Origin of the sequence: Streptomyces sp. NPDC060064, assembly GCF_042736455.1 — a bacterium.
In the GTDB taxonomy this organism is placed as follows: Bacteria; Actinomycetota; Actinomycetes; order Streptomycetales; family Streptomycetaceae; genus Streptomyces.
The window spans coordinates 1-49,711 of record NZ_JBHWWF010000002.1; the positions used below are offsets into that span (position 1 = coordinate 1).

Here is a 49,711-nt window from a genome sequence, read left to right on the forward strand (position 1 = left end):
TTGGGTCGCCGCCCGCGACATTTTTTTATAAGCCCCCCCCGGCGTCATGGATACCGCCCCTAACGGCCGCGGGGCACTTCTACCGGGGGTGCTCCGTGAAGAAGTCCCGCGAGGACCTGATGGACCTAAGGAACACCTGGCTCTACGGCAAGCGGGAGCCGGTTACTTCACGTTGACCGCGCCCCAGGCGGCGGCGACTGTCTTCGCCTCCGCGCCGTCTGCTCCGTACAGGTCGTTTGCTGCCTTCACGGTCGCCTCACGGGCGGCCTTGTAGTCGGTCGTCGAGGTCATGTACGTGGTGAGGGCCTTGTACCAGATCTTGTAGGCCTTCTCCCGGCCGATCCCGGTGACCGTCGAGCCGTCCGAGGTCGGGGAGTCGTAGTCGACCCCGTTGATCGTCTTCTTGCCGCTGCCCTCGGACAGCAGGTAGAAGAAGTGGTTCGCGATGCCGGAGGAGTGGTGGACGTCCGAGTCGCCGGCGCCGGCCTTCCACGCGTCCAGGGACTTCCCGTCCTTGCTGGGCTTGTCCATGTAACGCAGGGGCTTGCCGTCGCCGTTGATGTCGATCTCTTCGCCGATGAGGTAGTCGCCGACGTCCTTCTTGTTGTTGGCGAAGAACTCGACCGAGGTGCCGAAGATGTCGCTGGTCGCCTCGTTGAGCCCGCCCGACTCACCGCTGTACTCCAGCTTGGCGGTACGGGAGGTGAGACCGTGGCTCATCTCGTGGCCCGCCACGTCGAGCTCGGTGAGGGACTTCTTGTCGCCCTCGCCGTCGCCGTACGTCATGCAGAAGCAGTCGTCGTCCCAGAAGGCGTTGACGTACGACTGGCCGTAGTGGACCCGGGAGTACGCGGCCTTGCCGTCGTCGGCGATGCCATTGCGGCCGAGCTCGGTCTTGTAGAAGTCCCAGGTCATGGCGGCGCCGTAGGCGGCGTCGACGCCGGCGGTCTGCCGGTCGTCGTTGGTGCCGCTGCCCCACTTGTCGTCGTCGTCAGTGAGCAGCTTGCCGGTGCCGCTCTGGCCCTGGTTCAGGTCGTAGGTCTTGTGGCCGCCGCGCTCGCCGTCGGTGAGCTCGAAGCCGGAACCGCTCTTGGTGGTGGAGAGGGGGACCTCGCCGCTGTACTGGCTGGCGCCGGTGCCGGTCTCGACAGCTTCGTACTGGTGCAGCTTCTTGCCGGTCGCTGCGTCGGTGACGATGTGCAGCTTGCTGGGCGTACCGTCCTTCTGTACGCCGGTCTTGACCGTCTCGAAGGCGAGGACCGGCTTGCCGTTGGCCGCCCAGATCACCTTGCGGGCACCGGCCGCGGCCTTACGCACCGCGTCGGTGGTCGCCACCGATATACGGGCGTCGTTCGCCTTGTCCACGCCCCTGAACTTGCCGTTCTTGGCGGTGTGCGTGACGAGGTCGCCGCCCAGGACGGGCAGTCCGTCGTACGTGCGCTCGTATCGGGTGTGCACCGTGCCGTCCGCGTCCTTGATGACGTCACGGACGACCAGCTTCTCCTTGGCGCCGAGGCCGAGCGCGCCGGCGGCCGAAGTAGCGTCCGCCTGGGCGGACTTGATTGCCGCGTCGCGCGCGGAAACGCCCGTCGGGGCGGGGGTGGGGCCGTCTGCCCGGCCGGGAGCGCCGCTCGCGGATCCGGCCTGTACGCCGACGACGACCATGGCGGCCGTGGCCACGAGGGCAGCGGCGCGCCGGGTGTTCTTGTGGGGGGTCATGCGATCTCCATCGCTCGGTCTGTGGGGGGTTGATCAACCGCCGAGCGTGCCACCGAACGAACGAATTTGACGGAGTTTCGACAATTACCTCACAAATTTTTGACCAGTTCTTGTCCGACTGGGCGCCTCCGGTGTCCGTTATCCGGTGGACTCCAGCGACTTGTGCCAACTCTCCGCAGGGGCAGCTGAGTTGGCGGTCATCGCGGGCGCGGCGTCGCGCGCACCCGGCGTCGCGCGCACCCGGCGTCGCGGGCGGCCCCGGACCTTCTGAGCGATCCGCATGTGTGGGTCATGGGTATCGGCTGCAGAATTCAAGGAGGGTGAGCGAATGAACGAAGCCTCGGTCTGAATTCAGCATGGTGTGAGCCCAGGAAGCGTCAACACTTTTGCAGGCAGCATCGGTTGCATGGCCCTGGACGAGAATGACAGCGCCCGGTTAAGCCCTGAGTAACTGACTCATGCGGCACGGGTGGGACGGCGAGCCGGCGAGGAGCGCATAGTCGTTCATCGCGAAGTGGTCGATGGCCATGCGATCCTCCGATCTGTCAGGCGGCTGCCCGGACCGTGGTGCTGTGCAATGGGGGGCGTCGTTGCGGCGGGGCGGTAAACGCGGTGGAGCGAATTTCGGAGGGCGCAAGAAAGGGGATCCGGGACCGTGTGACGTCGGACCCGGGTTTGGTGCGGGGGTGGAGCGTGCGGGGGCGGTGCCACACGGCCTGCGTGGGGGTCGCCCGGGGCCGCGAACGGTCGACTGCCGTCTCGCGCTACGAAACCTAGGCCGGGCACCAGCGGCCCGGAAGTGTACGTTCCATCCACTGGACGGCCATTCAGTGGATGTCTCGCACATGCGGAAAGGGTGCGTAAACGGTCCAGGTTGACCGAAAAGGTCGGCCGTTCTGTGCTCACCACTTCGCCGGTGGCGTGGTCGGCCCCGGCGCGCAAGGTCGCGGCCGGGACCGCGGCGCGGATGCGCGGATCCGCTGCGGAGGCGGCTGCCGCCCGGGCCCGGCGCGGAGCGCGGTCCGTTGCTGACCGGCGCAGGCGACGGTTCTTCCGCGAAGGGGAACGCCTTCACCTCTACTGCGGGTTCGTGCCTGGCACACTCCGGCGTCGTCCGAGTGTGATTGCCGGAAAACAATCGTTGACGGCCGGACAATCGAACCCTATGGTTTGCGGCACGCGGTCGGCGGTGTGACGCAGCCACCGCGACGAATCATGGATTGTTCGAGATCCATAGGTTCGCGACGCGCCAAGGCATAAGCGGAACCCGCAAAGCCACAGCGATTCGTCGACGGCCCCGGAGTTGCGGCCGCACTCTCCACTCCGCCATGAGACGGCGTAGATCCCCCTTTGCTCAGCCTGAAGTTGTCATCGTCCGATTCCCGCATGCGTGGAAATTCCAAGAGAGGCCGTGCCGAAAATGACGCAGCCAACGACACCCATCAGCCGGCGGTCGATTCTGAGGACGGGAGCAGGTGCTGCGCTGGCGGTCCCGTTCGCGGGAAGCCTGCTCACCTCCTGCAGCACCAAGTCCACCAACACCGCGCCGGCGAACAAGACCGTGACGGTCACCTCGTACGGCGGCTCCTACAACGACCAGCTGACGAAGACCATCCTGAAGCCGTTCGAGAAGAAGACGGGCATCCGCTCGACGCTGCTCGCCAACACCAGCCTGGCGGCCCTCAAGACGCAGGTGCACTCCGGCGACGTGCAGTGGGACCTGGTGGAGCTGACGGCTCCGGAGTACGTCCAGGCCGTCAACGAAGACCTGCTCGAGAAGTTCGACTACGGCATCATCAGCGACAAGGGGCTGCCTTCCTACGCGAAGGCGGAGTACGGCATCAAGTACCTGAGCTTCCTGTTCGTGATGGCCTGGGACCAGAAGCACATCCCCGACGGGCAAGCACCCAAGAACTGGGCCCAGTTCTTCGACCAGAGCAGATACCCCACCAAGCGCTCGGTGTACGGACAGCTGTCGGACAGCTCGGTGCTGGAAGCGGCGCGGCTGGCCGAGGGCATACCCTTCGACAAGATCTATCCGCTGGATGTGGACGCCGCGCTGCGTTACCTGGCGAAGCACCCCGGACGCGACAAGCTGATCTACCACACGGCCAATCAGGAGCCCGTCCAGCAGTTGACGTCGGGCGAGGTCACGCTGTCCACCAGCTTCAACAACCGGATCAACGCCGCTCGCAAGGACGGGGCCAGGCTGAACTTCTCCTCGTCCAACGGTGTCCTCGCCGGCGACTACTTCGTCGTCCCCAAGGGATCGAGGAACAAGGAAGCGGCGTTCCGGCTGATGAACTTCATGAGCAACGACGCAGATGCCGGAGCCGACTTCGACCAGACGACGAACCTGACGCTGGCCAACACCCCCGCGCTCGCGAAGCTGCCCGCCGCTGTCGCCGACACTCTTCCCACCAGTCCGAAGCTGGCGGAGAGCATTCTCGTACGCGACGACGAGTGGTGGGCGAAGAACCTCAAGGCGACGGAGCAGAGGTTCAAGCTGTGGCAGGCGGGAAGCTGACAATGCCCCTCGCCGCCGTAGCGCCTGCGCAGGCCTGCGACACGTCCCGCGGACGCCGGTTCCGCGTCCGCGGGACGTGGTTGCTGCTCCTCGCGCCGATCGCCGCTTTCGACGCCATCCTGTTTCTCACCCCGCTGGGGACGCTCGTCTCCTCCAGCATGGAAGACCAGGCCTACCAGCGGGTGCTCGAAGACCCGCTGGTGATCAAGTCGTTGATCAATACGTTCGAGATCAGCGCGGTCTCCACCCTCGCGACCGTCGTGATCGGCTACCTGCTGGCCTGGGCGATCTGGCGCAGTGGCGCGCTCACGCGGGTCGTCCTGTTCGCCCTGGTCCTGCTGCCGTTCTGGACCGGAGTCCTGGTGAAGAACTTCGCCTGGGCGGTCCTCCTGCAGGACAACGGCCTGGTGAACGGCGCCCTGCAGGGACTCGGGCTCACCGACCATCCGCTGACGCTGCTGCACAACCGGTTCGCGGTCGTGCTGGGGATGGTGCACTACCTCCTGCCCTACGCCGTGTTCCCGATCTTCGCCGCGCTGGCAGCGATCGACAACCGGCTGGAGCTGGCCGCGCGTTCCCTGGGCGCCGGCGAGCTGTCGGTCTTCCGCCGGGTCATCCTTCCGCTCACTGTGCCGGGCGTCTCGGCCGCCGGGCTGCTGGTGTTCATCATCAGCACCGGCTTCTTCATCACACCGGTCGTGCTCGGTGGTCCGGGAGATCAGATGATTGCCAATCAAATCGACTTCTACGCCATGGAGTTGACCGACTTCGCCGGGGCATCCGCGCTCGCGCTTGTGCTGACCGCCATCGTGAGCGTGCTCGTGGCGGTCTACCAGCGGATCCTCCGCGCGGGAGGTGCCCATGAGGTCGGCTAGTTCTCGGCTTTCCCCGGCGCTGCTCGCCGCCGTCCCGGTTTTCGTGTTCCTCGTCGTACCCACCGCGATCGTGGTGCCGATGGCGTTCAACCACAGCCGGTACATCACCTTCCCGCCGGATCGGTTCTCCACCGACGCGGTCACCGGATTCTTCGGCGACACGGCCTGGATCTCGGCCGTTCTGGCGAGCCTGCAGGCCGCGGGTATCGCCGTGGTACTCGCGGTGCTGCTGGGCGGAGCTGCGGCGGTGGCCCTGCACGGGCGGCAGTTCCCGGGGCGGTCCGCGGTGACCGGGGTGATCCTCGCTCCGATGATCGTCCCCGCCGTGGTGCTGGCGCTGGCGTTCTACCAGTTCTTCAACTCCGTCGGACTCGTCGGCACGATTCTTCCGATCGGCCTCGCCCACGCCGTGATCGCCACGCCGTACGCGTTCCTCACCGTGCGCGCCAGCCTCTCCGGCCTCAATCCGGCCCTGGTGCGCTCCGCGCAGAGTCTGGGAGCCGGCACAGCGTCCGTGGCACGGTTCGTGTATCTCCCGGTCATCCGGCCCGGTCTCGTCGCGGGCGCGCTGTTCGCCTTTTCCGTCTCCATCGACGAGACGGTGATCGCGCTGTTCCTGCAGTCGCCGAGTGCGACCACGCTGCCGGTGAAGATGTTCACCGACATTCAGTACAACCTGACGCCGAAGATCGCTGTCTCCTCGGCCATGTTGGTCACCGTCGCCACTCTCGGACTGCTCGTACAGGTCCTCTTCATGCTTCGCCGCCGTTCCATCGCCCGGATGCTGCCGTTGACGACGGTTGCCGCCGACCAGACAGGGTGAGTTCCATGACAACCTCCGCTACGCTCCCGATCGCTGACTCGCCGGTCGTCGGGACTCAGGAAAACGGTTCCATCGAACTGCGCCGGGTGCGTAAGACCTATGGCGACGTCGCCGCGGTCGACGACCTCGATCTGACCGTGCAGCCCGGCGAGTTCGTTACCCTGCTCGGCCCCAGCGGTTCGGGCAAGACCACCACCATGATGATGGTTGCCGGCTTCGAGGATCTCACCTCCGGCACCGTGCTGATCAACGGCGAACCGGTCGACAAGCTGCCGCCGAAGGACCGCAATCTCGGTGTGGTGTTCCAGAGTTACGCGCTGTTCCCCCACATGAGCGCCCGGGAGAACGTCGAGTTCGCCCTGCGTATGCGTAAGATCCGGCCGGCGGAGCGGCGCCAACGGGCCGAGGAGGCCCTCGAACGCGTCGGTCTGGCCAAGCTGGGCGACCGCCGTCCGCGCCAGCTGTCCGGAGGACAGCAGCAGCGGGTCGCGCTGGCCCGCGCCCTGGTCTTCAATCCGTCGGCACTGCTCCTGGACGAGCCGATGGCAGCGCTGGACAAACGGCTGCGCGAGCAGATGCAGGAAGAGATCAAGACCATCCAACGGTCTCTGGGGATCTCCGTACTGTTCGTCACCCACGACCAGGACGAAGCCATGTCCATGTCGGACAGAATCGTCGTGATGCGCGACGGCAGGATCGTGCAGCAGGGCGCTCCTGAGGACGTGTACGCGCATCCCGCGACCGACTGGGTGGCCAACTTCCTCGGCGACACCAATCTCCTGCCGTGCAGCATCGTGGAACGCTCGGGCGACACGGCCGTCGTCGACCTCGGCCGGCTCGGGATCTGCCGGGTGCAGGACCGCGGGGCCAAGGGTGATCGGTACGCGGTGTCCATCCGGCCGGAACATCTGGCGTTCATTCCCGCCGAACGGGACGAGAACAGCGCGAAGGGCCGAGTGATGTCCTCCACCAACCTCGGCGCCACCATCCGCCACCGGCTGCTTGTGGGGGAGCAGGAGCTGTTGATGCGGGAAATGTCCCCGAGCTCGCGCACCGCCGCCGAACTCGACGCGGATGTGTGCGTCGGCTGGGAGCAGGACCACGCACAGTTGCTCGTCCTCGACGCCTGACCGGACACGCCCGTTGGGAGCGACGGGCCTGCCGACACACACCCGCACGAGGCAGGACCGCCTCGGGCTCCTTCGAGTCGCCCGGTCGGGCGGCGGGCAACCCCGCCGTCCGCCGGGCCGTCCTCTGTTCGCTGTATGTCACCGTCATATGAAGGTGGTTGACGGCACTCCCCGGCCGGGAAAGCTCCACATCTGCGTGAGGGAGCCCTCGCTGCAGCGGTAGCTCTCGGAGACATCGGTCAGCAGCCCGGAGTGCTGGGTGAGCAGGTCCTCCATCGCCTCGACATTCCGTTGGCACACAGGCGGGCCCCTCTCGTGGTCGACCTGCCGCCGGTTCCTTACATGCCGGGCGGCGCGTACAACCGAGCGTGAACAGCCCAGTTGTGGCGGTGACCAGAGGCTAGGACGGGGCGTTTGCTTTTACGGCCTTGTCGGCATGCCGCTACCTTGTCGCGCTCTTGTCGTCCCAGTCGCAGCGAGGCGCGGTGGCACTGCTGCGCCCCTGCTCGGCGGCCCGCGCGGACAGATCGGGACCTGACGGCAACATGGCGAGCAACAGTGAGGGAAGCCCCAGGACTTGAGTCCGGGGTTGGAGTCCCGGTCTGCTCACACCCGGATGACCTGGGGGCCCAGCAGCGCGTAGCGCTGGGCCTCCACAGCGGTGAGCGAGGTGTCGGTGATGATGGCCTCGAACTCCGGTACCTCGGCGAACCGGCAGAAACTCACTGCGCCGAACTTGGTGTGGATCCCCGAGAAGATCCGGCGCCGGGCCGACTTCATGGCCTGCGCCTTGACATGGCCGACTGCCGGATCGGGGGTGGTCAGCCCGTACTTACGGGAGATGCCGTTGGCTCCGACATACGCCAGGTCGATCACCAGGCCGGCCAGCATGTCGGTCACCCAGTGATCCACGGTGGCCATCGTGTTGCCCCGCAGCCGACCGCCCAGCAGCAGTACCTGCGTGTTCCCCCGCCCGGCGAGCGAGCCCGCGGTGGTGAGCGACGCCGTGACGACGGTCAGCGGCCGCTCCTGGGGCAGCGCCTCGGCGATCAGCTGCGGGGTGAAGCCCTCGTCGATGAAGACGGTCTCCGCCTCCCCGAGCAACTCAACTGCTGCCGCGGCGATTCGGGCCTTCTGTGGCACGTGCCGGGTGGTGCGGGCTGCGAGTGTTGTCTCGAATCCGGCGCTCTCGACGGGGTAGGCCCCTCCGTGCGTACGGCGGACCAGGCCGCTCTCCTCCAGCACCCGCAGATCCCGCCGCACGGTCTCCAGGGACACGGCCAACTCCCCCGAGAGGGCGGCGACTTCCACCGATCCATTGCGTCGCGCGACCGTGAGAATGGCACGCCGACGTTCGTCGCCGTCCAGGGTCATCTCCTCTTCTGTGTGTCGAAGGGCCCTGGTCTCCCCTGTGAGCCTCCATGAATTCTCCACACGATCCATCGGCATTGACCAGGATGGCTGTACTGGGCATGAGTGTATGAGCAGCACTGCTCAGCCGGCCTCAGGCCGTCGGCGTCGCCCCGGTCGCGGGCCAGGGCCGGACCCTGGCGATGAGCAGGGCCACGTCGTCGTGGTCTCCGGGGTGGCGCAGAGAGTGCAGAAGCACGTCACAGGTCTCTTCCAGAGACCGGGGAGGGGCGGCGAGGAGGGCCAGGAGGGTCTGCAGACGTTCATCGATGGCCTGGTCGCGCGTTTCGACCAGGCCATCGGTGTAGAGGACCAGATCATCGTGGGGGCGCAGATCGAGCGCAGTGGTCTGGAAGTTGACGTCGCCAACGCCGAGCGGGGCGCCAGTGGGCACCTCGAGCAGTTCGGGGGGCAGGCCAGGGCGTACCAGGGCCGGCGGCAGGTGCCCGGCGTTGGAGATGAGGCACTGGGACTGGTGGGGATCGTAGACGGCGTAGATGCATGTGGTGATGGTCTGCACCATTCGGTCGGCGATGCGGTCGAGGTGGCGCAGCACCTGGGCGGGGTCGAGGTCGAGTTCGGCCAGCGTGCGGGTGGCGGTGCGGAGCTGGCCCATCGTGGCGGCGGCGCTGATGCCGCTGCCCATGACGTCGCCGACGACGAGGGCGGTCTTGTCGCCCGTGAGCGGGATGACGTCGAACCAGTCGCCGCCGACCTCGCTGGCGGCCTGGGCCGGCTCATAGCGGTACGCAATCTCCAGACCGGGTTGGTCCGGTGGCTGCTGAGGCAGAAGACTGCGCTGGAGAGTGAGTGCGGTATTGCGCACCTGCTGGTACCAGCGGGCGTTGTCGATGCACACGGCCGCTCGCGCGGCCAGCTCGCCGGCCAGGATCTCATCGTCGGTGTTGAACGGTTCAGGGTTGCGGGTGCGCTTGAGGTCCAGGGCGCCGAGGACTTCGCCGCGAGCGATCAGCGGCACGGCGAGGTAGGAGTGCACCCCCGCCGTGGCCAGCAGCCTTGCGGCTTCGGGACTGCGGGCGATACGCAACAGGTCGTCGCTCTCCACGTGGGGCACCCGGACCGGGCGGCCGGTGATCACGCACTGGGTGACCAGCCGGTCGGCCTCGTACCTGGCGACCTCACCGGGCGGATCAGCGGCGCGTACGGCATCGGTGGGGTGCGCGGCGGCCACGGCGAGAGCCCGGAACACCGCGGGGCCTTCGTGGATCGCGATGGCCCCACGGGCGTTCAGCACACTGTCGAGCACGTCCACGGCGGCCACGTCGGCCAGCTCCGGTACGGACACTCCGGCGAGTTCACGGGCGGTCTGGTCGAGGTCGAGCGTGGTGCCGATGCGTATGGTGGCGTCAGCAACGAGCGCGAGGCGTTTCCGGGCCTGGACGACCTCAGCGGTGGCGCGATACCGCTCGGTGACGTCCACGACTGAGGTGGCCACCCCGAGCACTTCCCCGTTGGAGGACTCCAGCCGGTAGAACGAGACCGACCAGGCGTGCTCGCGGTCCGGATCGGCCGGGGTGCGCCCGACCGACTCCTGGTCGAGCAGCGGAACGCCCGTGGCGAGAACCTCGCGCATCGCGGACTCGATGGCCTCCGTGTCCAAAAAAGGCACGGCATCCCGGACGTGACGTCCAACATGCTCGGCGGCCGGCAGGCCATTGATGCGTTCGAGTGCCGGGTTGACGCTGACGTACCGCAGATCAGTGTCCACCACCGCCAGCCCGATCGGGGACTGAGAGACCAACCGGGTGGACAGGGCCAGGTCCCGCTCCACCCGCAGCAACGTCGCCTGGTCGGTGGCGAGGCCCAGTGCGTAGAGCTCCTTCCGGTGGTCCTCCAGCCGCATATTGCGGAACTCCACCAGCAGCGTGCTGCCGTCCTTGCGTCGTACGGGGAAGGCACCCGCCCAGTTCCCGTCGCCCACCATCACCTCGGCGAACAGCTGGCGCACCAGTTCCACGTGCTGCTCATGGACCAGCAACCGATCTGCGAAGCGGCCGAGCGCCTGCTCGGCGGTGTACCCGAACAACTCCTCGGCCTGCGGGCTCCACAGCGCGATCCGGCCGTACGCGTCCAGTACCACGGCGGCGACGCTCAGCAGATCAAAGAGCCCCCCGGGCTCGGATGTGCCGCTTCTCGGCCGGGTGGGTTCGGCAGGGAAGGCATCGGCTGCACACATCCCAGGATCTCCTTCCGCCCGCCGCCACTCGATCCGGTGCCGACTCCGGCCCGCGGCGTCGCCGTGCGCATGGTCCGGTGCCTCCTATCGTCTCTCTCCCCCGGCTGATCTTGCACCCGTGTTCCCGATTCGAAACTCGCACGGTCAACCCGCATCGGCGCCCGGCATTCAGCGTGCGACCGGCTCGAGGAAGTCGGACTATGAAGCCGAAGAGCGGAGTAACGGTGACCCAGGAAACTGCCACCCGCGGCACGGGCGACGCGCTGGTCGTGCTGCGCGACGTCAATAAGCACTTCGGCGCGCTCCATGTCCTCCAGGACATCGACCTGACCATCGCCCAGGGCGAGGTTGTCGTCGTCATTGGGCCGTCCGGGGGCGGGAAGTCCACACTGTGCCGCGCCATCAACCGCCTGGAGACCATCGACTCCGGCGAGATCGCCATCGACGGCAAGCCCCTGCCCGCCGAGGGCCGCGAGCTGGCCGCACTGCGGGCCGATGTGGGCATGGTCTTCCAGTCCTTCAACCTCTTCGCGCACAAGACCGTGCTGCAGAACGTGACGCTCGGCCAGATCAAGGTCCGCAAGAAGGACAAGAAGGCCGCCGAGGAGCGGGCGCGCCTGCTGCTCGACCGGGTGGGTGTCGCCTCCCAGGCGGACAAGTACCCCGCGCAGCTCTCCGGTGGCCAGCAGCAGCGGGTGGCGATCGCCAGAGCGCTGGCCATGGACCCGAAGATCATGCTCTTCGACGAGCCGACATCCGCGCTCGACCCGGAGATGATCAATGAGGTGCTGGAGGTCATGCAGCAGCTCGCCCGGGACGGCATGACGATGGTCGTCGTCACCCATGAGATGGGGTTCGCCCGTTCGGCCGCCAATCGCGTGGTCTTCATGGCGGACGGCCGGATCGTGGAAGAGACGACACCCGATCAGTTCTTCAGCAACCCGCGCAGCAACCGCGCCAAGGACTTTCTTTCGAAGATTCTTCACCACTGAGCCGGCCCCTTGAGCACTCCGGATCCTTGAGCACTAGGGATGATCACCATGAAGCTTCGTATGGTCTCTGCCGCAGCAGCCGCTGCGCTCGCGCTGTCCCTGACCGCCACGGCCTGCGGATCCGGCGACGGCGACAAGAGCAGTGCGGGCAGCGGTGACAAAAAGATCACCGTCGGCATCAAATTCGACCAGCCAGGCATCGGACTGAAGACCCCGGACGGCAAGTACACGGGTCTCGACGTCGACGTGGCGGCGTACGTGGCCAAGCAGCTCGGCTACAAGCCCAGCGACATCGAGTGGAAGGAAGCCAAGAGCGCCGACCGCGAGACGCTGCTCCAGCGCGGCGATGTCGACTACATCGTGGCCTCCTACTCGATCACGCCGGAGCGTCAGAAGAAGGTCGACTTCGCCGGCCCCTACCTGCTGGCGCATCAGGACGTCCTGATCCGGGCGGACGACAACTCCATCAAGAAGCCCGAGGACCTGAACAACAAGAAGCTCTGCTCGGTCACCGGGTCCACCTCCGCGCAGAACGTCAAGACAAAGATCGCGCCGAAGGCTCAGCTGCAGGAGTACGGCGGCTACTCCGAGTGCCTCACCGGTCTGGAGAACAAGGTCATCGACGCCCTGACCACCGATGACGCGATCCTCGCCGGCTACGCCGCACAGCCCGAGTTCAAGGGCAAGTTCAAGCTGGGCGGCTTCAAGCTGAGCAACGAGAACTACGGCATCGGTGTCCAGAAGGGCAGCGAACTCAAGGCCAAGATCAACACAGCCCTGGAGAAGATGGTCAGCGACGGTTCCTGGCAGGCGTACGTCAACAAGAACCTGGGACCGGCCGGCTACAAGAACGAGCCCGCACCGAAGATCGGCGTCATCGTCAGCTGAAGCGGGTGCCTGACCGGCGCGCCGCCCATCGCTGCGGCGCGCCTCGCCCTTCACACACGCGGAAGGCCGGGAGATCGTGTTCGACTTTCTTGAGGGTTACGACGTGCTGGGGGCCTTCTGGGTGACGGTGCAGCTCGCCTTCTATTCCGCAGTCGGCTCGCTGATCTGGGGAACGCTCCTGGCGGCCATGCGGGTCAGCCCGGTGCCCCTGATGCGCGGCTTCGGCACCTCCTACGTCAACGTGGTGCGGAACATCCCGCTGACGGTGATCATCGTCTTCACCTCGCTGGGCCTCTTCCAGACACTCGGCGTCAATCTCGGCGCGGACGACTTCAACACCATCAATTTCAGGCTCGCCGTGCTCGGCCTGACCGCCTACACGTCCGCCTTCGTGTGTGAGGCGCTGCGGTCCGGCATCAACACCGTGCCCATCGGCCAGACGGAGGCAGCGCGTGCCATCGGCCTGAGCTTCACCCAGGTCCTGCGGCTGATCGTCCTCCCGCAGGCATTCCGCTCTGTGGTGGGTCCGCTGGCGAACGTGCTGATCGCCCTCATCAAGAACACCACGGTGGCCGCCGCGATCGGTGTCGCCGAGGCCGCGGCGCTGATGCGGCAAATGATCGAGAACGAGGCTCAGCTCATTCTCATCTCCGGCATCTTCGCGTTCGGATTCATCTGCCTCACCCTCCCGACCGGACTGTTCCTCGGCCGGGTGAGCAAGAAGGTGGCGGTGAAGCGGTGACCTCCGTCCTGTACGACGCCCCGGGGCCGCGCGCCAAGCGGCGCAATGTCCTGTTCACGGTGGTGTTCGTGATCGCGCTGGCAGCGCTGATCTGGTGGGTGGTCCAGAGCCTCATCGACAAGAACCAGCTCGAATGGGCCAAGTGGAAGCCGTTCTTCACCGATTCCCGTGCCTGGTCGACGTACCTCGTGCCGGGGCTCAAGAACACGCTCAAAGGCGCCGCCCTGGCCATGGTCATCGCTCTGCCGCTCGGAGCGCTCTTCGGTATCGCGCGGCTCTCCGACCACTGGTGGGTACGGGGCACGGCCGGAGCCTTCGTGGAGTTCTTCCGTGCCATCCCGGTGCTGATCCTGATGCTCTTCGCCAACGCGGCGTACGCCGAGTACACCGACATCAGTCCCGACAACCGGCCGCTGTACGCCGTGGTCACGGGCCTGGTGCTCTACAACGCCTCGGTGCTCGCCGAAATCGTACGGGCGGGCATTCTCTCCCTTCCCCAGGGGCAGTCCGACGCGGCCAAGGCGATCGGTATGCGCAAGAGCCAGACCATGCTGTACGTGCTGCTGCCGCAGTCGGTCACCGCGATGCTCCCCGCTATCGTCAGCCAGCTGGTGGTCATCGTGAAGGACACCGCCCTCGGCGGCGCGTTGCTCGGCTTCTCCGAACTGCTGGCATCGGTCCGCCCGATGAGCGCGAACTACGGGGCGAACACCATCGCCAGCTTCACCGTCGTCGCCGTGATCTTCGTCGTGCTCAACTTCGCGCTCACCACCTTTGCGAGCCGGCTGGAAGGCCGGCTGCGCCGTGGCAAGAGGTCCACCGGCGCGGTGGTCGGCGTCGACGCGGTCGAGGAACTCTCGACGCCTGGCGAGCACGTCGGCCCGGAAGAGCTGGGCGGCGGAGGGGGACGGGCCGGGGGCGGGCCGGCCGATCGGACGAAGTGACAGGACGAACTGACGACAGGTGAGTGACTCTGCGGCCTCTCTCCTCAGGGAGACCGATGCGAAGAAGCCAAACCCTCTTCCGGGCGAGGAGGGGGCGATGGGAGGGCAACCATCAGGGGGATGCCGCTCGTCCCCACCTATGGTCGCGCCGATGCCGGGGCGGCCGCGGCCCACACAGGGCCTGTGAGCGAAGGAGGCGGTGTGCTCCGCATTCACTTCACCCCCCACGACCTGCAGAACATCCGAATCGCTCCGCAGCCCGACCCATTGTGGGAACTGGTCTGCAGTGTGTGCCGATTACAGACCGGACAGGGACGGCTCGAGTTCGGCGACTGGCGTAGCTCGGCCCACCACAGGCTCCGCACGGATCCGCTGGTGAATCGTGCCCTGCATCTGCTGCGGACAGTGATTCCCCCTTCCGGCTACATCCCGGACTTCCTCACCCCGCCGGTCCCCGGCGCCGATCTGCCCGCGGGCCTCGAGCAGGTGCGCCTCACCCCGCACAGACAGCTGGTCCGCGAGATGTCGAGGCTGGCCGAGTCCCGCCCGATCCCGGGCTGGACCTCGCTCGGCGGTCCTGGTCGCGATGCGCTTGCCTCGCTGACAGGCGCACTGGCGACGTATCACGGGGCACTGCTGCGGCCGTACTGGTCCCGCATCCGTACCGCTGTCGGCAACGATGTCAGCCGGCGAGCGCGCACCCTGCTGGAAGGCGGCACACAGACGTTGCTGGACGGATTGCACCCGCTGGCGCGGTGGAACTCCCCGGTGCTGGAGGTGGATTACCCCGTCGATCGCGACCTGTACCTGGAGGGGCGCGGACTGCTTCTCGTTCCCTCGTACTTCTGCTGGCGTCGGCCGACCGCCCTCGCGGATCCGGCCCTGGCCCCGGTGCTCGTCTATCCGGTGGCGAAAGCGCCGCTCGACGTCGTGCGGGGGGCGGAGGACGGACTGGAGCGGCTGCTGGGCCGCACCCGGGCTGCGGTGCTCACCGAGGTGGCCGACAGAAGCACCCGGACCACTTCGGAGGTGGCCGAGGCCGTGGGGGTCTCACTGCCCAGCGTGAGCTATCAGATCAGCGTTCTGCGCGACGGGGGTCTCGTGACCAGCCGCCGCGAAGGCAAGTACGTCCTGCATGCGGTGACCCCGTTGGGGCTCCAGCTGCTCGGCGCCGGCATGCCGGTCCCGGCGGAGTCGCTGGGCGGCGACGTCGCTGCTGGAGCCGGGAACGCCGACGCGGCCCGCTCGATGCTCGCCCCCGCCGGCCTGGGCCGTGATCAGGAGATCGTGCGGCGCTGAGCCGGCTCCCCGCGCATCTTCTGCCCCAGCGACGAAGTGGACATATGGTTCATAGTGTCGATCTGGTGGCCACGCAGGCACGGCTGTCCGGACTCGTCGCCATCGGCTGCGACGACCCCTCCCGTCGCGAACGACGCCTGCGCGTTCTGAAAGGGTTCCGATGCACCCGGCTCTCAGCTCTGCTGCCCTCTCCCTGCTGCGACAGCAGCGTTCCTATCCGGCAGTGACGGTTCTGATGCCCACTCATCGCCGCGAACCGGACAACGCGCAGGACCCTGTCCGGCTGCGCAATCTGATGGCCGAGGCCAAGGGTCAGCTTCAGGCCGATCCGGCTGTCACCCGGGACAGACGGATCGATGTCACCGAGCAGTTGGACATGGCTCTGGCGGAGATCGATCTGGTGCATGCCGAGGACGGGCTGGCGGTCTTCGCCGCGCCGGGAGAGCACCAGGTGTGGTCGCTGGGCCGTACGGTGCCCGAGCGTGTTGTGCTCTCGGACACCTTCCTGACCCGCAACCTCGTTTCTGCGCAGGCCGCCGAGCACCCTTTCTGGGTGCTGGCCGTCTCCTCCGACCGCGTCTCTCTGTGGAGCGGCGGAGCGGAGCGCGTCGTCGAGGAGGCTAGGGGGGCGTTCCCACTGACCCGGAGCCTTGAGGACCCCGATGCCGAGCGCCAGGAGCGGATCGGGGATGTGCCCAGCACCTTCAGCGACGAGCAGACCCGCCAGTTCCTGCGGGAGGCGGACGCTGCGATGGGTGCCGTACTCAAGTCCGATCCGCGGCCCCTGTATGTGGCCGGCGAAGCGGTGGCGCTCGCTCTTCTCGACGGTGTCGGAACAGTGGCCAAGGGGACTGCCACCCACATCCCGCAGGGAGGGCTGGCAACGGGACCCGCCGACGCCGTGTGGCAGGCCGCACGGCCGTTCGTCGAGGCCCGGGCCGAGAAGGAAGTCGCCCATGTCCTTGAGGAACTGGACAAGGCCCGGGGACGACGGGCGTTCGCCGCCGGGGTCGACGAGATCCGGCAGAACGTGACATCCGGCCGGGTCGCGCTGCTGGCCGTGGAGGAGAACTACCGGGAAACCGTCCGCGAGTCCGGCGACCACCTGATGCCGGCGGAACCCGGTGATCTGGATGCCCTCGACGACATCGTCGACGAGATCGTCGAGCGGTCCCTGGACACGGGCGCAGAGGTGCGCTTCGTGCCTGACGGCACGCTTGCCGACATGGGCGGAATCGCGAGCGCCCTGCGCTACTGAGCTCACGACACGGATGGGCAACCGAGGGGGGTGACCCTCAGTCACCGACAGTGAAAGGGAACCCCGATGACGGCATGCGTGAAGGGCCGGGAGAGCGCGAGGCGTTTGGCCGCTGTTGCGTTGACGCTGATCACTGCCGCCTCGAGCGCGTCCGTCCTCGTTTCGTGCAGCACCGGCAACGGCGACACCGGCAGCAGTTCGCCGTTCAGCCCCCGCCCGACGCCTCCCCACATGTCTGCGTTCTCAGGTACGCCGCCCTCCGCCCTGGCTTCAGCGGCCGCCTCGGCCCGCGCCAGAGCGTCCGCCGCGGCGGCGTCCGCGTCTGCTGCCGCCTCCGCCTTCGAGTCTTCCGTCTCGGCCGAGGTGGCCCGTGCGAACGCAGCGGCCGCTGCCGAGCTCAAGAAGGTGCAGGGCAGCGGCAACGCGACGTCCGACGTGTCACTGACGGGGAAGCCGCGGGCCCAGACCGGTGGTCTGGTCGCCGCCGTGGTCAGCATCACCAACCGCACCGACCAGAAGGCGTCGTACGCCGTGCAGGTCGACTTCACCGACCCCTCCGGCAAGGTGGTGGAGAGCAGAATCGTCGGCGCGGAGGACCTCGATCCGGGCGAGAAGGAGCAGCCCATCGCCATCAGCCGCAAGCCCGCCGACCTGAACCTGACCCCCAGGATCGCCAAGGCCCAGCGGTACTGACGGTTGGGGCCCCTCGGCGATGTGACGTCCTTCACGCCACTTTGGGCCGGATGTGACGGTACGTAGTGAGACCGCTGCGCCTTCGGTACGTACTGTTACGTGTGGCGCAGGACCACGCCAGGGGAACTCGAGGAGACTCATGCGACCGTTTGTGTTGAACTACGCGCGTCCGGCCGAGAATTCAGCAGTCACCGATCCCTACACGTACGACTCCGCCCTGCAGTTGAACGTCCTGTCCGACGGACGCCCCGCCATCGCGGACCGGGCGGTGCTCCTGGCGGCCGGTACGACGACCTCCACTGCCGGTTCGCAGACCCACTTCGACGACTGACCGGACCGGCGCATCGATGACTGTGCTGATTCTGACCTGTCAGCAGGATGTGACGACGGACATGGTGGTGGCCGGTCTGCACGAACGGGGGATTCCGCTGGTGCGATTGGATCCCGCTGATCTCCCCGGCGAGGCCGCACTGTCGGCGGAGTTCGTCAGCGGCGACTTTCGGGGCTATCTGTCCTACGACGGGCGCTTGGTGAGCATGAGCGGCCTGCGTTCCATATGGGTGCGCAGGCCGGGGGAGCCCGCGGCACACGCCTCCGAGCCGTCGGAGTGGCTCACCGCCGAGTCCGGGCAGGCGCTGTACGGGATGCTCAACTCCACCACGGCGCGCTGGATGAACCATCCCTGCGTAGCCGCGCAAGCCCGCTGCAAGCCATGGCAGTTGAGCGTCGCCCATCGCAGCGGTTTCGCCGTGCCGCCCACGCTCATCACCACCTTTCCGCGCGTGGCCCGCCAGTTCGCGGCGCAGTACCGGGAGATCGTGGTGAAGTCCACCTCCGGTCCGCCGCGCAGCGATCCACCGGTCACGCTGCCCACCACCCGCATCGGGCCGGAGACGGATTTCTCCGGCGTCGCGGCCGCCCCCACCCTGCTGCAGAAGTACATTCCCAAACAGGCCGACATCCGGCTGACCTGCGTCGGTGGACGGCTGTTCGCTGCCCGGAAGATCTCGGCGTCCGGCCAGGTGGACGGGCGCTACGGCACCACCGGTCAGGCCTGGGAGCCCGCCGAGGTGCCCGACCGCATCGCCAGGGCCGTCCACGACTTCACAGGCCTTGCCGGTCTCGCCTACGGGGCCTTCGATTTCGCCGAGGACGCCGAGGGCGTCTGGTGGTTCCTGGAGTGCAACCAGGGCGGCCAGTTCGGCTTTGTCGAGCTGGAGACGGGGCAGCCCATCGCCGAGGCGGTCGCGTCGTGGCTGGCGTACACAGCCGCGTAGGCGGAGCTGGGAGGGGATGCGCCCACAGGCTCGCTCAGGTACCCAAGGGCGTTCACGCCCATGACCGGCGGTAGCTCACCACCCTGCCGTGTTGTTCACCCTGGATTCGCCGAAGACGGCCCTCATGGGCACCCGATTGGGGAAAGCTGTTCCCTGAGCTGAGACGCGGGACATCGGGGGAGGCGTCCGTGGTCATCGGGGAGAGACCTGTCGTCGAGGAACCACGCCTGGCCATACGGCGTCAGTCGTCCTCCTTATGGTCACGGCGCAGCTTCCTGGTCGCCTTCCTGCCCGTACTGGCCGCCGTCCTCACAGGTGTGACCGTGCTGGCCGTCTCGGGAAACATCCTGCTGCCCTTCGAGCGAGTCGTCACGCTGGAGGGCAAAATGGCCTCCAAGCGGGACTTCTTCGAGGACGAAGAGGTTCAGCGGCTTCTGATGAAGCATCACATACGGGTCCACATCACCAGTTCGGGCTCCCGTGACGTGGCCATCGGGGACATCTCCTCGTACGACTTCGTCTTTCCTTCGGGGCAGCCCGCCGGGGACCTGATCACCAGTCAGCGTGCGGCGAAGAACCAGTACGTCAAGGTGCACCGACCGTTCGTCAGCCCGATCGTGCTCGCCACCTATCGCGAGTACGCCGAGACTCTGCAGGACGAGGGAATCGCCACCGCGCAACGCTCCTCCGTGCAGAACCAGCCGCTCTACTACGTGCTGGACATGGGGAAATTCCTGGAGAGCATCCACCAGGAGACCCGGTGGGAAGAGATCGGGATCCAGAACCACGGGATCACCAACGCGAACAGGATCGTCGCCCAGAGTCCCGACGTCTGTGGGTCCAACTCCGCCGGAACCTACCTGGCGTTGGTGGCCTTCACCAGGCACGGCAAGGGCGACGAAGTACCCGACTCCGATCAGGAGGCGGACGACCGCGCCCGGGAGATCAAACCCCTCCTGGAGCAGGGCCTGCCGGCCGCCGACGTGTTCCGGACGTACATTTCCCCGGAAGGAAAAGGAATAGCCCCCGTGGTGGTGGCGTACGAGCACCAGTACCTCAGCTACCAGGTGCAGTACCGGGCCGAGTCGAAGAAACTGGACTCCGAGCGGGTGCTTCTCTACCCGGCCGGCCAGTTCGTGACCCAGCCCCAGTTCATCGCACTCAACCGGGACGGCGACCGGCTCGGTGAACTCATCACCCATGACCCCGAATTGCGGCAACGGGCAATGGAGCTGGGCTTCCGGATCCTCGACCCGACGGGGAAGGTCGCGGGTGACCAGCTGGCCCGGTTCCTGCAGCAGCGCCAAATCCCCGTCCCGTCGATGGCGGGCGACAACACCAGGTCATCGATGCCCAGGCTCCGGTTCCTGGAAAGAATGATCTCCATCGTGGGTGACTGCCCGGCTGCCGAGACCTCGGCCGGGCGGCCCGAATGAGGGCGCGGCGCCGTCTGACGCGCTTCATCGCCCTGTGTACGGCGGGGCTGTGGCTCGGCGCTGCCACGGCCTGCTCCACGGGCGATCCCGAGCCGGTCACCTTGCGGGTGCTGGCCAGTTCGGAGCTCGCGGATATGCGGCCCCTGCTCGACGACCTCCGCCGGGACACCGGGATCACGCTGGAGATGGACTACCGGGGCACCGTGGACGCCAGCAACGCACTCGCCCCGGGCGACTACCGCCACGATCTCGCCTGGCTCTCGTCCGACCGCTACTTCCAGCTCAAGCTGAAGGAGGCCGGAAACAACGCCGAGAAGCCCCTGGCCACCAGCATCATGCGCTCGCCCGTCGTCATCGGTATGAAGCCCGGCACGGCGGAGCAGCTGCGCCGCAGGACGCCCGACCGGCAGATCTCCTGGGCCGATGTCGCCGACGCCGCGGCGGACGGGTCCCTGAGCTTCGGCATGGCCGACCCGCGGCACACCAACAGCGGCCTCGCCGCACTTGTCGGAGTCGCGACCGCCGCCGCGGGTACGGGCAGTGCACTGCGTCCGGCGGATGTCTCCTGCGACCGGCTGCGCGGCTTTTTCAGCGGACACGAACTCACCGAGGACTCCTCCGGCCGCCTGGCGGACGGTTTCGTACGCCGGCAGAACGACCTGGACGCCCTCATCACCTACGAGTCCGAGCTGCTCACTCTCAACAGCAGCGGGAGGCTCCGCAAGACGCTGGAGATCGTCTATCCCAAGGACGGCATGGTGCTGTCCGACTACCCCCTGCTGCTGCTCGACCCCGCCAAGCGCGTTGCGTACGACAGACTGGCGAGCTGGCTGAAGAGCAAACCGGCACAGAAGAAGATCATGGAACGCACGCTGCGCCGGCCGATCGATCCCGCTGTGCCGCGAGACCCCCGTCTGCGCGAACCCGTCGGCAATGCCCTGTACTTCCCGGACCGGCAGGAGGTCGTCGACCGTCTCCTCGCGGACTACGGCGATCCACAGCGCGACAAGCCTGCGCGGATGGTCTTTCTGCTCGACTTCTCCGGGTCGATGCGGGGCGAGCGCATCGCGAGGCTGCGCGCCACCTTCGACGGGCTCAGCGGTGCTGACGACTCGCGCTCCGGAAAGTTCGTCCGGTTCCACCGGGGCGAGTCGCTCACCGTGGTGCGGTTCGGCGGCCGCGTACTCGACGAGCGGAGTGTGACCTACGACGGGCAGCGGGACCTGGACCGCCTTCGCGGATTTGTGGCGTCCGACGACTTCGATACGAGCACCGCCATCTGGTCCACCCTCGACCACGCCTACCGGGAGGTGTCCACCACCGTGCGCGACCACCCGGGGCAGGCTGTCTCCCTCGTTCTCATGACGGACGGTGAGAACAACGCCGGGATGGATCTCGACGCCTTCATCAGCCGGTACGCAGCGCAGCCGCGCGCGGCCCACGCGGTGCGCACCTACACCATTCGCTACGGCGAGGCCGACACCGAGGAACTCGATCGAGCGGCACGGGCGACCGGCGGACGAATGGTCGACGCCACCGCCCAGTCGCTCCTCAGCGCTTTCAAGGAGATCCGTGGGTGTGTTCAGTGAGGCGTGGTGGGGAGTCTGGTGGCCCTGGTTGCTCGCATGGCTGCTGACCGCGGCCGGCGTTGTGACGCTGTTCGTCCTGTCGCTCTCCTGGTTCACCCGCGGCAGGCGGACCGACGGTCAGAACCTCACCTTCAGCATCTGCTTCTACCTGCACGACAAAACCGTCATGGACCACTACCAGATGCGGCGCTACGAGGCAGCTCTGCGGAAAGAGGTGGAGCAGCGGACCACAGCCACCAAGGACGGGAATGTCCGCGCCACGGTCTTCGGGGTGGGTGCCGGCGCGGGCAGGCGCGACAACCGTGAGATTGTCGCCAAGTTCCTCGAGGTGGCCGAGCCCATTTCGGTCATCGGCATCATCATGGACGTGCTCGAGGAGAAGGACGTCATCGTGCACGTCGACCTCGTCAACCAGACCGTCAGACGGAATACGGCACTTGCCAAGGGGCTGGCGACCCTGCACGGTTCCGGGACCTCGCATCAGTCCGTACGCCTGCGTGACATCGAGGACTTCGTGCTGATCAGAGGCCGGTTCCGGAAGATCAGCGAAACGGCGGAGTCCACGGTCTTTCTGGCGCCCTACGGGGACCCGGACGATCCCGCGCAGGGTCCTCGCGTCCGTGTCACCTGTGCGACGGAGGGACTGCGCAACGAGGTCCCGCAGGGCACCTTCTCGGCACGATGTCTCGGCAAGGTCCAGGACTGGAACGCCGACGACGCGGTCCTGGAGGTCCAGGCGATGGCGATCTTCCGGTAGCGGGCGCTCAGCCGGCGTCCGGGAGCATGCGTCACCTCGCGATGCGCGTCCGGACCGTGCGATGCGCGTCCAGCGCGTCGGCTATGGCCCCAGACTTTCGGCCTTGTCGAGTTCCACGTCCAGTGCCACGGCTGCTGTGATGAGGGACAGATGGGTGAACGCCTGTGGAAAGTTGCCCAGTTGCTCTCCCGTCGGGCCGATCTCCTCGGCGAAGAGGCCGACATGGTTGGCGTAGGTGAGCATCTTCTCGAAGGCATAGCGTGCCTCTTCGACCCGCCCCGCGCGGGCGAGCGCCTGCACGTAGTGGAAGGTGCACAGCGTGAATGTTCCCTCGGAGCCCCTGAGCCCGTCGGGAGAGGCGGACGGGTTGTAGCGGTAGACGAGGCTGTCGGAGACCAGCTCGCGCTCCATCGCGTCGAGAGTGGCGAGCCAGCGCGGGTCCTTGGGCGCGATGAACCCGACGAGCGGCATGAGCAGCAGTGAGGCGTCCAGGACGTCGGTGTCGTAGTGCTGGACGAAGGCCTGGCGCTGCTCGCTCCAGCCGCGCTCCATCACCTGCATAAAGATCGCGTCGCGGGTGGCGGTCCAGCGCTCCAGGTCGGCGGGTCGGGCGTTGTCGCGCGCGATACGGATGCCGCGGTCGAAGGCCACCCAGGACATCAGCCGACTGTAGGTGAAGTCGTGGCGGCCGCCGCGGGTCTCCCAGATGCCCTCGTCGGGCCGGTCCCAGTTGTCGGCGAGCCAGTCCAGGACACCCGCGAGAGCCAGCCAGCCCTGGTAGCCGGCGGTCTCCGCGATGGCTCCCAACTCCAGCATGGCGAACGCAGCCTCGCCGTAGATGTCCAACTGGAGCTGGTCGGCCGCTCCGTTCCCGATACGTACCGGGAACGATCCGAGATAGCCCTCCAGGTGGTCGAGCAGCTCCTCGCTCAGGTGCGGGTCGCCGTCCACCCGGTACATGATCTGCAGCGGCTCGCCGGAGACGGTCGCGCCCGCGGCCACCCGCTGGCCGAGCCATCGGCGGAAGGCGTCCGCCTCCTCGGTGAAACCCAGATCGATCAGCGATCGTACGGACAGCGAGGCGTCCCGGATCCAGGTGTACCGGTAGTCCCAGTTGCGTTCGCCGCCCACCTGCTCGGGCAGTCCCGCGGTCGCGGCGGCGATCGGGGCGCCCGTGGGCGCGTATGTGAGCAGCTTGAGGGTGATGGCCGAGCGGTTCACGGTCTGCCGCCAGCGGCCGCGGTACTGGGACGTCCGCAGCCACCTGTGCCAGTACTGTACGGTCGCCCGCCAAGTGGCCCATGCCATGTCGGCGTTGAGAGGCTCCGGCGGCGCGTCTCCGCCGGCGCAGGTGGTCAGTACGACGACGGCGAGTTCACCGGCCTGCAGTGTGACGACGCCCTGGACGTCGCGTTCGTTGTCGGCGCTCAGCCGTGCGGTGCTCTGGAGGTGTACATCGATGCCGGGGCCGGTGAAGACAGCGTCGCCCGCCTCGTTCAGGCTCAGTGTGTGCTTGGCACGGCCGTAGTCGAAGCGAGGTCTGCACTCCACGGTGAACGTCATGCTGCCGCGCACGACGCGCATCGCTCGGAAGATCCGGTGGCGGTCCGTGGGTGTTTCCGGGGTGTCCACCGGCATGAAGTCCAGGACCTCGCCCACCCCGTCGGTGGTGAGGTAACGGGTGACCAGGACTGCGGTGTCGGGGAGGTAGAGCTGGGTGATCCTGGCATCCGGGTGGTCGGCTGCGATCCGGAAACTGCCGCCACGGTCCTGGTCGAGCAGAGAGGCGAAGATGCTGGGCGAGTCGAATCGCGGCGCGCAGAACCAGTCGATCGCTCCGTCGGACGCCACCAGAGCGGCGGTCTGCAGGTCACCGATCATCCCGTGGTCGGCGATGGGCGGGTACTGGCGCATCCAGGGGTCCCCTCGTCAGGAGCCGGTGACCCCCGTCGGTGGACCCGCCGGTGGCGAACTCCATCGTGCGATGCCCAGGCCGGGCCCGCACGTCAGGCGTTCGCGTTCCGGTGTCCGCTCGACCGGTTGGCCGGCCGGGACGCCCCTAGACGTGCGACCGCCTGCGGTGCGCATCGGTACCCGCGAGGAGTGCCTCGGTGATCAGCCGGACGCCGCGGGCCAGACGGTTCAGCTGCTCCAGCTCGATGGCGTACAGCCTGATGGTGCTCTCGATGATGACCTCGGACACTCCCAGGGTGGGCAGTTCCGCCCGGCAGGTCTGCAGTGCGACCCGCACGGCTCGTATCTCGTGCTGCACCTGGAGGTGCGCATGGCGGGCGAGCAGGATGTGGTGGCGGGTGAGCGTCGAGTAGCCCGCATAGCGGGCCGGCAGGAGGTCTCGCAGCCACCGGGCCGCCGTGCGCTCCCAATCGTGGCTACCGGGGGCCTTGACCTGACAAGGCCAGTCGGAGTCGATCGGTGAGAAGGTCTGGGACATCGTCGTCGCTTCCGGATGTGAGGCGGATGGGCTCTGATCGCGGGGGTGGTCGCGGAGGTTGGTGGCGGCCCCGGCCCAGGGGTTGACCGGGGCCGCCAAGGGCATCCGCGCGAAAAAGGCGCAGCGCCCGGGTTGAACACCATGGGCCGACGCGAGGAGGAGGGGCGTCGTCCCTGGGTGTTCGGTCACGTGGCCCGTAGGGGCTCGATGCGGTACACCGCGCGTACCTGAGTGGCATTCACTGTCGTGGTGCTGTCCACCGACTGCGCGAGTCGGCAGGCGATGCCGAGTCCGCGTCCGCTTACCTTCACGGGAGACCCGAGAACCGACCGTCGTACCGGCCCCAGCTGCTTCCTGCGGGCTGCGCCGCGTGCGGCGGGGCGAGGCGTGAGGTGCATGGTGCGGACCGCCGGCTTTCCTTCGGTGAGGGCTGAGGTCTGGCTCGCGACTTCGGGGCACCCGGGGGTCGCAGATGCAGTAAATATATATACCGTCGAGTAAGCAAGGGTATGAAAAAATTCATGCACAAAATGTGATGACTGATCCATGAATCAGTCTTCGGTGGAGCGCGAATCGGCAGGCAGGGCGGCCCGTCGCCGAGGTCGACGTAAGCGGGTGCCGGCTCGCGTCGGTCCGTGAGGAGGAAACGGCTTCAGTCCTCGAGGAAGAAGTCGTGCTGTTCCGCGGCATGCTCGTAGCCCTCCAGTCGCACCTGCGTGCGCTCGGGATCGGCATCGGCCATGGCTTGGAGGACGGCGGCGGACATGACCACCGGCGCCGCGTAGGAGTCGAAAACGAGACGTGATCCGGTGCCGGCGGTGAGCACCACATCGGCTTCGTCCACGAGCGGCCCGAGGGTCAGGTCGGTGATCAGCGCGACATGCAGCCCCGTCCTACGGGCGGCCCGCATCGCTGCCAGGGTCTCGTTGGCGTGCCTGGGCATCGCGAACGCCAGCATCCAGGTCCCGCCTGCCTCCCGCGACTGGAGCAGCGCGTCGTAGGCGACGCTGCCGCCGCGGGTCACCAGGCGCACGTCGGGATGGATCCGTCTGGCGGCATAGGCGAAGTATTCCGCCAGCGACACGGAGATCCGCAGGCCCAGAACGGTCAGGGGCGTCGAAAGGGCGAGTTCGCGGCCGATCTCGAGCACCTGGTTGGGGTCGGCCAGAACACGGCGCAAACTCTCCAGGTTCTCGATCTCGGCGTCGACGGCTGCCTGCAGCTCATTGCGGCGGATCTCTTCCCGCGTATCGGGGGACTGGGTGCCCGCGCTGAGCGCGATCGGCTGGAGGGCCTCTCGGAGCGCGGGAAATCCGCTGAAACCCAAGGAGGAGGCGAAGCGGGTCACCGACGGCTGGCTCACACCCACGCGTTCCGCGAGATCCGTGATCGACAGGAACGCGGCCTCGGTGAGGTGGTCGACCATGTACTGGGCGATGCGTCGCTGCGCGGGAGACAGCCGGTGGCCGCCGAACAGTGCGAGAACCCTGTCCGTGGGAGCTGCTTCCACGTCCGGAGACTGCTTTCCCGGCGTGATCGCAGACGCCTGTGCGCGTGCCTGCTGCCCTGATGGCACCGGTGTGCCTCCTTGTCGTCCCACTCGTGCAACATAGCTCACGCACCGTGGCCGCACGGTGGAACTGTTGCGTGGAACAAGGCGGAACGAGGCGGAACGAGGCGGAGCGTGGCGGCTCGCGCGCGGGATCGTCCGATCGCGTACCGCGTCGGTGGAGAGCGGGAAGCAGGGGTCACATCGTCGGCGGAGGACGGTGCCGTGAGGTGGTGGCGACGGCGGCCGCGACGGCGAGGACGACGGCGGCCACGAGGAGCAAAACTCCCGTCGGTGACCAGTGCAGGTGGAGCAGCCATGCGCCGAGGATGCCGCCCGTGAACATCGCGAGGACGGCGACGCCCCTGCGGGCCGAGGCGCCGCTGCCGTAGCCCAGCGCTGTGTCGTGCCCGAGAGACGAACCGCTGACCAGTGCGGTGATGGTCCGCGTGACCAGGGTCGTGGGCAGGTCCGGCACATGAGCGCGCATCGCGGTCACATTGCGCATGCCCATGGCGAGCGCCACCAAGGCGACCACCGCGATGTGGCGGGCGGACGGCGCACCGTCCGCCCGTACGAGCCCCCAAGCCGTGAACGCCGCCACAGCGAGCAGCGCCGACTCCATGATCAGCGCGAGAACGAGCCACCGGCGCTTGCGGGCTTCCATCGCCGACTCCAGCCGGGCGCCGAGGAGGGCTCCGGCGGCGAACGACCCGAGCGACACGGACGTCGCCACTGCGGACGCGCTGCCCTCGCCCACGAGCGCGAATCCGAAGAAAAGCACATTGCCGGTCTGCATGGCGGTGAACACGGACCCCAGAGCGAGCAGGCTCACGGCTTCGACCATGCCCGTTGTCAGCGTCAGCGCCTCCATCAGTGATGTGAGGGGTGTGGACGTGAGGTCGGGCCCGGGCTTCGTCTCCAAGCCGGCTCCTCGGCTGCGGCGGCGGTGTCCGGCAAGTGTGCGTACCCGCCGGGCACCGCCCGCACCATTGCGCCAACCGTGGGCCGAACCCCGGCAGTGAAGCCGGGTTCAGGACCCGGCCTTCACGTCGGCTGTTCGCACGTCGGCCACTTGTACGCCGGCTATTTGACGGAGCCCGCCATCACTCCCTGGACGAAGTGCCGCTGGAAGGCGAAGAAGACGACCAGCGGCACCACCAGCGAGAGGAAAGCGCCCGGCGCCAGGACCTCGATATTGCTGCCGAACTGCCGCATCTCGGACTGGAGGGCGACCGTGAGCGGCTGGGACTCGCTGTCCGCGAAGAGCAGTGCGACCAGCATGTCGTTCCAGACCCAGAGGAACTGGAAGATGGCCAGGCTGGCCAGCGCCGGCCGTCCGAGTGGAAGGATCAGCCGGGAGAAGATCCGCCACTCGCTGCCGCCGTCCATCCGCGCGGCCTCCAGCATTTCGCGCGGGATCTCGGCGAAGTAGTTACGGAGCAGGAAGATCGCGAAGGGCAGTCCGTACGCGACATGGAAGAGGATCACACCCGGAATCGTGCCGAACAGTCCGACGGCGCCGAACAGTTTGGCCACCGGCAGCAGCCCGATCTGGACGGGCACCACGAGGAGGCCCACCACCACCAGGAAGATCGCATCGCGGCCCGGGAACTCCAGCCAGGCGAAGGCGTATCCGGCCAGCGCCGCGATTCCGACGACCAGGGCGGTGGCCGGCACCGAGATCAGCACGGTGTTCCAGAAGGCCTGCGTGATACCGGAGTTCTCGAACAGAGCGGTGTAGTTGTCGAGGGACAGCTGCCCGGTATCGGTCAGCGCCGTCCACCAGCCCTCGGTCGCGTTGTCCTGCTCGGAGCGCATCGAGGAGAGGAACAGCCCGGCCAGCGGGGTGATCCAGACAAGTGCGACCACGATCAGGACGGCCTGGACCAGTCCGTTGCCGAACCAGGTGCTCAGCCGGCTCAGCGGACGCGGGCGCGGGCGTCGCGGCAGAGTGGCGAGGTGGGCGGAGGTCGCGGCCGTTCGCGGGGACGAATTGCGCTCGATGGTGCTGTGGCCGCTCATTTTCCGCTCCTTCGGAAGCGCCGGACATTGAAGATCATGGCGGGCACGACCAGAAGCAGCAGCAGCACGCTCAAGGCGCTGCCGAGTCCCTGGTTGTTACCGCCGCCGAAGGACACCAGCCACATCCGGGTCGCCAGCACATTGGCCTCTTCCTGGACCGGTCCCGGCGCGATGATGTAGACGAGGTCGAAGACCTTCATCACGTTGATCACCAGGGTCACGAAGACCACCGTCAGTACCGGAGTGAGCAGCGGCACCGTGATCTTCCGGAAAATCTGCCACTCGTTGGCGCCGTCCATCCGGGCCGCCTCCAGCGAGTCCCGGGGGAGAGCAGCGAGCCCTGCTGCGATCAGCACCATCGAGAATCCGGTCCAGATCCACAGATAGGCGCCGATGATGGCCGGGGTCACCAGCGCCGGGCCGAGCCAGGAAATGCCTTGGTAGGGTGCCGCGAAGTTCTCCGCCGGAAGCCGGACGGTGTACGAACCGGCTTCCAGGCCGCGGAAGTTGAACGAGCCGTCCGCAGCGGTGGTGGCCGTGGCCGCCACCTTTCCGTCCCGTACCGCCTCCACCGACATCCCCGGCAGGCCCTTCTCGGCCGGGTCGACCTTGCCCGGCGTACCGCCGCCGCCGGGGGTGAAGTCGAGGTAGACGACGCCGCTGACCTCGTCCGCGGCGGGCGCGGCGGATGACGCGGCATGTGCGGGCCGGGCCTCTGCCGGCATCTTGTCCGGTGCCACTCCGACGAAGCCGAGACTGATCGACTTCCCGGGCCTGACCGCGTCGGCCGTGCTGTACGTTCCGCCCGTGTCCCTGGTCAGGCCCTGGTTCTCGCGGGCCCTGGCGGTGGGGTAGGCGGAGCGGTCGTCGAAGGCGTCGTGTACGCCGACGGCCACGGCGTTGAGCACGCCCCGGTCCGGGTCCTCCTCGTAGACGAGCCGGAAGATGATGCCGGCGGCGAGGAACGACACGGCCATGGGCAGGAAGAGCACCAGCTTGAAGGCGGTGGCCCAGCGCACCTTCTCGGTGAGCACGGCGAGTACCAGGCCGAGACCGGTCAGCAGAACCGGAGCCACGACCACCCAGATGGTGCTGTTGCGGATCGCTTTGAGCGTCGCGGGGTCGCTGAATATCTCGGCGTAGTTGTCGCCGCCGACGAAGCGATCACCGCTCGCGTCGAAGAGGCTGCGGCCGGCGGAGAACAGCACCGGGTAGACGACCAGCGCGCCGAGCAGCAGCAGGGCGGGCAGGACGAACACCACAGCGATGTTCCGCTTGCTGCGCTGGGCACGCCGCCGCGGGGTGGCGGCGTGCCCGGATTTGGTGACAGTGACAGCCATGGAGTGCGACCTCAGTTCCGGTACGCCTTGGCGGCCGCGGCTTCGAGCTTGGCCGCGGTGCCCTTCGGGTCCGAGGGGTCGCGCAGGAAGTCCTGGAGGAGCTTCCACTCGCCCACACCCTTGGTTCCGCCGAACGCGGCCGGGGCCTGGTCGGACATGTCGAAGCGGACCGAGTCACCTGCCTCGACCAGTGACTTGGCCGTGGCACGGGTGGTGTCGTCCGCGTACGAGGCGGGCTTCACGTCCTTGTTGGGGGAGACGAAGCCGCCCGCACCGGCCCAGACCGCAGCCGCTTCCGGAGTGGCCATGAACTCCAGCAGCCGCTGCGCCCCCTTCTGGTTCTTGCCGTCCTTCAGCACCACGGCCGCGTCGCCGCCGCTCACCACCGGTGCCTTGCCGCTGTCGACCCCGGGGAACGGGAAGAACTTGGCGTCCTCGCCGAGCTTGCGGCCGAAGTTGTCCTTGGCCATACCGCCGACGAAGTCGCCCTCGTAGACCATGCCGGCCTTGGGCTCGGGTCCGAAGACCTGCTCGATCGAGCCCGGGAAGTCGGTGCGCAGCGCTCCTGCGGAGCCGCCCGCGACGAGCTGCTTGTCCTTGAAGACCTCGCCGAGGGTGGTGAGTGCCTTGACCACGCTGGCGTCGGTCCACGGCAGAGTGTGGGCGGCCAGCTGGTCGTACTTCGCAGGGCCCGCCTGCGAGAGGTAGATGTTCTCGAACCAGTCGGTGAGGGTCCAGCCGTCCTCACCGGCGACGGAGAAGCCCGGGAGTCCTGAGTCGGCGAGCGTACGGCCCGCCTTGAGCATGTCCGGGTAGCTCTTGGGCTCCGTGACTCCGGCCTGCTCGAACGCGCTCGGGCTGTACCAGACGGTCGACTTGTGGGCCGCCTTGAAGTAGAGGCCGTAGTAGGTCTTGTTGACGGTGCCGTAGTTCTTCCACACCTCGGCGAGGTTGGCGTCGGCGGTCGTCGCGGTCTTCTGCGACAGGGGTGCGAGCCAGCCCTCCTTGGCGAACTGCTGGAGTACGCCGACCTGAGGCACCATCGCCACGTCCGGGGCGTTGCCGCCCTCGATCTTGCTGCCGACGAAGGTGGAGACATTGTCACCCGTGGGCACGAAGACCGTCTTGGCGCCGGTCTGTTCGGTGAACGCGTCCAGCACCTTGCGGAAGTTCTTCTGCTCGCTGCCGGTCCAGACACCGGCCACGGTCACGGTCTGGCCGCTGAGCTCCTTGCCGCTCGCCGGGCCGGTCGAGCCGCCGCAGGCCGTCGCGCCGAGGGCGAGGGCGAGTGCCGTGGAGGCGGCCGCAGCTGTCCGCCGGTTCGTTGAGAGTCGTCGCATGGTGACAGTCCTTCCAAGAGGGTGGGGATCGGGGAGTTCAGGGGGTGGGGCAGTCGCCCGTCCACCACGCGGCGGTCGCTCCGGGGAGCACACCGTCCGCGCAGGGGCCGCTGGAGAGGAGAGGTGTACCGGCGACCGGCGCGGCGACGGGTTCGGTGCCGAAGTTGACCGCGCAGATCAGGCCGTCGCCCCGGACCATGGCGAGGACCTGCGGCGGCGACTCAAGCCAGCGCAGGCTGCCCTCGCCCAGCTGGGGAAGACTGCGGCGGAGCTGGAGCCCTTCGCGGTAGAGGTGCCAGAAGGAGCGGGTGTCGGCCAGCGCCCGGTCGGTGGCGTGTTCGGCGAACCACTCGGGCTGCGGCAGCCAGGGCCTGGCTCCGGCCGCGCCCTGGCTGAAGCCGAACGGGGAGGCGTGACCTGACCACGGCAGCGGTACCCGGCAGCCGTCCCTGATGCGCTTGCGGCTGCCCGTGCGGTGGAAGATCGGGTCGGTGAGCACATCGTCCGGCAGGTCCAGGACCTCCGGGAGGCCGAGCTCCTCGCCCTGATAGACGTACGCGGCACCGGGCAGCGCCAGCATCAGCAGTGCGGCGGCGCGGGCCCGTGCCGCACCCAGCCCACTGGCCTCCACGCCGGGCTCACCCGCGTAACGGGTGACCGTGCGGACCTGGTCGTGGTTGTTGAGCACCCAGGTGACGGTGGAGCCGGTTCCCGCGATGTCGCGTATCGCCTCCGTGATGGTGGTCCGGAAGGCGTCGGCATCCCAGGGGGCGCTGAGCAGATCGAAGAAAAAGGCCTGGTGCAGCTCGTCGGGCCGTACATACTCCGCGTGTTCGCGCGCGGTCGGTACGGAGACCTCGCCGACCAGTAGCCGCTCGTTGCCGTCCCGCGCCGTGTACTCCTCGCAGACCGAGCGCCAGCGCCGCCACACCTCGTGGACCTCGGGCTGGTTCCAGGCAAGCGGGTTCACCGAGTCCCGGGAGCGCTCGTCGGCGGCGGGGTCGGCCGAGTCGGGCAGCTCCGGGTGCTTGAAGAGGCCGGCGGCGACATCGATACGGAAGCCGTCCACGCCCCGGTCCAGCCAGAAGCGGAGCACCTGCTCGAAGGAGTCGCCGACCTCGGGGTTGCGCCAGTTCAGGTCGGGCTGCTGCGGAGTGAACAGGTGCAGATACCACTGCCCGGGGGTGCCGTCGGCTTCGGTGATCCGGTTCCAGGCGGGGCCGCCGAACATCGCCCGCCAGTTGTTGGGCGGCTCCGCGCCGTCCGGGCCGCGGCCGTCGGCGAAGTGGAACCGGGTGCGGGCGGCGCTGCCGGGACCGGCGGCGAGCGCCTCACCGAACCACGGGTGCTCGCTGGAGCAGTGGTTGGGGACGATGTCGAGCAGCAGCTTGAGCCCGAGTCGGCGGGCGTCGGCCATCAGCAGGTCGAATTCGGCCAGGTCGCCGTAGACGGGGTCGACATCGCGGTAGTCGGCGACGTCATAGCCGTGGTCGTGCTGGGGCGACGGATAGAACGGGCTGAGCCAGATGCCGTCGACACCGAGCTTCCTCAAGTACGGAAGCCCGGCCCGTACGCCGGCCAGGTCACCGATGCCGTCCCCGGTGCTGTCGAGGAAGCTGCGGACGTAGACCTGGTAGATCACCGCATCGCGCCACCAGGCGGGGGCGGTGGCGGTGCGGGAGGGCTGGCCGAGGGCGGCCGGAAGAGCTGTGAGCATCTCGCGTTGACCTGTTCCTGCTGGATGCGAGAGCGCCCCAGAGCGGGTGCGCTGTTATGCATGCATGTTAAGTAGCGGTGACGGGAAGGTGTCAACGATGCGGTGAAAATCTGCCGGATATGCCCGAGAATTTGGGGGTATACAAAAACCGGCCAGTACTTAACATGTAAGTAGTGACCGGTGTGAAGGAGTGCGCAGGTTCAGCCCTTGCGAGAGATCGATCCCAGCTCGCGGGACAGCCGGGCCACGGCCTGCTGCGGCGTCTGCCGCAGCGCCATGACGTCCTGTACGACGGCCTGCACGGCGAGACTCACCTGGTCGTACCGGGGGCTCTTGGGGCGCGGCTCGGCCGCCAGCACGCTCTGCCGAAGCGTCGGCAGATACGGGTAGGCCCGGATCAGAGCCGGGTCCTCGTACAACGAGGCGCGCACCGGCGGCAGCGAGCCCTTGGTGAGCACCTGCCGCTGGACGCGCTCGCTGGTGAGATAGGCGATCAGATCGGCGGCCGACTCCGGATGCCGGGAGTGGCTGCTGACCGCGAGATTGGAGCCGCCCAGCACACTGGTGCCCGGCCCGGACGGTCCCGGCAGCGGCACGGCGCCGAATTTGCCGGCCACCTTCGACCCCTTGGCGTTGGCCATCGCATACACATAGGGCCAGTTCCGCAGGAAGAGCAGCCGGCCGTCCTGGAACGCCTGCCGGGACTCCTCCTCCTTGTACCCGCGGGCCTTGGGGGAGATCCAGCCCTCCCGCACTCCGCCCGCCAGGAACTCGAGTCCGGCACGGGCCGCGGCCGAGTCCACGGTCACCAGCGCGCCGTCGTCCCGCAGGATCGAGCCGCCCGCCGAGTGCACGGCTTCGGTGGCGTTGACCGTCAGTCCTTCGTACGGCAGGAACTGACCGGCGTAGCCGTCCATGCCGTACCGGGGAGCGATCGTCCGGGCAAGCCGGGCCAGCTCCGCCCAGGTGCGCGGCGGCCGTTCGCCCGCCCGCTCCAGGATGTCCTTGCGGTAGTACAGCAAGCCGGCGTTGGTGACATACGGAACCGCATACAGGCGGCCGTCGAAGGTTGCGGTGTCCACCACGGGCGCCAGGAAGGTGTTCAGCGGGAACCGGCCCGGCCGCAGCGGCGAGATCATGCCGGCCGCCGCGAACTCGGAGGTCCAGGCCACATCGATGTTCAGTACATCGAACCGGTCGCTGCCGGACCGCAGTTCGCTGATCATCTGGGCCCGGGTCTCGTCCGCGGAGTCGGGCAGCTCGACGAGCGTGACCTTCTCCTTCGGACGGCTGCGATTCCAGTCGTCCAGCAGCGGACCGAGATAGTCGGTGAGATCGCCCGCGGTCACCAGCGTCATGGGGCCGCGGCCCTTGGGGTCGCCGGCACCGGGCTGGGTGGCGAAGCCCGCGTAACCCGCGAGCAGCACCGCGACAACCAGAAGCCCCCTACCCGCGGCGTGCATCCACCGCATAGGTTCCTCCCAGTGCACCGATCCGGCTGCGCCGCCGTCCCATGTGGCCTATGTATACCCGTTAGGCATGGGCGATACTAGATGCCCAGGCGGAGAAGGCGGGTGGCGCGAACCACAGCCCGTATCCGAGCCAACAAGAAACTACGGAGCGGGAGGGAGGGGAGCGCGTGCGGCTGCCGCTCCTGGCACTCCTCTCCCGTGGCCCGGCGCACGGTTACGAGCTCAAGCAGGACCTTGAGAAGCTCCTGGGCGCCGCGTACCCTCAGCCGAACGTCGGCCAGATCTACGTCACCCTCGGGCGGCTGGAAAAGGTCGGTCTGATCGCCGGCGAGGACGTCGAGCAGTCGGGCAGGCCCAACAAGCGTACGTACCGGCTCACCGATGCCGGGCGTGAGGCCGTGCTCGCCTGGTTCGACGAGACCACGGACGAGCCGCGGGTAAGGGACGAGTTCTTCATGAAGATCGCCCTCGCCCCGGAGTCCGGGCTGGCCGACCCGGTCACCCTGATCAACAAACAGCGGCGGCAGTATCTGAACACCATGCGTGATCTGTCGAAGCTGGCCGCATCCGAGGACCGGAACAACAGGGTCTCCCAGCTACTGATCGAGGGCGCGATGCTGCATCTGCAGGCCGACCTCGACTGGCTGGAACGCTGTCAGGAGGAGCTGGAATGAGCGACGACGCCGCTCCTGCCGTGCTGGGCGAGTCCGGAGCCGCAACCGGTCGGGGAGACACGGTGCCCATCGTGCGCGCCGAGGGCCTGACCAAGACCCATCGCGGCGAAGGCTCACCCGTGGAAGCCGTACGCGGAGTGGATCTCACCGTCCAGCCCGGCGAATTCGTCGCCGTCACCGGGCCCTCCGGCGCCGGCAAGTCCACACTGCTGCATCTGATCGGCGGACTCCAGCGGCCCGACAGCGGCCGTCTCTGGCTCGACGGCCGCCGGGTGGACGAGTATCGCGAGGCCCGCTGGGCGGTGCTGCGCCGCCGGAGCATCGGCATCGTGTTCCAGTTCTTCAACCTGGTCTCCGATCTCACCGTCGCCGACAACGTCGAACTGCCCGCGCTGCTCGCCGGTGCCTCACCCAGGGCAGCCCGGGACAGCCGGGCCGAACTGCTCGCCGAACTCGGCCTCGAAGGCAGGGAGCGGTCCATGCCGGGCGAGCTCTCCGGCGGCGAGCAGCAGCGCGTTGCCCTGGCCAGGGCGCTGGTGAACCATCCCGCGCTGCTGCTCGCCGACGAACCGGCCGGCAGCCTGGACAGCAAGGGCACCCGGGAAGTGCTCCGGCTGCTCTCCCGGTTCCACCAGCGCGGGCAGACCATCCTGCTGGTCACCCATGACGCCCGGATGGCCAGCGCTGCCGACCGGGTCATCAGCTTCTTCGACGGACGCATAGCCGACGACGCCGCGCTCGGAGCGGGGCGCCGCGGCCCGGGCGGCGGAGTCTCCGGCGTACTCGAACTGAAGGAGTGACCGTGCGGGCCACTCTGCGCTGGGCGCATGCCGATCTGAGGGCACACCGCGGACAGTCGCTCTTCGTCGTCCTGGCCAGCGCCGGGATCATCGCCTCACTGCTGCTCGCCGTGGCCCTGTTCAGCTACGCCGCCAACCCCTGGCAGCGGATCTTCACCCAGTCCAAGGGCGCGCACGTCTGGCTGCACACCCGCGTCGCCGCGGACACGGACGCGCTGTCCGGGCTGGACGGTGTCGCCGGTGTCTCGGGGCCGTACCGCACCGGTCGGGCGACCCTGGAGTCCCGTGGCGCCAGGGCGAGCGTGTCCTTGCGCGCGGCCGGTACCGAGCCGCCGCAGATCGCCAGGCCGCTCGTCACCGCGGGCCACTGGCTCGATACACAGACAGCGGGCGTCGTGCTGGAGAGCTCGGTCGCGCGTGTGCTGTGGGCGGAGCCGGGCGACACCCTCACCGTCGCGGGATCGGACGGCACGGCCCGCACCCTCCGGGTGGCAGGTGTCGCCGAAGCCGCGGAACCCCGCTACCGACCGGGCGGTGAGCCCGGCATCGGATGGGTGCTGCCGGGCACGCTCGACGCCGTGGCGCCACACAGCACCGGGCAGAGCGTCGGGCTGCGGCTGGACGATCCGGCCGACATCGACTTCACCGTCCAGCAGGCAGTCACCCTGCTCGGCGCCGACCGGGTCGCCCAGGTGACCAAGTGGCAGCAGGCCCGCGCCGAGGCCGGGAGCGACGACCGGCTTCTCGGGCAGCTGTTCGCCGTGTTCGGGCTGGGCGCGCTGCTGGCCGCCGCGCTCGCCGCATCCGGGGCGATCAGCGCCCGTATCCGTGGACAGCTGAGAGATATCTCGATCCTCAAAGCGATCGGGTTCACCCCGGGCCAGGTGGTACGCGGCTTCCTCGTCCAGCACCTCGCCTTCGCGCTGCTCGGGGTCACGCTGGGCACGGCGGCGATTGCCCTTCTGGGTGCCCGGATACCCGGCCGGATCGGGGATGCGGCCGGAGTGTGGCAGGAGCTGCCCGGGCACACCGCTGTGATGCTCGGCGTCCCGAGCGGCGCGGTGCTGCTGATCGCGACCGCCACCGGACTGGCCGCCTGGCGGGCCGGACGAGTACCGCCGGTACCCGTCGCCCGGGCGGCCCTGCCCTCGGCCGCACCGATGACCGGGCTGGGGCGCCGGGCACTGGGAATGCGGGTGCCGCCGGCGCTGGTGCTCGGCTGGCGGGCGGCCTTCCCCAGGCGGACTCGCACCCTGATCACCGTGGCCCGCCTTGCGCTGCCGCTGCTCATGATCACGGTTGCGCTGGTCGCCTGGTCCACTCTGGACATGTTCCGCAGCCGCCCCGCGGAGATGGGCGTGCCCGCGGCGCTGACCGTACGGGCCGAGCAGCCCGGCAGTCTGACCGGCCAGGAACTGGACCGCGCGCTGACCGCGCCGCCGGACGTCGCCGCGGTCCACCCCGGCGTGGAGGTCGCCGCCCTGGTACCCGGCCAGACCGGCACCATCACCCTGCGCGGGCTCGGCACCGCCCGCGCCCCCTATCCGTTCACCGTCGTCGAGGGGCGCACCGTCGATGGCCTCGACGAGGCGGTCGCCGGCCAAGGGCTGCTCGATCTGCTGGATGTACGGGTCGGCGACTGGGTGCGGATGACGGTGGAAGGACGGCCGCAGATTCTGCACATCGTCGGCCGCAGCATCGAACCGGAAGCCGGCGGCCGGGTGATCTCCACGACGGTCGACACGCTCCAGGAACGCGATCCCGCACTGCGGCCGGACTTCCACCTGCTCGTCCTGCGGCCCGGCGCGGATCCCCGGGCGGTGAGCAGCGCTCTCGCCGAGAGGGCCGGGGGCGCGCTGGAGATCCGCGAGACGGCCAATCCGGCGGACCGGCTGGAACCGGCGCGGGGCGTGATCGCGGCGCTGGTCGGGGTGCTGGCCCTGATCGGGTTCCTCGAGCTGCTGACACTGATCAGTACCGGGGTCCGTGACCGCGGCCGCGATCTGCTCGCGCTCAAGGCGATCGGCCTGACACCGCGGCAGATCAGCTCGGCGATCGTGGCGGCCGCCGGCTTCACGGCGCTGGTGGCCGCCACGCTGGGCACCGGGCTCGGGGTGCTGTTCGGCAGCTGGCTGGTGGACACCCAGGGTCGTTCCAGCGGTATGGGAGCCGGGATCGCCCATGTCCCGCCTGCCGTACTGCTGGTGTCGGTGGTGGTCGGGGCAGTTCTGGGCGCGGTCGCGGCCGCGGCGGTGCCGGCCGCCCGGACTGCGCGTCGGCGGCTGGCGGATTCGCTGTCCGAGACGCTCTGAGGCCGAGACGTTCCGAGTCCGAGAGGCTCTGACCGTCCGAAGGCGGAGATTGTCGGAGCTGCCTCTTCGACGCTCCACCGTCTTCGGTGCTACGCCCCGGGTGTGCACAGCACGGAAATCCGCTGGACGAGGTTGTTCGCGAACCCACCGCGGTTCCACGGCTGGCTGAGCGGCTGGCTGTGGCCCTCGGCGTCAGTGGCCCGCACGCTCAGCACATGGCTGCCCGGCGTGGCGGTCCAGGACGCCTGCCAATGGCGCCAGGCCCAGCCATGTCCGTCCGGCGGGGCGAGCTCGGCATCGCTCCAGGAGCGCCCGTCGTCGGTACTCACCTCGACCGTTGTCACCGGGGCACGGCCGGACCACGCCCGGCCCTCCAGTCGCACCCGGCCGGGGCGTACGACACGGGTGCGGGACATGAAGTCCGGGAACCCGGGCGGGATCATGAGGGCACGCGGAGCAATCCGCGTGACCGGCTCGCCGGGATCTTCCGGCGACTGACGGTAGCGGTAGGCCACCGCCTGCTGGAATCCGGTGAACGGGACGTCGATGAGGGTGATGTCGCGCAGCCACTTCACGTGCGCCATGCCGTACCACCCGGGAACGATCAGCCGCAGTGGATGGCCGTGTTGCGGCGGCAAGGGCCGGCCGTTCATCTCGTACGCCACCAGCACTTCGGGATCGCGGCCCGTGGCCAAGGACAACGGGAGACTGCGCTGATAGTCCTGCTCGATGCCGCGCTCCACGCCATGATCGGCTCCGGTGAACACGGCCTCGACGGCATCCGGCTCCACCCCCGCCTCGGCGAGCAGTGTGCGCAGCGGCACGCCGGTCCACTCGGCTGTTCCCACCGCCTCGACCAGCCATGGCTGGCTCACCGGCCGTGGTGAGAGCCGGGCCCGGCCGTTGCCCGCGCACTCCATCGTCACGCGCTGAGTGACGGCCGGAAAGGACAGCAGCGTGCGCATGTCCAGGGTCAGCGGGGTGCGCACCCGGCCGCCGACGGTGAGCTTCCACGCGTCGGCATCGGCGGCGGGGATGTCGTAGTGGACCAGTACGTAGTGCAGTCCGGCCGGGGTGAGGTCGTAGCGCAAAGCCTCCAGCGGCAGCCCGTGGTTGCGGGCCGCGAGCGCCAGTTCCTCGATGCTGATGCCTTCGTCGGGTTCGGCGATGCGCCCTGGTGCGCTGATGTCCCCGATGCTTCCGTCCATGGCCCCATGGTGCTCTCCGAGCCGGGCCCGGGCACCTGGCGATGCGGCGGGATTGCGCCGCTCGCCGACCGGCGGGACGCTGGTCATGTCAGCTCTGCGGCGTCCGGCTGCGCTTGCGGCCCATGACGGTGCCGGACCGCTGGCACGCACTGTTGCTCAGCAACAGCCCAGCAGGAGAGGCGACATCCGTCCCTGCCCCTGTTCCGCTCGGCCGCTGTTCCGCTCAGCCGCTGAGCGAGTTGGTCGGCTGTCTGAGAGAGCCCGGGCTTCCAGACGACCCGGGCCGGGGCCCGCCGTCGGCGACTACCACGGCGGCGAGGCCGGGATGCTGCAGCCGGAATGGCCGAAAGGCCTGGCGGGTTTGCGGTCTGCACCTCGTCGAGGAGATCACGATGGACGGCACCACTCTGGAAGGAATGCGGACTGCCCTGCGCGGTCCGGTCATCGGCCCCAAGGACCCGGAGTACCACCAGGCCCGCAAGATCTACAACGCAATGATCGACCGTGAGCCGGCTGCCATGGTGCGGTGCACGGACGCGGCGGATGTGATGGATGCGGTCGATTTCATCCGCGACCACGGTCTCGAACTCGCCGTACGGGGCGGCGGACACAGCGGCCCGGGCCTGTGTCTGGTGGACGACGGCGTCACCATCGACCTGTCGCCGATGCGCTGGGTGCGCGTCGACCCCGCCGCGAAGACCGCCAGGGTGGGCGGCGGCAGTGTTCTCGGCGATCTCGACCACGCCGCACACGCCTTCGGCCTCGCCACCCCCGCCGGCATCATGTCGACAACGGGCGTCGGAGGCCTCACCCTCGGCGGCGGTCACGGCTACCTGACCCGCAAGTACGGTCTGACGGTGGACAATCTGCTGTCCGCGGACGTCGTGCTCGCCGACGGCAGCTTCGTCACCGCGAGCGAGAGGGAGAACCCGGACCTGTTCTGGGCGCTGCGCGGCGGTGGCGGGAACTTCGGCATCGTCACCTCGTTCGACTTCCGGCTGAACCCGGTGCACACCGTGGGTGTCGCAATCACCGTCTGGCCGGTCGACAGCACCCGCGAGGTGCTGCGGTGGTACCGCGACTTCCTGCCGCAGGCACCCGAGGACCTCTACGGCTTCTTCGCGCTGCTCACAGTTCCGCCGGGTCCGCCGTTCCCGGAAGAGATCCATGGGCACAAGATGTGCGGCGTCGTGTGGTGCTGGACAGGAGACCTGGCCCGCCTCGAGGAGACTCTCGCGCCCGTGACCGAGCCCGGCCGGCCGGCCTTCCACTTCACGGCACCGATGCCGTACCCCGCGCTGCAGACCATGTTCGACGAACTGATCCCCGCCGGCCTGCAGTGGTACTGGCGCGGGTCCTTCTTCGACCGGATCACGGACGAAGCCATCGATGTGCACCTCAAGTACGGCGAGAACCTCCCCACCGACCTGTCGACCATGCATCTCTACCCGGTCGACGGGGCGGCCCACAAGGTCGGCGCGGACGACACCGCGTGGGCCTACCGGGACGCCGTCTGGTCCGGTGTCATCGCCGGTATCGACCCCGACCCGGCCAACGCGCAGACGATCAAGCAGTGGGCCGTCGACTACTGGGAAGAGCTGCAGCCGTACTCCATGGGCGGCTCGTACGTGAACTTCCTCGGCGCGGGCGAGGGCCAGGACCGGGTCAAGGCCACCTACCGGGACCACTACGACCGGCTCGCGGAGATCAAGCGGATCTACGATCCGCACAATCTGTTCCACGCCAACCAGAACATCGAGCCCGCCAAGTAGCGCTGAACCCGCAGGCGGAGCATTGGCCAAAGGTGCTTCTGTGTCGCCTGTTGACCGGCATGCCGGGTAAGCGTTTCATGGAGTTAAAGGGCAGATAAAGGCTTCTATAGGAGGCGGCCCGTATGACCACCCATCCGAGCATTGAGCAACACCCCGACCTGGCCGAGATGCGATCTCGGTTCGAACGGGCGACCACCACTCCCCGTGCCCAGGCGATCGAGACCCTCGCCCTGCTCACGGGCCTGTACCTGGCCGCCTCACCGTGGATAGTCGGGTTCAACGGCCTCACCACTCTGGCCGTCTGCAATCTGATCACCGGCGTTGCCTACGCCATATGCATGGGCGGGTTCGGCTCGGCATACGAGCGGACCCACGCCATGGCCTGGTGCGCCATAGCCATCGGAGCATGGACGATCATTTCTCCGTGGGTCGTCTCCGGCAACGTGGATACGGTGCGCACCATGGTCAACAACATCATCGTCGGCCTCGTGGCCCTGCTGCTCGGCCTGGCCATGGCCGCCATGGACGACCGTCGAACCGGTCTCGCTCCCAGTCGCCTGCGCACTCGCGCCCGTTCCGCCCCCGGCTCCGGTGGCCCGAACATCGACCCGATGCGCTGACGGCCCTCAGCGCCCGAACGGGCCCCGCCGCCTCGGCGGCGGGGCCTCGCTGTGGTCAGGCAGATCAGGTGCACTGAGATGCGCGGCACGGCTGCCGGGGAGCATGCTGGCTGTGTGACCTGGTACGGCGCGGCCGGGTACACCCCGCAGAGCCAGAGTGGGGCAATGCCCGGGCGACTGAACGGCAGCGGCCGAGTTCCGGACGAGCTGTCCCTGGTGCTCGCACAAGCCGCGGTGGGCGCGACCGAAGCTGTCGGCGGGTACGCCGGCGGCGTCTATTTGCGCTCCCGCACGCAGGGGCTGCTGCGGTTGGCCGTGCTCGCCGGGCTGCCCGTCCGGCTGTTCCGCCCCTGGTGGCGTATGCACGTGAACCGCCCGTTCCCGGTGGCCGAGGCCTACCGCTCCGGTCAGGCTGTCCTCCTCGGCGACGCCGAGGAGGCCATGCGCCGGTTCCCGCAGCTCATGGCGGGCCTGCCGTACCCTTTCGGCTCGCTGTACGCGCCTGTCGTCGGCGGCGACGAGAAGTTCGGCGTGCTGGTGGTGCTGCGGCCCGCCACGCCCGGACATCCGGTCGACCACTCCGACCGCCGCCGGATGCAAACTGCCGCAAGGCGCCTCGGAACCGCGCTGGCGGAGCTGGGCGCGGACGGAGGGCTCGTCGAGTGGGACGGTGAACCGATGCCCGTCCAGTTGCCCACCGCCTCCACCCCACCGGTGCGGATCGGTTACTTCGACTGGGACCTCGACAGCGGCGCCGTAACCGCCGACGACGAGCTGTGCACGATCCTCGGCTCCGACCCGGCGGGCTTTACCGGCACCATCGAGGCTCTGGCGGAGCATCTGGCGCCGGAGGACGCGTACGGACTGTGGGCCGTCGCCGCCCACGCCGCCACATCGGGCGGGCCGGTGTCGCGCAGGATGTGGCTGCGGGGACCGGACGGACGGCTGCATCTGCTCGAACTCTCGGGCCGCCGCACACAGCCGCCCGGCGACGGTCCGGGCAGCCACCTGACCGGTTACCTGGTGGACCTCGGCATCGGGCCGGTCGTCGCCGAGGCGACCGACCGGCTCCCGCGGGGAATCTTCTCGCTCGACCGGCTCGGGCGGATCACCCACATCAACCGCAATGCGGAGACTCTGCTCGGTCACGCACGGTCCGAGCTGGCCGGACGCGTCCTGTGGGAGGTCCTGCCGTGGTTCGGGCACCCCGCCTACGAGGACCACTACCGGGCAGCACTGTTCGGGTACGACCCCGTCCACTTCATGGCCCGCCGCGGGCCCAAGGAATGGCTGACGGTCTCCCTCTACCCCGGCCACGACGGCCTGACCGCCACACTGACCCCGGCGGAAGAACCGGCCTACGCGTCAGGGTCCATCGTCAGGCCGGGCCCCGGGTTCGGCTCCCCGACCGACCGTGCGTCGTCGCTGTACCGCCCGGTCGCCCTGGCCATCGCGCTGACGGAGGCCGTTACAGCCCGTCAGGTGTCCGCAGTGGTCACGGAGGAACTGCTGCCCGCCTTCGGCGGTCGTCAACTGGCGATCTACCTGCTGAACGAAAGACATCTCTATCTGGCCTGGGAGACCGGTTTCCCGAAGGGTTTCCTCGACCGCTTCGACGGCGTCGCGCTCGACGCCCGGCTGCCCGGCGTCGAGACGCTCACCTCCGGCCGCCCCATCTTCTTCGAGTCCATGGAGCGCCTGGCCGCCGCCTACCCCGGCATCCCCATCGACGCGGACGTCGGCGCCCGGGCCTTCCTGCCACTGATCGCCTCCGGCCGCCCCGTCGGCTCCTGCATCCTCGGCTTCGACCATCCGCGCGGCTTCAGCCCGGAAGAGCGCACCGTCCTCACCGCACTCGCCGGACTCATCGCGCAGGCCCTCCAGCGAGCCCAGCGTTACGACTCCGAAGCCGCACTCGCCCGTGGTCTGCAGGATGCCCTGCTTCCGCACCGGCTGCCCGTACTCCAGTTTGTCGACACTGTCGGGCGGTACCTCCCCGGCACCCAGGGCATGGAAGTCGGGGGCGACTGGTACGACGTCGTGGAGACCGGCTGCGGGGAGCTGGCCCTGGTCATCGGCGATGTACAGGGACACGGTGTCTCCGCCGCCGCCACCATGGGTCAACTGCGCAGCGCCGTACGTGCCTTCGCGCTCAGCGGGCATGACCCGCAGGAGGTGATGAGTGGCACCAACCGGCTGCTCATCGACCTCGATCCGGGCCAGTTCGCCAGCTGCTGCTATATCGTCCTCGACCGGGAATCCGGCACCACGCAGGCCGTACGGGCCGGGCACCCCCAGCCTCTGCTGCGCCATCCCGACGGCAGGACCGAGGTCCTGGACATCCCCGGTGGCGTCGTGCTCGGCGTCGACGGGGAGGCGTCGTACCCCGTCACCGAAATGTTGCTCGAGCCGGGCGCCGTCCTGGCTCTCTACACCGACGGACTGGTGGAGCAGCCGGGAATCGACATCGACCTCGGCATCGAGCGGCTGCGCAGCGCACTCGCCACAGTCGGCTCGGACCCTCTCGCCGACGCGGCGGACCGACTGATCCTCGCGGCCAGACAGGCCACCGACAGGCCCGACGACATCGCGCTGCTGCTCGCCGCCCGCTGGGCCGACGTCCCACGGCAGGCGCCATGAGCGTAGTGAACGCAGCCGAGGATGCCGGCTTCCGTGGCCCCCTGGATGTCACCAGGGCAGCCACGGCTGTGCTGGATGCCGAGGGCAGGGTCGTCGGATGGAGTCCGAAGGCGCAGGGGCTGCTGGGATATCCGCCCCAGGAGGTGCTTCAGCGCCCGATCGGCGCTCTGGTCGTGGAGCCCGTCGACGACATCCACCCGGCGGCAGACCTGGCGGGCGCGGCACATGGTGGCCGTCAGGTGCTCCATATGCGTCACCGGGACGGCCATATCGTCCGCGTTGTGACGGCAACGCATGCGCTGACCCACGAGGGCGCCGGGCCCGCCTGGCTCCTCGCGGTGGCCGATGCGGAGGAAACGGAGGAGTGGGAGTCCCTGCAGTCGATGCTCCGGGGACTGGCCACCGAGTCACCCGTCGGTCTGGCCGTCTACGACACGGATCTGCGGGTCGTGTGGACAAACTCCGCCCTGCGTCAGGAGATGGGTCCTTCGCAGTACGTCGGCATGGGCCCGGACGAGATGGTGACCCATGGCAAGGTCCTGTCCCCGGGGTATCCGCCGACTCTGGAGGAGATGATGCGGCGGGTCCTCGCCACCGGCGAGCCTGTCATCGGGCTGCACTACAGCGGCCACCCGCCCGTGGACCCGGAGCACGACCACGTCTGGTCCTGTTCGTACTACCGGCTGCAGGACGCCGGGGGTGTCTCGCTGGGCGTGTGCGAGGAAACCGTGGACATCACCGACGCCCACCTCGCACAGCAGCGGCTGGATCTCCTGGTGCGGGCCGGCGGACAGGTGGGTACGACCCTGGACATGGTCCGTACGGCGCAGGAACTCTGCGTGGTCACCGTCCCGCAATTCGCCGACGCGGTCATGGTCGACCTCCTGGAGGTCGTGCTGGCAGGTGATCAGCCCACGCAGGGATCCGTGCACGCGCGGGACATGGTCCGAGTGTGGGAGGAACCGGAATCCAAGCGGGCGGGCCCGGGAGGGGCGCGGCCTGCGGGACGGGAGCGAGTCGACTACCCGCCGGATTCGCCCCAGGCACGCAGCCTGTCCTCCGGCCGTCCGGTGCTGGATGGCCCGGCGGATACGGAGCGCGGTAATGGGCAACTGCCGCCGCGCTCGCGGCTGGTCGTTCCGCTGCGTGCCGAAGGAGCCACCTTGGGGCTGGTCACCTTCTCGCGGGACTGCCACCCCGTGCCGTTCGACGACGGAGAGCGGGCCGTGGCCGACGAGCTTGTCTCGCGGACCGCCGTATGCATCGACAACGCCCGCCGTTTCACCCGTGAGCACGCCGCGTCCCTCATGCTCCAGCGCAGTCTGCTGCCGCAGAATCTGGCGCAGCTGACGGCAGTTGAGCTGGCGTACCGCTATCTGCCGGCGGACAGCAGGGCCGGGGTGGGCGGCGACTGGTTCGACGTCATCGCTCTGTCGGGCGCGCGGGTGGGCCTGGTTGTGGGAGACGTGGTCGGTCACGGGCTGCGCGCTGCCGCCACCATGGGCCGTCTGCGGACGAGCGTACGGGTGCTGGCCCGGCTGGACCTCGCGCCGGAGGAGCTTCTCGCGCGCCTCGACGACCTCGTCGGGGAGGGCGCCAACGAGCAGGCGGCGGTTCTTGACGAGGGCGAGCAGGTGCCCCACGACGAAGCGCTCGGGGTGACGTGCCTGTACGCCGTGTACGACCCGGTGTCCGGAGTGTGCCGCATGGCGCGGGCCGGGCATCCGCCTCCCGCGGTCGTCGACTCCGGTTCCGGCACCGTCACCTTCCCCGACCTTCCCGCGGGGCCGCCCCTCGGCCTGGGCGCCGTGCCCTTCGAGAGCGTGGAGATGAAACTGCCGGAAGGCAGCCTCATCGCCCTGTTCACCGATGGCCTCGTCCGGAGCCGCGACCGGGACGTCGACGTCCAGCTCGAAACGCTCGGCGCAGTGCTCACCGAGCATCGACGCCCGCTGGACGAGCTGTGCGACCAGGCAGTCGCGGCGCTGCTGCCGGGCCCCGTGGACGACGACGCCGCGCTGCTGCTCGTCCGTACACAGAAGCTGGACCGCCACCAGGTGGCCGAGTGGGAACTGGCCGCCGATCCGGAGGAGGTCGGCCGCGCCCGGGCCGTGGCCACCGAGCAGGTCGGCGCCTGGGGACTGGACGACCTCGTCTTCACCACCGAACTGGTGGTGAGCGAGCTCGTCACCAACGCCCTCCGGTATGCCGCCGGCCCGATCCAACTGCGGCTCATCCGCGACCAGACCCTGATCTGCGAGGTCTCCGACACCGGACACACCTCACCCAATCTGCGTCATGCCGGCAGTGAGGACGAAGGCGGCCGAGGTCTCTTCCTCGTCGCACGGATGACCCAGCATTGGGGAACGCGCTACACATCGACCGGCAAGACGATCTGGGCCGAGCAGACTGCCCTCCGTGCAAACCCCGACCACCACCGGTGACACTCCGCGCCAGGTCTAGGAGACGCCCGTGGCCAGGTCGTCTCCGGTGGGCGCCGTGCTCTCCCGCTCGATCAGCCGGGGGAGCGGCACTGGCACCGACCGGGCCGCGCCGCCGTCGAGCAGAGCGGTCAGTTCCTGTGCGGCGATCCGCCCGAAGGCGACCGTGTCCCGGGAGAGTGCCGTCAGCCAGGGATGGACCATGCGGCACAGCACGGAGTCCTCCCACGAGACGATCGACACGTCGCCGGGAACGGAGAGGCCAAGGCCCGCCGTGACGGCTGCTCCGGCCGCTGCCATCACGTCGTTGTCGTAGATGAGTGCGGTGGGCGGTGTGCTCCCTTCCAGCACCCGGCGGGTCACCGCAGCGCCCTCGGCGTCGGAGTAGTCCGTGGCCAGTGACCGGACCTCGGTCAGCCCGCGCCGGCCGGCCTCGGCGCGCAGCGAGCGGATGCGACGGTCGGTGTGGGCGAGTGACGGCAGGCCCGCGATATGCACGATCCGCCGGTGCCCCAGCTCGTACAGCCGGCCCACGACGGAAGCCATCGCCCCGGTGTCGTCGGCGCGTACCTGCGACAGGTTGGGATGCTGGTCCGGCAGTCCGCCGATGACGACACCGGGCAGGCCCAGCTCGTCGAGGAGCTCCGGACGCGGGTCCTCGGTCCGCGGGTCGACCACCAGGACACCGTCGACCCGGTGCTCGGCCCACCAGCGGCGGTAGACCGCGCACTCGGTCGGCACATCCTCCACCACCTGGAAGAGCAGACCGAGTTGACGCTCCGCCAGGATCTCCTGGATACCCGAGATCAGCTGCAGGAAGAAGGAGTCCACGCCCAGCGTCGCGGCCGGCCGTGCCAGCACGAGGCCGACCGTCGCCGAGCCCTCGCCGGACAGTGCGCGGGCCGCCGTGCTCGGCCGCCAGCCCAGCTGTTCGGCGACGCGCCGGATCCGGTCACGGGTGATCTCCGAGACGCCGGGCCGGTCGTTGAGCGCGAAGGACACGGCGCTCTCCGAGACCCCGGCACGCTGAGCGATGTCCTTCATCGTCGGACGCCGCGCGGGAGCGCGCCTGGCCGGCGAGGTGTCCTTGTCGGACGGGGTATTCGCTGCCATCCGTGCCTCTTTCACCCTGTGTACTAATGCGCTTGAGCACATGCACTCTAAAGCGCATTAGTCGATCACTGCAAGTCGTTCCTTGTGCACGTCTGACCTGGACTAATGCTCGCCAATACGCATTAGTTCCAGCGAATGTATTGACTTCATCGACGGTTCACTTGCAAGGTCTGCACGTCTGGTCCGAGCAAAGGAGCCGTTCACCGTGCGCATTCCCCGCAGGGCACTCGCTGCTGCCGTCGTCCTCGCCACCGTTCTGCCGCTCAGTGCCTGCGGCGGCGGATCCGACGCCGGTTCGTCCGACGCATCCGGCAAGATCGAAGGCAAGATCACCTTCCAGACCTGGAACCTGCAGGCCAACTTCAAGGACTACTTCAACGGAGTCATCGCGGCCTTCGAGAAGAAGTACCCGGGCGCCGAGGTGAAGTGGGTCGACCGGCCCGCGGAGGGCTACGCCGACAAGATCAGCGCCGATGCCGCAGGCAACACACTGCCCGACGTCGTCAATGTCTCCCCGGACCTGGTGGCCCCGCTGGCCAAGGCCGGGCTCGCGCTCGACCTCGACAAGGCAGCCTCGAAGTACCGCAAGGAGTATCTGCAGGGCGCCTGGCAGAGCCACCGGATACCGGGCGCGGACGGCACGTACGCCTTTCCCTGGTACCTCAACACCGGCCCGCTCTTCTACAACAAGCGTCTCTTCAAGGATGCCGGACTCGATGCCGAGAAGCCCCCGAAGACCTATGACGAGGTCTTCGATGCCGGGCTGAGGATGGCAGGGAAGAGCAAGGGGAAGATCGCGACCCTCGCGAACGTGCCCACCATCGAGGACTTCGGCCGCTACGACGTCCCGCTGATGAACAAGGAAGGCACGGGCTTCGCCTTCAACGACGCCAAGGGAGTGGAACTCCTCACCCGCTACAAGGAGTTGTACGACGCCAAGGCGCTCGACCCGCAGGCGTTGACGGCGACCCCGGAGTCGTCGGGCCACAAGTTCCTGACCGAGTCCGTCGCCATGAACCCCGGCAGCGCGCTGGACCTGGAGAACTTCAAGAAGCAGGCCCCGAGCCTCTACAGGAACATCGGGATCACCGACCAGGTCAGCAGTACGGGCAAGGCCAATATGTATGTCATGGGCGTCATGGTGAACTCCCGGGCCAAGCAGAAGCCCGCCGCCGTCGCCTTCGCCCACTTCGTGACCGACGCGACCCGTCAGATGGAGTTCGCCAAGAAGGTCGCCATCTTCCCGAGCACCGCAGGATCGCTCGACGACCCGTACTTCACCAAGGAGGACGGCACCGATGTGACCCGGGTGCGCATCGCGGCCGCCAAGTCCCTGAAGACCGCGGTCAATTACACACCGGTGCTGTTCAGCGAGCAGATGAAGACGGAGCTGCGCAACGCGGTGGCCCGGGCGCTGCAGGGTAAGGAGAGCCCCAAGGAAGCGCTTGACAACGCTGTCAAGGCCTGTGACCGGCTGCTGCGGCAGAGCTGAGCCGAGTCCGCGATGAAGACCCCCACCGCCTCCGAGGCGATCTCGCCCGATCCCACCGCGGCGGGCCCCGCCCGCCCGGGCCCCCGCCCCCCCCGCCCCCCGCCCCCCCCCGGGGTCCAGCCCCCACAAACCCCCCACCCCCGCGCGTTCGCGGCGCCCCGGGACCAGGTCAGGGTATTATAACAAAA

At 68.4% G+C, this 49,711-nt stretch carries 39 protein-coding genes; 24 read left to right on the top strand and 15 right to left on the bottom strand.

What is annotated here, in order from left to right; all coding sequences use genetic code 11:
• Positions 1-162: 162 nt before the first annotated feature.
• Entirely contained in the window at positions 163-1,719 is a 1,557-nt protein-coding gene (locus ACFWDI_RS02375; RefSeq protein ID WP_385300844.1) for a M4 family metallopeptidase, read from the bottom strand.
• 1,420 nt (positions 1,720-3,139) lie between these two features.
• On the opposite strand from ACFWDI_RS02375, the gene ACFWDI_RS02380 reads away from it, so the two are divergent.
• From ACFWDI_RS02380 to ACFWDI_RS02395, 4 genes are read left to right on the top strand one after another with little or no spacing between them, the layout of a single operon-like run.
• Positions 3,140-4,246: an extracellular solute-binding protein gene (locus tag ACFWDI_RS02380; RefSeq protein ID WP_385300845.1), complete on the top strand. Its 1,107-nt coding sequence runs from the start codon at positions 3,140-3,142 to the stop codon at positions 4,244-4,246.
• Positions 4,228-5,121, top strand: a complete 894-nt coding sequence (locus tag ACFWDI_RS02385; protein WP_385300846.1) for an ABC transporter permease — start codon at positions 4,228-4,230, stop codon at positions 5,119-5,121. The genes ACFWDI_RS02380 and ACFWDI_RS02385 overlap by 19 nt, the downstream gene beginning before the upstream one ends.
• The gene (locus tag ACFWDI_RS02390; protein WP_385300847.1) at positions 5,108-5,944 is read left to right on the top strand and encodes an ABC transporter permease; all 837 of its coding nucleotides are present in this window, start codon (positions 5,108-5,110) and stop codon (positions 5,942-5,944) included. The genes ACFWDI_RS02385 and ACFWDI_RS02390 overlap by 14 nt, the downstream gene beginning before the upstream one ends.
• 5 nt (positions 5,945-5,949) lie before the next feature.
• A complete protein-coding gene (locus ACFWDI_RS02395) occupies positions 5,950-7,074 on the top strand; it encodes an ABC transporter ATP-binding protein (RefSeq protein WP_385300848.1) in 1,125 nt (374 codons plus the stop codon).
• A gap of 144 nt (positions 7,075-7,218) precedes the next feature.
• Here the strand turns inward: ACFWDI_RS02395 and ACFWDI_RS02400 are convergent, their stop codons facing one another.
• The 3 genes from ACFWDI_RS02400 to ACFWDI_RS02410 all read right to left on the bottom strand — a co-directional run bounded on the left by ACFWDI_RS02400 (position 7,219) and on the right by ACFWDI_RS02410 (position 10,681).
• Positions 7,219-7,374, bottom strand: coding sequence for a hypothetical protein (locus ACFWDI_RS02400; RefSeq protein WP_385300849.1), 156 nt, complete (start codon positions 7,372-7,374; stop codon positions 7,219-7,221).
• A gap of 306 nt (positions 7,375-7,680) precedes the next feature.
• Complete coding sequence (locus tag ACFWDI_RS02405; protein ID WP_385301219.1) at positions 7,681-8,442, bottom strand: DeoR/GlpR family DNA-binding transcription regulator; 762 nt, start codon at positions 8,440-8,442, stop codon at positions 7,681-7,683.
• Between the two features lie 136 nt (positions 8,443-8,578).
• Positions 8,579-10,681, bottom strand: a complete 2,103-nt coding sequence (locus tag ACFWDI_RS02410) for a SpoIIE family protein phosphatase (RefSeq protein WP_385300850.1) — start codon at positions 10,679-10,681, stop codon at positions 8,579-8,581.
• Between the two features lie 200 nt (positions 10,682-10,881).
• On the opposite strand from ACFWDI_RS02410, the gene ACFWDI_RS02415 reads away from it, so the two are divergent.
• The 12 genes from ACFWDI_RS02415 (at position 10,882) to ACFWDI_RS02470 (ending at position 22,556) form a co-directional block, all read left to right on the top strand.
• Positions 10,882-11,673 carry an amino acid ABC transporter ATP-binding protein gene (locus ACFWDI_RS02415; RefSeq protein ID WP_385300851.1) on the top strand — a complete coding sequence of 264 codons (792 nt, stop codon included), beginning with the start codon at positions 10,882-10,884 and terminating at the stop codon, positions 11,671-11,673.
• A gap of 48 nt (positions 11,674-11,721) precedes the next feature.
• Positions 11,722-12,561, top strand: a complete 840-nt coding sequence (locus ACFWDI_RS02420) for a glutamate ABC transporter substrate-binding protein (RefSeq protein WP_385300852.1) — start codon at positions 11,722-11,724, stop codon at positions 12,559-12,561.
• Between the two features lie 76 nt (positions 12,562-12,637).
• Positions 12,638-13,303: an amino acid ABC transporter permease gene (locus tag ACFWDI_RS02425; RefSeq protein ID WP_385300854.1), complete on the top strand. Its 666-nt coding sequence runs from the start codon at positions 12,638-12,640 to the stop codon at positions 13,301-13,303.
• A complete protein-coding gene (locus ACFWDI_RS02430; protein ID WP_385300855.1) occupies positions 13,300-14,247 on the top strand; it encodes an amino acid ABC transporter permease in 948 nt (315 codons plus the stop codon). The genes ACFWDI_RS02425 and ACFWDI_RS02430 overlap by 4 nt, the downstream gene beginning before the upstream one ends.
• Positions 14,248-14,622: 375 nt before the next feature.
• The gene (locus tag ACFWDI_RS02435; RefSeq protein WP_385300856.1) at positions 14,623-15,546 is read left to right on the top strand and encodes an ArsR/SmtB family transcription factor; all 924 of its coding nucleotides are present in this window, start codon (positions 14,623-14,625) and stop codon (positions 15,544-15,546) included.
• 160 nt (positions 15,547-15,706) lie between these two features.
• Positions 15,707-16,804 (top strand): chemotaxis protein, encoded by a 1,098-nt coding sequence (locus tag ACFWDI_RS02440; protein ID WP_385300857.1) that lies wholly within the window; start codon positions 15,707-15,709, stop codon positions 16,802-16,804.
• A gap of 66 nt (positions 16,805-16,870) precedes the next feature.
• Positions 16,871-17,497 carry a hypothetical protein gene (locus ACFWDI_RS02445; protein ID WP_385300858.1) on the top strand — a complete coding sequence of 209 codons (627 nt, stop codon included), beginning with the start codon at positions 16,871-16,873 and terminating at the stop codon, positions 17,495-17,497.
• A 139-nt stretch (positions 17,498-17,636) separates the two neighbouring features.
• Positions 17,637-17,828: a putative ATP-grasp-modified RiPP gene (gene tgmA, locus ACFWDI_RS02450; RefSeq protein WP_327321779.1), complete on the top strand. Its 192-nt coding sequence runs from the start codon at positions 17,637-17,639 to the stop codon at positions 17,826-17,828.
• A gap of 16 nt (positions 17,829-17,844) precedes the next feature.
• Entirely contained in the window at positions 17,845-18,774 is a 930-nt protein-coding gene (tgmB, locus tag ACFWDI_RS02455) for an ATP-grasp ribosomal peptide maturase (RefSeq protein ID WP_385300860.1), read from the top strand.
• 188 nt (positions 18,775-18,962) lie between these two features.
• A complete protein-coding gene (locus ACFWDI_RS02460; protein ID WP_385300862.1) occupies positions 18,963-20,210 on the top strand; it encodes a hypothetical protein in 1,248 nt (415 codons plus the stop codon).
• The gene (locus ACFWDI_RS02465) at positions 20,207-21,799 is read left to right on the top strand and encodes a substrate-binding domain-containing protein (protein WP_385300863.1); all 1,593 of its coding nucleotides are present in this window, start codon (positions 20,207-20,209) and stop codon (positions 21,797-21,799) included. The genes ACFWDI_RS02460 and ACFWDI_RS02465 overlap by 4 nt, the downstream gene beginning before the upstream one ends.
• The gene (locus ACFWDI_RS02470; RefSeq protein WP_385300864.1) at positions 21,783-22,556 is read left to right on the top strand and encodes a hypothetical protein; all 774 of its coding nucleotides are present in this window, start codon (positions 21,783-21,785) and stop codon (positions 22,554-22,556) included. Before ACFWDI_RS02465 ends, ACFWDI_RS02470 begins: the two co-directional genes overlap by 17 nt.
• Positions 22,557-22,637: 81 nt before the next feature.
• Here ACFWDI_RS02470 and ACFWDI_RS02475 read toward each other — a convergent pair whose 3' ends face one another.
• From ACFWDI_RS02475 to ACFWDI_RS02515, 9 genes are all read right to left on the bottom strand, one after another.
• Positions 22,638-24,470: a glycoside hydrolase family 15 protein gene (locus ACFWDI_RS02475; RefSeq protein WP_385300866.1), complete on the bottom strand. Its 1,833-nt coding sequence runs from the start codon at positions 24,468-24,470 to the stop codon at positions 22,638-22,640.
• 145 nt (positions 24,471-24,615) lie between these two features.
• Complete coding sequence (locus ACFWDI_RS02480) at positions 24,616-25,008, bottom strand: hypothetical protein (RefSeq protein ID WP_362692303.1); 393 nt, start codon at positions 25,006-25,008, stop codon at positions 24,616-24,618.
• A 652-nt stretch (positions 25,009-25,660) separates the two neighbouring features.
• A complete protein-coding gene (locus ACFWDI_RS02485) occupies positions 25,661-26,584 on the bottom strand; it encodes a MurR/RpiR family transcriptional regulator (RefSeq protein ID WP_385300867.1) in 924 nt (307 codons plus the stop codon).
• A gap of 172 nt (positions 26,585-26,756) precedes the next feature.
• A complete protein-coding gene (locus tag ACFWDI_RS02490; RefSeq protein ID WP_385300868.1) occupies positions 26,757-27,482 on the bottom strand; it encodes a YoaK family protein in 726 nt (241 codons plus the stop codon).
• Between the two features lie 161 nt (positions 27,483-27,643).
• Positions 27,644-28,582, bottom strand: coding sequence for a carbohydrate ABC transporter permease (locus tag ACFWDI_RS02495; RefSeq protein ID WP_385300870.1), 939 nt, complete (start codon positions 28,580-28,582; stop codon positions 27,644-27,646).
• Positions 28,579-29,922, bottom strand: a complete 1,344-nt coding sequence (locus ACFWDI_RS02500) for a carbohydrate ABC transporter permease (protein WP_385300871.1) — start codon at positions 29,920-29,922, stop codon at positions 28,579-28,581. Before ACFWDI_RS02500 ends, ACFWDI_RS02495 begins: the two co-directional genes overlap by 4 nt.
• Before the next feature lie 11 nt (positions 29,923-29,933).
• Positions 29,934-31,262, bottom strand: coding sequence for an ABC transporter substrate-binding protein (locus ACFWDI_RS02505; RefSeq protein ID WP_385300873.1), 1,329 nt, complete (start codon positions 31,260-31,262; stop codon positions 29,934-29,936).
• A 37-nt stretch (positions 31,263-31,299) separates the two neighbouring features.
• A complete protein-coding gene (locus ACFWDI_RS02510) occupies positions 31,300-32,979 on the bottom strand; it encodes a glycoside hydrolase family 13 protein (RefSeq protein ID WP_385300874.1) in 1,680 nt (559 codons plus the stop codon).
• Positions 32,980-33,179: 200 nt separating this feature from the next.
• Positions 33,180-34,451: an ABC transporter substrate-binding protein gene (locus tag ACFWDI_RS02515; protein WP_385300876.1), complete on the bottom strand. Its 1,272-nt coding sequence runs from the start codon at positions 34,449-34,451 to the stop codon at positions 33,180-33,182.
• A 167-nt stretch (positions 34,452-34,618) separates the two neighbouring features.
• Between ACFWDI_RS02515 and ACFWDI_RS02520 the strand changes: the two genes are divergently transcribed.
• The 3 genes from ACFWDI_RS02520 to ACFWDI_RS02530 are packed head-to-tail and all read left to right on the top strand — an operon-like array spanning position 34,619 to position 38,237.
• Positions 34,619-35,125: a PadR family transcriptional regulator gene (locus tag ACFWDI_RS02520; protein ID WP_327321768.1), complete on the top strand. Its 507-nt coding sequence runs from the start codon at positions 34,619-34,621 to the stop codon at positions 35,123-35,125.
• A complete protein-coding gene (locus tag ACFWDI_RS02525; protein ID WP_385300877.1) occupies positions 35,122-35,925 on the top strand; it encodes an ABC transporter ATP-binding protein in 804 nt (267 codons plus the stop codon). Before ACFWDI_RS02520 ends, ACFWDI_RS02525 begins: the two co-directional genes overlap by 4 nt.
• A gap of 2 nt (positions 35,926-35,927) precedes the next feature.
• Positions 35,928-38,237: an FtsX-like permease family protein gene (locus ACFWDI_RS02530; RefSeq protein ID WP_385300878.1), complete on the top strand. Its 2,310-nt coding sequence runs from the start codon at positions 35,928-35,930 to the stop codon at positions 38,235-38,237.
• Positions 38,238-38,326: 89 nt separating this feature from the next.
• Here the strand turns inward: ACFWDI_RS02530 and ACFWDI_RS02535 are convergent, their stop codons facing one another.
• Positions 38,327-39,445, bottom strand: a complete 1,119-nt coding sequence (locus tag ACFWDI_RS02535) for a sulfite oxidase (RefSeq protein WP_385300879.1) — start codon at positions 39,443-39,445, stop codon at positions 38,327-38,329.
• Positions 39,446-39,837: 392 nt separating this feature from the next.
• Here ACFWDI_RS02535 and ACFWDI_RS02540 point away from each other — a divergent pair, with 392 nt between their 5' ends.
• The 4 genes from ACFWDI_RS02540 (at position 39,838) to ACFWDI_RS02555 (ending at position 46,921) form a co-directional block, all read left to right on the top strand.
• On the top strand, positions 39,838-41,217 hold the full coding sequence (locus ACFWDI_RS02540) for an FAD-binding oxidoreductase (protein ID WP_385300880.1): 1,380 nt from the start codon (positions 39,838-39,840) through the stop codon (positions 41,215-41,217).
• 122 nt (positions 41,218-41,339) lie between these two features.
• Positions 41,340-41,837, top strand: coding sequence for an SPW repeat protein (locus tag ACFWDI_RS02545; protein WP_327321763.1), 498 nt, complete (start codon positions 41,340-41,342; stop codon positions 41,835-41,837).
• A 78-nt stretch (positions 41,838-41,915) separates the two neighbouring features.
• Positions 41,916-44,477: a SpoIIE family protein phosphatase gene (locus ACFWDI_RS02550; RefSeq protein ID WP_385300881.1), complete on the top strand. Its 2,562-nt coding sequence runs from the start codon at positions 41,916-41,918 to the stop codon at positions 44,475-44,477.
• Positions 44,474-46,921, top strand: coding sequence for a SpoIIE family protein phosphatase (locus ACFWDI_RS02555; protein ID WP_385300882.1), 2,448 nt, complete (start codon positions 44,474-44,476; stop codon positions 46,919-46,921). The genes ACFWDI_RS02550 and ACFWDI_RS02555 overlap by 4 nt, the downstream gene beginning before the upstream one ends.
• Before the next feature lie 15 nt (positions 46,922-46,936).
• Here ACFWDI_RS02555 and ACFWDI_RS02560 read toward each other — a convergent pair whose 3' ends face one another.
• The gene (locus ACFWDI_RS02560) at positions 46,937-48,031 is read right to left on the bottom strand and encodes a LacI family DNA-binding transcriptional regulator (RefSeq protein WP_385300883.1); all 1,095 of its coding nucleotides are present in this window, start codon (positions 48,029-48,031) and stop codon (positions 46,937-46,939) included.
• A gap of 205 nt (positions 48,032-48,236) precedes the next feature.
• Between ACFWDI_RS02560 and ACFWDI_RS02565 the strand changes: the two genes are divergently transcribed.
• Positions 48,237-49,523 (top strand): ABC transporter substrate-binding protein, encoded by a 1,287-nt coding sequence (locus tag ACFWDI_RS02565; protein ID WP_385300884.1) that lies wholly within the window; start codon positions 48,237-48,239, stop codon positions 49,521-49,523.
• The last annotated feature ends 188 nt before the right edge of the window (positions 49,524-49,711 follow it).

Bases quoted from the DNA above. Each gene is read 5' to 3' on its own strand.
- ACFWDI_RS02390 (WP_385300847.1), top strand. From the start codon at position 5,108: ATGAGGTCGGCTAGTTCTCGGCTTTCCCCGGCGCTGCTCGCCGCCGTC.
- ACFWDI_RS02380 (WP_385300845.1), top strand. From the start codon at position 3,140: ATGACGCAGCCAACGACACCCATCAGCCGGCGGTCGATTCTGAGGACG.
- ACFWDI_RS02480 (WP_362692303.1), bottom strand. From the start codon at position 25,008: ATGTCCCAGACCTTCTCACCGATCGACTCCGACTGGCCTTGTCAGGTC.
- ACFWDI_RS02495 (WP_385300870.1), bottom strand. From the start codon at position 28,582: ATGAGCGGCCACAGCACCATCGAGCGCAATTCGTCCCCGCGAACGGCC.
- ACFWDI_RS02505 (WP_385300873.1), bottom strand. From the start codon at position 31,262: ATGCGACGACTCTCAACGAACCGGCGGACAGCTGCGGCCGCCTCCACG.
- ACFWDI_RS02515 (WP_385300876.1), bottom strand. From the start codon at position 34,451: ATGCGGTGGATGCACGCCGCGGGTAGGGGGCTTCTGGTTGTCGCGGTG.
- ACFWDI_RS02545 (WP_327321763.1), top strand. From the start codon at position 41,340: ATGACCACCCATCCGAGCATTGAGCAACACCCCGACCTGGCCGAGATG.
- ACFWDI_RS02555 (WP_385300882.1), top strand. From the start codon at position 44,474: ATGAGCGTAGTGAACGCAGCCGAGGATGCCGGCTTCCGTGGCCCCCTG.
- ACFWDI_RS02510 (WP_385300874.1), bottom strand. From the start codon at position 32,979: ATGCTCACAGCTCTTCCGGCCGCCCTCGGCCAGCCCTCCCGCACCGCC.
- ACFWDI_RS02560 (WP_385300883.1), bottom strand. From the start codon at position 48,031: ATGGCAGCGAATACCCCGTCCGACAAGGACACCTCGCCGGCCAGGCGC.
- ACFWDI_RS02440 (WP_385300857.1), top strand. From the start codon at position 15,707: ATGCACCCGGCTCTCAGCTCTGCTGCCCTCTCCCTGCTGCGACAGCAG.
- ACFWDI_RS02540 (WP_385300880.1), top strand. From the start codon at position 39,838: ATGGACGGCACCACTCTGGAAGGAATGCGGACTGCCCTGCGCGGTCCG.
- ACFWDI_RS02525 (WP_385300877.1), top strand. From the start codon at position 35,122: ATGAGCGACGACGCCGCTCCTGCCGTGCTGGGCGAGTCCGGAGCCGCA.
- ACFWDI_RS02500 (WP_385300871.1), bottom strand. From the start codon at position 29,922: ATGGCTGTCACTGTCACCAAATCCGGGCACGCCGCCACCCCGCGGCGG.
- ACFWDI_RS02535 (WP_385300879.1), bottom strand. From the start codon at position 39,445: ATGGACGGAAGCATCGGGGACATCAGCGCACCAGGGCGCATCGCCGAA.
- ACFWDI_RS02550 (WP_385300881.1), top strand. From the start codon at position 41,916: ATGCGCGGCACGGCTGCCGGGGAGCATGCTGGCTGTGTGACCTGGTAC.
- ACFWDI_RS02375 (WP_385300844.1), bottom strand. From the start codon at position 1,719: ATGACCCCCCACAAGAACACCCGGCGCGCCGCTGCCCTCGTGGCCACG.
- ACFWDI_RS02395 (WP_385300848.1), top strand. From the start codon at position 5,950: ATGACAACCTCCGCTACGCTCCCGATCGCTGACTCGCCGGTCGTCGGG.
- ACFWDI_RS02420 (WP_385300852.1), top strand. From the start codon at position 11,722: ATGAAGCTTCGTATGGTCTCTGCCGCAGCAGCCGCTGCGCTCGCGCTG.
- ACFWDI_RS02475 (WP_385300866.1), bottom strand. From the start codon at position 24,470: ATGCGCCAGTACCCGCCCATCGCCGACCACGGGATGATCGGTGACCTG.
- ACFWDI_RS02410 (WP_385300850.1), bottom strand. From the start codon at position 10,681: ATGTGTGCAGCCGATGCCTTCCCTGCCGAACCCACCCGGCCGAGAAGC.
- tgmB (WP_385300860.1), top strand. From the start codon at position 17,845: ATGACTGTGCTGATTCTGACCTGTCAGCAGGATGTGACGACGGACATG.
- ACFWDI_RS02415 (WP_385300851.1), top strand. From the start codon at position 10,882: ATGAAGCCGAAGAGCGGAGTAACGGTGACCCAGGAAACTGCCACCCGC.
- ACFWDI_RS02465 (WP_385300863.1), top strand. From the start codon at position 20,207: ATGAGGGCGCGGCGCCGTCTGACGCGCTTCATCGCCCTGTGTACGGCG.
- ACFWDI_RS02445 (WP_385300858.1), top strand. From the start codon at position 16,871: ATGACGGCATGCGTGAAGGGCCGGGAGAGCGCGAGGCGTTTGGCCGCT.
- tgmA (WP_327321779.1), top strand. From the start codon at position 17,637: ATGCGACCGTTTGTGTTGAACTACGCGCGTCCGGCCGAGAATTCAGCA.